General features: G+C 62.9%; 34 protein-coding genes (1 of these 34 running past the window's edge). 13 read left to right on the plus strand and 21 right to left on the minus strand.

The genetic code is table 11. From position 1 onward, the window contains the following. Together ATY78_RS07375 and ATY78_RS07380 are read left to right on the plus strand one after the other, a co-directional pair. A protein-coding gene (locus ATY78_RS07375; RefSeq protein ID WP_088681691.1) for a proton-translocating transhydrogenase family protein crosses the window boundary here: on the plus strand, positions 1–308 show its 3' portion. The gene continues 91 nt to the left of window position 1, outside the view; 308 of the gene's 399 nt are visible here — the last part of the coding sequence; the start codon falls outside the window, past its left edge; its stop codon occupies positions 306–308. A 7-nt stretch (positions 309–315) separates the two neighbouring features. After that, the gene (locus tag ATY78_RS07380) at positions 316–1,710 is read left to right on the plus strand and encodes an NAD(P)(+) transhydrogenase (Re/Si-specific) subunit beta (protein WP_088681692.1); all 1,395 of its coding nucleotides are present in this window, start codon (positions 316–318) and stop codon (positions 1,708–1,710) included. A 96-nt stretch (positions 1,711–1,806) separates the two neighbouring features. Here the strand turns inward: ATY78_RS07380 and ATY78_RS07385 are convergent, their stop codons facing one another. From ATY78_RS07385 to ATY78_RS07405, 5 genes are all read right to left on the minus strand, one after another. Continuing rightward, on the minus strand, positions 1,807–2,289 hold the full coding sequence (locus tag ATY78_RS07385) for a DUF992 domain-containing protein (protein WP_088681693.1): 483 nt from the start codon (positions 2,287–2,289) through the stop codon (positions 1,807–1,809). Positions 2,290–2,354: 65 nt separating this feature from the next. Then, entirely contained in the window at positions 2,355–4,007 is a 1,653-nt protein-coding gene (locus ATY78_RS07390) for a sensor histidine kinase (protein WP_088681694.1), read from the minus strand. A gap of 443 nt (positions 4,008–4,450) precedes the next feature. Beyond that, entirely contained in the window at positions 4,451–5,320 is an 870-nt protein-coding gene (locus tag ATY78_RS07395) for a tetratricopeptide repeat protein (RefSeq protein WP_088681695.1), read from the minus strand. A gap of 134 nt (positions 5,321–5,454) precedes the next feature. After that, a complete protein-coding gene (rpsU, locus tag ATY78_RS07400) occupies positions 5,455–5,667 on the minus strand; it encodes a 30S ribosomal protein S21 (protein WP_003585885.1) in 213 nt (70 codons plus the stop codon). A 156-nt stretch (positions 5,668–5,823) separates the two neighbouring features. Continuing rightward, positions 5,824–7,467, minus strand: coding sequence for an adenylate/guanylate cyclase domain-containing protein (locus ATY78_RS07405; RefSeq protein ID WP_088681696.1), 1,644 nt, complete (start codon positions 7,465–7,467; stop codon positions 5,824–5,826). A gap of 212 nt (positions 7,468–7,679) precedes the next feature. On the opposite strand from ATY78_RS07405, the gene ATY78_RS07410 reads away from it, so the two are divergent. After that, positions 7,680–9,851: an adenylate/guanylate cyclase domain-containing protein gene (locus ATY78_RS07410; RefSeq protein ID WP_088681697.1), complete on the plus strand. Its 2,172-nt coding sequence runs from the start codon at positions 7,680–7,682 to the stop codon at positions 9,849–9,851. Between the two features lie 6 nt (positions 9,852–9,857). On the opposite strand, the gene ATY78_RS07415 is transcribed toward ATY78_RS07410, so the two are convergent. Continuing rightward, positions 9,858–10,889: a FecR domain-containing protein gene (locus ATY78_RS07415; RefSeq protein ID WP_088681698.1), complete on the minus strand. Its 1,032-nt coding sequence runs from the start codon at positions 10,887–10,889 to the stop codon at positions 9,858–9,860. A 284-nt stretch (positions 10,890–11,173) separates the two neighbouring features. On the opposite strand from ATY78_RS07415, the gene ATY78_RS07420 reads away from it, so the two are divergent. The 5 genes from ATY78_RS07420 to ATY78_RS07440 all read left to right on the plus strand — a co-directional run bounded on the left by ATY78_RS07420 (position 11,174) and on the right by ATY78_RS07440 (position 16,849). Next, entirely contained in the window at positions 11,174–12,427 is a 1,254-nt protein-coding gene (locus ATY78_RS07420; protein ID WP_088681699.1) for a sarcosine oxidase subunit beta family protein, read from the plus strand. A 103-nt stretch (positions 12,428–12,530) separates the two neighbouring features. Next, positions 12,531–12,872 (plus strand): sarcosine oxidase subunit delta, encoded by a 342-nt coding sequence (locus tag ATY78_RS07425; protein ID WP_088681700.1) that lies wholly within the window; start codon positions 12,531–12,533, stop codon positions 12,870–12,872. After that, on the plus strand, positions 12,869–15,862 hold the full coding sequence (locus tag ATY78_RS07430) for a sarcosine oxidase subunit alpha (RefSeq protein WP_088681701.1): 2,994 nt from the start codon (positions 12,869–12,871) through the stop codon (positions 15,860–15,862). The genes ATY78_RS07425 and ATY78_RS07430 overlap by 4 nt, the downstream gene beginning before the upstream one ends. After that, positions 15,855–16,403, plus strand: coding sequence for a sarcosine oxidase subunit gamma (locus ATY78_RS07435; RefSeq protein ID WP_088681702.1), 549 nt, complete (start codon positions 15,855–15,857; stop codon positions 16,401–16,403). Before ATY78_RS07430 ends, ATY78_RS07435 begins: the two co-directional genes overlap by 8 nt. A 47-nt stretch (positions 16,404–16,450) precedes the next feature. After that, entirely contained in the window at positions 16,451–16,849 is a 399-nt protein-coding gene (locus ATY78_RS07440; protein ID WP_088681703.1) for a VOC family protein, read from the plus strand. A gap of 13 nt (positions 16,850–16,862) precedes the next feature. Here ATY78_RS07440 and ATY78_RS07445 read toward each other — a convergent pair whose 3' ends face one another. The 14 genes from ATY78_RS07445 to ATY78_RS07510 all read right to left on the minus strand — a co-directional run bounded on the left by ATY78_RS07445 (position 16,863) and on the right by ATY78_RS07510 (position 40,881). Then, complete coding sequence (locus ATY78_RS07445; protein ID WP_088681728.1) at positions 16,863–17,351, minus strand: MaoC family dehydratase; 489 nt, start codon at positions 17,349–17,351, stop codon at positions 16,863–16,865. 89 nt (positions 17,352–17,440) lie between these two features. After that, a complete protein-coding gene (glgX, locus tag ATY78_RS07450; protein ID WP_088681704.1) occupies positions 17,441–19,417 on the minus strand; it encodes a glycogen debranching protein GlgX in 1,977 nt (658 codons plus the stop codon). 12 nt (positions 19,418–19,429) lie between these two features. Continuing rightward, positions 19,430–21,061, minus strand: coding sequence for an alpha-D-glucose phosphate-specific phosphoglucomutase (locus tag ATY78_RS07455; RefSeq protein WP_088681705.1), 1,632 nt, complete (start codon positions 21,059–21,061; stop codon positions 19,430–19,432). 6 nt (positions 21,062–21,067) lie between these two features. Further along, positions 21,068–22,510, minus strand: a complete 1,443-nt coding sequence (glgA, locus tag ATY78_RS07460) for a glycogen synthase GlgA (protein WP_088681706.1) — start codon at positions 22,508–22,510, stop codon at positions 21,068–21,070. Positions 22,511–22,513: 3 nt separating this feature from the next. After that, positions 22,514–23,776, minus strand: a complete 1,263-nt coding sequence (gene glgC, locus ATY78_RS07465; protein ID WP_088681707.1) for a glucose-1-phosphate adenylyltransferase — start codon at positions 23,774–23,776, stop codon at positions 22,514–22,516. Positions 23,777–23,794: 18 nt separating this feature from the next. Further along, a complete protein-coding gene (gene glgB, locus ATY78_RS07470; RefSeq protein ID WP_088681708.1) occupies positions 23,795–26,002 on the minus strand; it encodes a 1,4-alpha-glucan branching protein GlgB in 2,208 nt (735 codons plus the stop codon). Next, on the minus strand, positions 25,999–28,461 hold the full coding sequence (locus tag ATY78_RS07475) for a glycogen/starch/alpha-glucan phosphorylase (protein ID WP_088681709.1): 2,463 nt from the start codon (positions 28,459–28,461) through the stop codon (positions 25,999–26,001). The genes glgB and ATY78_RS07475 overlap by 4 nt, the downstream gene beginning before the upstream one ends. Positions 28,462–28,738: 277 nt before the next feature. Further along, entirely contained in the window at positions 28,739–29,971 is a 1,233-nt protein-coding gene (locus ATY78_RS07480; RefSeq protein WP_088681710.1) for a TadE/TadG family type IV pilus assembly protein, read from the minus strand. A 114-nt stretch (positions 29,972–30,085) separates the two neighbouring features. Then, positions 30,086–30,973 carry a transglutaminase family protein gene (locus ATY78_RS07485; protein ID WP_088681711.1) on the minus strand — a complete coding sequence of 296 codons (888 nt, stop codon included), beginning with the start codon at positions 30,971–30,973 and terminating at the stop codon, positions 30,086–30,088. After that, the gene (locus ATY78_RS07490; protein ID WP_088681712.1) at positions 30,970–33,387 is read right to left on the minus strand and encodes a circularly permuted type 2 ATP-grasp protein; all 2,418 of its coding nucleotides are present in this window, start codon (positions 33,385–33,387) and stop codon (positions 30,970–30,972) included. The genes ATY78_RS07485 and ATY78_RS07490 overlap by 4 nt, the downstream gene beginning before the upstream one ends. A gap of 38 nt (positions 33,388–33,425) precedes the next feature. Continuing rightward, positions 33,426–36,749 (minus strand): transglutaminase family protein, encoded by a 3,324-nt coding sequence (locus tag ATY78_RS07495; protein ID WP_088681713.1) that lies wholly within the window; start codon positions 36,747–36,749, stop codon positions 33,426–33,428. Between the two features lie 110 nt (positions 36,750–36,859). Continuing rightward, positions 36,860–38,242 (minus strand): sensor histidine kinase, encoded by a 1,383-nt coding sequence (locus ATY78_RS07500; protein ID WP_088681714.1) that lies wholly within the window; start codon positions 38,240–38,242, stop codon positions 36,860–36,862. Beyond that, positions 38,239–38,916, minus strand: a complete 678-nt coding sequence (locus ATY78_RS07505) for a response regulator transcription factor (RefSeq protein ID WP_088681715.1) — start codon at positions 38,914–38,916, stop codon at positions 38,239–38,241. The genes ATY78_RS07500 and ATY78_RS07505 overlap by 4 nt, the downstream gene beginning before the upstream one ends. 96 nt (positions 38,917–39,012) lie before the next feature. Continuing rightward, entirely contained in the window at positions 39,013–40,881 is a 1,869-nt protein-coding gene (locus ATY78_RS07510) for an adenylate/guanylate cyclase domain-containing protein (protein ID WP_088681716.1), read from the minus strand. A 372-nt stretch (positions 40,882–41,253) separates the two neighbouring features. Between ATY78_RS07510 and ATY78_RS07515 the strand changes: the two genes are divergently transcribed. After that, a complete protein-coding gene (locus ATY78_RS07515; protein WP_088681717.1) occupies positions 41,254–42,300 on the plus strand; it encodes an ABC transporter substrate-binding protein in 1,047 nt (348 codons plus the stop codon). Positions 42,301–42,306: 6 nt separating this feature from the next. On the opposite strand, the gene ATY78_RS07520 is transcribed toward ATY78_RS07515, so the two are convergent. After that, a complete protein-coding gene (locus ATY78_RS07520; RefSeq protein ID WP_245313512.1) occupies positions 42,307–43,875 on the minus strand; it encodes a right-handed parallel beta-helix repeat-containing protein in 1,569 nt (522 codons plus the stop codon). Between the two features lie 504 nt (positions 43,876–44,379). Here ATY78_RS07520 and ATY78_RS07525 point away from each other — a divergent pair. The 4 genes from ATY78_RS07525 (at position 44,380) to ATY78_RS28500 (ending at position 47,745) form a co-directional block, all read left to right on the plus strand. Further along, positions 44,380–45,324, plus strand: a complete 945-nt coding sequence (locus ATY78_RS07525; RefSeq protein WP_088681719.1) for a tripartite tricarboxylate transporter substrate binding protein — start codon at positions 44,380–44,382, stop codon at positions 45,322–45,324. Further along, positions 45,321–45,812: a tripartite tricarboxylate transporter TctB family protein gene (locus tag ATY78_RS07530; protein WP_088681720.1), complete on the plus strand. Its 492-nt coding sequence runs from the start codon at positions 45,321–45,323 to the stop codon at positions 45,810–45,812. The genes ATY78_RS07525 and ATY78_RS07530 overlap by 4 nt, the downstream gene beginning before the upstream one ends. Before the next feature lie 87 nt (positions 45,813–45,899). Further along, on the plus strand, positions 45,900–47,417 hold the full coding sequence (locus ATY78_RS07535; RefSeq protein ID WP_088681721.1) for a tripartite tricarboxylate transporter permease: 1,518 nt from the start codon (positions 45,900–45,902) through the stop codon (positions 47,415–47,417). A 157-nt stretch (positions 47,418–47,574) separates the two neighbouring features. Next, positions 47,575–47,745 carry a hypothetical protein gene (locus tag ATY78_RS28500; RefSeq protein ID WP_088681722.1) on the plus strand — a complete coding sequence of 57 codons (171 nt, stop codon included), beginning with the start codon at positions 47,575–47,577 and terminating at the stop codon, positions 47,743–47,745. Positions 47,746–47,915 lie beyond the last annotated feature (170 nt).

The following is a 47,915-nucleotide window of genomic DNA, read 5'->3' on the forward strand; positions in this document are numbered from 1 at the left end:
CAAGCGCTGCGACCGGCGGGGCGATCGATCCCTTCGTCTTCCAACTGGCGATCTTCGTCTTGTCGATCTTCGTCGGCTATTACGTCGTCTGGTCGGTGACGCCGGCGCTGCACACGCCGCTGATGGCGGTCACCAATGCGATTTCCTCCGTCATCGTCGTCGGCGCCCTTCTGGCGGTCGGCATTTCCACGAGCGGGCTTGCGACCGGCTTCGGCTTCGTCGCCCTCGTGCTGGTCTCGGTGAACATCTTCGGCGGCTTCCTGGTCACGCAGCGCATGCTGGCGATGTACCGCAAGAAGGACAGGTGAGGGATCGATGACCAATATTGCAGCCTTCCTTTACCTCGTCTCCGGCGTTCTCTTCATTCTGGCGCTCCGCGGCCTCTCCCATCCGGCCACCAGCCGCAAGGGCAATCTCTACGGCATGGTCGGCATGGGGATCGCCATCCTGACGACGCTGGTGCTGGCGACGCCTAATTTCGGCGGCTTCGTGCTGATCGTCCTCGGCCTTGCCATCGGCGGCAGCGTCGGCGCCTATGTCGCCCGCACCATTCCGATGACCTCGATGCCGCAGCTCGTCGCCGGCTTCCATTCACTGGTCGGCCTTGCCGCCGTGCTGGTGGCGGCCTCAGCGCTCTATACGCCCGCCTCCTTCGGGATCGGCGAGATCGGCCAGATCCACACCGAGGCGCGCATCGAAATGGCGCTTGGCGTGGCGATCGGGGCGCTCACCTTCACCGGCTCGATCATTGCCTTCCTGAAGCTCGACGGGCGCATGTCCGGCAAGCCGATCCTGCTGCCCTACCGGCATCTGATCAACGCGGCGCTGCTGGTGCTGATCGTGCTCTTCATCATCGGCCTTGCCGCGACCGAAAGCCATTTCGACTTCTGGGCCGTCGTGGCGCTGTCGCTGGCGCTCGGTGTCCTGCTGATCGTGCCGATCGGCGGGGCCGACATGCCCGTCGTTGTCTCGATGCTGAACTCCTATTCCGGATGGGCTGCGGCCGGCATCGGCTTCACCCTTGGCAATCTGGCGCTGATCATCACCGGCGCGCTCGTCGGTTCTTCCGGCGCCATCCTTTCCTACATCATGTGCAAGGGCATGAACCGCTCCTTCGTCTCCGTCATTCTCGGCGGTTTCGGTGGCGAGACGGCGTCGGGCGGGCCTGACACGTCAGACAAGACGGTGAAGCTCGGCTCGGCCGAGGATGCGGCCTATCTGATGGCGAATGCTTCGAAGGTGATCATCGTGCCGGGATACGGCATGGCTGTCGCTCAGGCACAGCATGCGCTGCGCGAACTTGCCGACAATCTGAAGAAGAACGGCGTCGAAGTGAAATATGCGATCCATCCGGTCGCAGGCCGCATGCCCGGCCATATGAATGTGCTGCTGGCCGAAGCCAATGTTCCCTATGACGAGGTCTTCGAGCTCGAGGACATCAATTCAGAATTCGCCCAGGCCGACGTCGCCTATGTCATCGGCGCCAACGACGTCACCAATCCGGCGGCGCGCGACGACAAGACCTCGCCGATCTACGGCATGCCGATCCTCGACGTCGACCGGGCCAAGACCTGCCTGTTCGTCAAGCGCTCGCTCGGCTCGGGTTATGCCGGCATCGACAATACGCTGTTCTACAAGGACGGCACGATGATGCTGCTCGGCGATGCCAAGAAAATGACCGAGGATATCAACAAGGCGATCGCGCATTGATCGACGCAGATACAGCCGCCCTCGGGCGGCTGTTCGACTCAGGCTTGATATCATGGGCCATGCCGGCCTCGATCATCGCGGAGCCAGGGCTTTTCCTCATACCTCGCCCGGCACGAGCGTCATCTTTTCGACGCCGATCGCGAGGTTCAGCCCTTCCTGAGCCTGGACATTCAACGGCTGCAGCATGAAGGCCTTGTTGGTGCCGCCGGCGATTACCTTGGCGCCGGCGCCCGCGCCGATGCTCGCATCCGCGCCGACACCGTAATATTCGCCGGCAAGCGCGAATTGCGGAACATCCGTGCCGGTCTTCGCCAGCACCTGCCAGATCATCACGCTCTTGCCGGTCTGGCCGATATCGAGCCCGAACTTCTCGATCTTGCCGGCATAGACCGCCTTGGCGCCGCCTGATGCCGGGGTATACGTGCAAATCAGGTTCTTCTGTGAGGTGATGATCAGGCCCTGGCCGCCATCCGATCCGCAGACCAGGCGGCCAAGCGTGACATAGTTTTCCGCGCCGGCCGGGCCTGCCCAGACAGCCGCCGTCAGTGCCGCGGCTGTGATCATGGTTTGCTTGAACATGGTCTTTCTCCTTTGGAACGACCTGTCCGAAACGGGTGGAAGTGGCGATTGTTCCTGGCTAGACGTTAGTCCCGCTCCAGCGTGGCGCGCTGCGCCGTCAGCACCCACACCAGGCCTTCGGGCCGGAAATCGACCTCCACAGTACCGCGGAAGGCCGCGGCGGCATGGGCCTTGATCACCGTCGTGCCGAAGCCCGAGCGCGATGGCTCTGCGACCGGAGGGCCGCCGCGCTCCTCCCAGGTAAAGCGGAGCAGGGCCTCCGGTTTGTCTTCCTCCCTCGCCTCCCGCCATTCGAACCGGACACGGCCCTGCGGCACGGAGAGCGCACCGTATTTCACCGAATTGGTGGCGAGTTCATGCAAGGCAAGGCCGAGATTCTGCACCGCATCCGGCTTCAGGACGAAATCTTCACCGCTGACATCGATCTGTTCGCGCGCATGCGGGAAAGCCTGCAGGTGGATATCGACGACGCGCCGCAGCGACACGCCTCCCCACTGCTCGCTGGTCAGCAGCTCGATTGAGCGCACCAGTCCCTCGAGGCGATCGGCGACGGCGGCCTGGAAGCTCTCGACGCTGTCGGCCTGTTTGGCGAGCTGGCGCATCATGGCCTGGGCAAGGGTCAGAAGATTCTTGGTGCGGTGGACGAGTTCGTGCATGACGAAACGCAGCCGGTCCTCGGTCTGGCTGCGATCGAAGGAGGCATTCGAAAGGGCGATCGCCACCTGGTTCGCCTCGATGACGCTGGTCTCGACCGGTGAGACGATATGGCCTTCGCCCATGCGGTTCGCCATGTCGGCGATCTCGCGGATGGTGGTGCGGACCTGCCTTGCGACGGCATAGGCGGCCAGCACGGCGACGAGTACGAGGGCGACGCCGCCGATGATGAGGAAACGCCATGTGCTCAGGATCGAAGCCTGGGCGACCGGCCCCCAGATCACCGTCTTCCAGGACCAGCCTGGAATCTGGGCATAACCGAGGAGCATGTGCGGCAGGACCGTCTCGTCCTCGAAGACGCCTCGGAAGGTGCCGAGCGCCGGCAGGATGCGCGGATCAAAGGGCGTGCCGGGTTCGAGGTTAGCCGGGCCGGTGGCAGCGACCACGTGGCCGCTCTGGTCGATGATGGCGGCCGACCAGCCGGGGGCCAGGCCTTCGGTCGTCACGAGCCTCCCCAGATCCTTGGCATCCTGCGTGATGATGAGGGCTGCGACGGGATCGTTCGCACGGGGCAGGGTGACGTTATAGACCCAGTCGCCGCTGATCTGGCCGCGGAAGACATCGGAAGCCTCGATGCGGCCGGAGGTCATGGCCGATTCGAGCGCAGGCATGTTTGCCACCTTGCCGAGCGGCGTGCCGAAGGCTCGGCGCGTGTTCAAGAGTTGCTGGCCGCTGCGGTCGACGGCGATGACGAACAGCGTATTATCCCGCAAGGCCGTTTCCGTGCGCTCGTGAAAGGCGGCGAGATTGCCGTTTTCGAGCTCCGGCGAGCTCGACAGCAGCCGCAGCGTCGTCGCCATATCCTGAAGCTGGCGGTCGATGATGCGTGAAAGGGCGACAGCATCCTGGGCCGTCTCGCGTTTCAGCGCCGAGCGCTGGTTGTCTTCCAGCTGCAGCAGAAGCAGCGCCACGAAGGCGAAGATCGGCAGTGCGATCGCCACCGCCATGGCGACGAGATAGGTGCCGATCGAGGCCTTGGGAAAGAACAGCGCAACGAGCTTCATCTATTGCGCCATCTCGCATGCGCTATGGTGAAATTGCTCAAACCGAAATCGATCGAAGGTGTTGCCGCGGCCTTTGCGCGTCTGAAAAGATGCGCGGCGCTGCAATGCGCGCTGTCCGCAACAGTTTTTGTTCGCGGCCAGGAAAGCAAAGACCCGCATCTCTCGCAAACCGCCCTCAACACGTTTCGGGTGCCCGATAGCAGGCTATCGAAGCAGGTGCATGTTAGGGGGAGTAGAAGAAGGTTGCAACACAGTATGAACATGCCGTCGAAGAGGGCGGCCGTTTTTCGGCCTGCCTTTTTGACGCGGTGGGGCCACTGTCTCAGGCAGGATGGCAGCCTATCAACCGCATCGAATCAGAGATGATTTCAAGAATAGCGCCGCAGTGGCGGCAAAAGGCCGGCGAAGGGCGGCCGGTGCTCCGGGCCGCCCAACTGATGTCCTCAGCCGGCCGGGGCGACGCCGACGCGGGCCAGGCCGTCGCGGGCAGGCTGGTATTTCGGGTCGAGGCCGACCGCATGGCGATAGGAGCGGGCAGCCTTCGCCTTGTCGCCGCGGCGTTCGTAGACGAGCGCCTGGTTGGCCCAGGATTCGGCAATGTTGCCATTGAGCTCGATCGCATGATTGAAATCGGCGAACGCGTTGTCATCGTCATTCAGAGCGATGTAGGAGACGCCGCGGCCATTGTAAGGCTCGGGCGAATTCGGCGCGAGCGAGATGGCCTTCGAGAAATCGTCGATCGCCTTGTCCTGCTGATTGCGCTTCTGATAGATCAGGCCACGATTGTGATAGGCGCGGCCATCGGTGGTGCCGAGCTGGATCGCCTTGTTGAAATCGTTGAAAGCCGCATCGTCCTGGCCGGCCATGCGATAGACATTGCCGCGGCCGATATAGGCGACGTCGTAGCTCGGATTGATCTGCAGGGCGGCGTTATAGTCGGCGATCGCCTGCTGCTGCTGGCCCATGTTGCGATAGACGAGCGCGCGGTTGGCATAGGCCTGGAAGAAACGCGGATTGATCTGCAATGCCGTGTTGAAATCGTTCAGCGCCTGGCGGAACTGGCCGCCGCGGCCATAAGCGGAACCGCGGACGTTATATCCTTCGGGATCTCGCGGATTGGCGTTGATAACAGCCGTCAGCGACGCGATGTTCTCTTCCGAGCCCTGCGCCTTGTCGATGCGGATCACGGCATCCGTGGTGTTGGTCGTCTCGCAGCCGGCGAGGCCGAACATGGCCGCCAGCGCCAAGGCGGGCAGGAATGCGGTTTTCTGCATGCGCCAGGCGCGGGACGGATTGAAGGTGGTATCAGCCATTCGGGCTCGCTTTCCCCATGCGGCATATCCAACACTGGGATATGCGATCTTCAGCGGCAAACTAAAAAGGCGGCGGCGAACCTATCGCCCCCGCCACAATGCATCTGAAAACGTCGAAAAAACGACGGCAACGCTTAGCGTGCGACCAGACCTTCGCGCTGGGCGCGCTTGCGGGCCAGCTTGCGAACGCGGCGAACAGCCTCGGCCTTTTCGCGAGCGCGCTTCTGCGACGGCTTCTCGTAGTAGTCGCGCATCTTCATTTCGCGGAAAATGCCTTCGCGCTGCATCTTCTTCTTGAGAGCGCGGAGAGCCTGATCGACATTGTTATCGCGGACAAGTACCTGCACGAGAATCACGTTCCTTTGGTTTGGTTGATGCCTGAGGCGGCGCAGCGCCAGGGGCAAAAATATAACGTTCGCGCGGCCGCAGCCTTGCGATTGGTGATGCGGGATAGCAGATCGGGTAGGGGAAGTCCAGACGGATATGAAAAGCGGGCGGAAAAATCACGCCTCGCCCGATATCCGGCTGCGATCGGAGGTCTCGGGCAGGGTTTCATCCAGTGCGGCGATCGCCTCCTTGAGCGCCGTCCTGACCCGGAGACGATCGGCCGGCTCCAGCCGGCTCATGTCCAGATGCAGGTCGAGGCCCGCGAGGTGTTCGCTGAGAACCCGGCTCTTGTGATCGGCGCCGAGCGTCAGCCCGTCCACGGCATAGGGCACGACTTCGCGCTGTATGCCCTTCATGGTGATCGGCGGCAAGGGATGGGCGTCGACGATCTCGTTCACCAGCGCATAGGTTTCGTAGCTGATGACGATTTCCCCGCCCTGGGCGATCGATTGCAGCCTGGCGGCGAGATTGGCCTCGGCCCCGATGATCGTATAGTCCATGCGGTCGTTGCTGCCGAAATTGCCGACATTGCAATAGCCGCTGTTGATTCCCATGCGGACGACGAACGGCTCCTCGGTGCCGTTCCTGCGCCATCTGTCCTTGAGTTCGCCGAGACGGCGCTGCATGTCGACCGCCATGCGCAGGCATGCTTTCGCGTCTTCCTCCGGCCCCTTCGTTTCGGGATCGCCGAAGAAGACCAGCATCGCGTCGCCGATGAACTTGTCCACCGTGCCGCCGTGCTCCAGCGCAATGTTGGACATTTCGGTCAGATATTCATTGAGCATCTCCGTCAGGGCTTCGGGCTGCAGGCGTTCGGTGGTCGCGGTGAAATCCTTGATGTCGGAGAAGAAGATCGTCAGGCGCTTGCGCTCGGTATGGACGACGACGTCCTTCTGTCCGCTGAAGATGCTCTTGTAGATCTGCGGCGAAAGATAGCGGGAAATTTTCAGGGAAACGCTGGCGAGGAATTCGTTCGCCGCTTCGAGATCCTGATTGGCGCCGTGGATCGCCCGCGCCTGCTGCCGCTGGAGAAGGATGAAACTGATGCCGATGACGGCGACGAATAGGAAATAACAGAGCAGGTATTTAAAGGCGAAGACATTGCTGACATAGGGCTGCCGGATGATGACTTCCTGTATGCCGCGCACGTCGCCGACCTTCCAATCGGTTTTGGGGCTTTCGGGATGGGTGTTGTGGCAGGCGACGCAGGCCTGGCCCATGACGACGGGGGTGATGAAGCGCAGCGTATCGGTCAATCCGACGCGGGTAAGGTCGTTCAGGGTCTGCTGCGGATTGGCGCGCAAGGCGGCGAGCGCCTGTGTCTCGAAGTCGTCGAGGTCGTGGGATGCGCGGCTCTTGAAGGGAAGATCGGAAACGAAGCGGTAGGTGATATTGGCCTGCTGCTCCTTGATGACGTCGCCGAGTTCCAGGGAAAGCGTTGCCGGCAACGGGATGGCGCCTGGAATATTGGCGTAGTTATGGGAGACGACCGTGCCTGCGGTTGCGCCGTTCGCGTGGGCGGCCAGAACACGCCCCACGACGTTCGTGGAATAATAAGAGCGGATGCTTGAAACCAGCGAGCTCATGTCGCGCGCCTGGCGCCGCAGGGTATTTCCCGAGAGATCGCTGATATCGAGCCAGACGGCCAGCGGCAGCCCCGCAAGCATTGCCAGCACGACGACGATAAGCCAGTAGCCGCTCCGACGCGCGGCGGATTCGGAAATCACGGGCGACCCCTCATTCTTTTTGCGGAAAAGCATCCGATTTTCGCTCACTACAAGAACATTTCGCCGCCTGCCCGGCAAGATCGAAGCCATGTCATTTGGGGGTAAAACCCCGGCCAAAACAGGAGAAAAAAAGAGGGCGGCTTCTGTGCATGTGCGAATGGCGTTCGAACCGAAAGCGGCGTAGCCTGTCTGCCGGCAGTTACGGGCCTGCTTGGCCGGCCGTGGAGGGGACAGCCGGTGAGATCATGATGCGCGTGCAGCAAATCGGTGTCGTTATCGGTCTGGCGATCGTGGTTTTGCTGACGATCCTGCGGGCAGGCGATCCCGGAATTTTCAAGCTGATCCGCGGCGTGACGTTCGATGAGTATCAGCGGCTGGTTCCGCGGACCTACCAGCCGATGCCGGTCCGCGTCATCGACATCGATGAAGCCTCATTGCGCGAATTCGGCCAATGGCCTTGGCCGCGTGACCGGCTGGCCCTCCTGGTGGACCGGCTTTCGGAAATGGGCGCCGCGGCCATCGCCTTCGACGTTCTCTTCTCCGAGCCGGACCGGTTGTCGCCGCGCAACGTCGTGCGCGAGGCGGCCGGGATCGACCCTTCGCTGGCCGAAAAGCTGCCTGACAATGACGAGATATTCGCCCGCGCTATCGCCGAAAAGCCGGTCGTGCTCGGCTTCGGCCTTTCCAACGAGGGCAACTACCGGCCGCCGGTCAAGGCGGGCTTCGCATTCACGGGCGAAAGCCCCGTCTCGGCTCCGCCCTATCTCGGCGCTTCGACGCCGCTCAGGCCGCAACTGGAAGCCAATGCGGCGGGGCTCGGCCACATCAGCCTCAACCCCGGAAATCCTTCGCCGGTGGTGCGGGCGGTCCCGCTGTTCCTGACCGACGGAGAACAGCTCTACCCCAATCTCGCGGTCGAGGCGCTGCGCGTCGCGCAGGGAGCCTCGACCTATGTGCTTTCGGGCGCGCCCGACCGTGCCGGAATCATGACATCGGCAAAGATCGGGGATTTCATCGTGCCGCTGACGGCGGCGGGCGAACTCTGGCTCTATGTCACTCCCGACCGGGCCGAGCGGTATATCTCCGCCCGGCAGGTGCTTGCGCCAGGAGGCGCTTCCGCCGAGACGGCAGCCGCCATCAATGGCAGCATCGTCTTCGTCGGCACATCGGCGGCCGGCTTGCAGGACATCCGCGTCACCGCGCTCGGCGAGAACGTTCCCGGCGTGTCGCTGCATGCGCAGGCCGTCGAGCAGATCCTCTCCGGTCAGTTCCTGTCCCGGCCCGACTGGGCGGATGGGCTTGAAATCCTTGTCATCGCCGTGCTCGGATGTCTGCTCGTCCTAGTGACGACCTTCGTCAGTCCTGCCGTCGCGCTGGTCTGCGGCCTGCTGATCACCGCAATGGCGCTGGTGGCGTCGTGGCTTTCCTTTCTTTATGCGGGACTTCTCTTCGATCCGCTGGCGCCGATCGTCAGTGGATCGATCATCCATTTTGCCGCGACCTCGTTCAAGATTCTGGTGATCGACCGGGAGCGGCGCGAGGTGCGGCGCGCCTTCGGGCATTATCTTTCTCCGTCGCTGCTCCACCGCATCGAGCATAATCGCGATGCATTGCGCCTCGGCGGAGACGACCGCGAACTGACGGTCATGTTCGTCGATGTCAGGAACTTCACCGAGATGAGCGAGCGGCTGGCGCCGACGGATGTCGTGGCCTTCCTGAATACGCTGCTCGATGCGCTGAGCCGCCATGTCGTGGCCAATGAAGGCACGCTCGACAAGTTCATCGGCGATTCGATCATGGCGTTCTGGAATGCGCCCGTCGATGTGGCGGATCACCAGACCAAGGCGGTTCGCACGGCGCTTGCCATGCGCGAGACACTTGCCGAACTGAACGCCGGCGACGCCTTCGGTTTCGGGTCTGATCGGGAGGTCGGGATCGGCATCGGCATCCATACCGGCCTTGCCTGTGTCGGCAACATGGGCGCCAAGACCCGCTTCAACTATTCGGCGGTCGGAGACGCCGTCAACGTTGCGGCCCGCATCGAATCCTCCTGCAAGGAGGTCGGTTTCGATATCCTCATCTCCGACAGTACGGCACGGTCAGTTCGGGGAATGGCGCTGATCGAGGCCGGCGCCCTGCCGCTCAAGGGGAAGAGCAGCCGGACGCAGATCCTTGCCGTCGTCGGCGGTGAACGGGTCGCGGCATCCCAGGAATTCGCCGCGCTCGAGGATATTCACAGGCAGCTGATGCAGGCCCTGCAAACGCATTCCAGGAACAGCCGGAAGCTTATCGGTACGGCAAAGCTGAGGGCGGAGCAGGTGACCGGAGGTCTGGCGGAATTCTACCAGCGCCTATCCGGCAGGACCGATCATTTCCGCGACGTGCCAGAAAGGGTCGAAAAGAGCGCCGCAGACTGACGAGCTTCAACGGCCGCGATTGAAATTCCGGCCTCTGTCGTGGTTCCGATCCCTGTCATGATCATGATCACGATCACGATTGTGATCGCGATCGCGATATCCATGATGGTCGCGGTCGTGGCCGCGATGATCCTCGCCGTGATTTCCGGGCTTGCCGTCATCGTCATGCCGGCCATGGCCCTCATGCTTGTCGGGTCTCTCCGGCTTGTCGTGATGCGGCCTGTCCTGGTGCGGCCTGTCCTGGTGCGGCTTGTCGGGCTTCGGCCGCTCCTTCTGCGGCTCGGCCTGCCTCTGTGGCGGATCCTGCCTTTGCGGGGCAGGCGCAACTGCCGGGGGAGGCCGCGGCCTGTCTTTTCTCTCCGGCGCAACCGAGGCCATGTTACAGCCGCCGAGCATGCCGATGCCTCCAGCAAGCCGCTGGTTGCCGGAGAGGAAAGGGAGGGCGCGGGGATTTCCGAGCGTATCGAGAACGCTGGGATCGACCCGGCGGGCCGGCGACATATCACCGTTCGGCTTGGCGACGACGCAATCGCAGCGCTGCTGCAATTGCCGGCAGCCGCCCGGGCCGCAGAAGCTGGCCGCGCCGTTCAACAGCACGACGGCAGTCGTGCCGTCGGAACCGACATAGAAATCGAATGCGGTGCCGCGCACGCCGATGGTGCCGGCGGGCGTCAGGATCTGGTAGGCGGAGGATTTCGAATTGCCGCTGACCCAGCGAAAGGTTCCTTTCGCGGCCTTGATGGTGAGTTTCCTGACCGATTGTGAATCGTCGAAGACATATTTGTCGATGACAACCGAGGAGCCCCAGCCGACTGCAAGCTTGGTACCGTCGCGAAACAGGAATTGGCCGAGCCCGGATTGCGATGTCCGGATGCGCTCGTCGCGGTGAACGCTGGTGTTGACTTCGATCGGCCCGCCTTGTCCCGTCACCTCGGTTCTGATGACGACAGCCTGGCCGACCGGCTCTGCTGCGGGCGCCGGCAGCGCACTGGAGAGGGCGATGCAAAGCGCCGCGAGTAAAGAACGCCGACCCCACATGATACAGATACCCCGGCAATCCGGGGAGAATTAGCATTTTAGCAACTACTTGTCTTCTCGCCCACTTGGGCTACGGCGAGGCGCGGCATGCCGGTTTTGGGGTCATCTTCGGAACCGCTGCCCGAGATCTGCAGAACGCGCGAAAACCGCGCACTTTCGGCATCATGTCGCACAGTGTCAAAACCAAAGCTCTCTCCTGTCGCAAAAGAGCCGTTGTGCCGCATTTGGATTTGCGATTTGTATGGGCGCGGAGATCAGTCCTTGCCCGAAGGAGAATAAGGCGGATGCGGAAATATTCGGTTTTTGCCGTGGCGCGGGAGGCCCTGCGTGGCCACAGAGGCTGGGAGAAGCAGTGGACTTCGCCGGAGCCGCGCGCTGAATACGATGTCGTCATCATCGGCGCCGGCGGCCATGGCCTGGGCGCTGCCTATTATCTTGCCAAGGAGCACGGCATCACCAATGTCGCCGTGATCGAGAAGGGCTGGCTCGGCGGCGGCAATACCGGCCGCAACACCACCATCATCCGCTCGAACTATCTCTATGAAGAGAGCATGCAGATCTACGAGCATTCGATGAAGCTCTGGGAAGGGCTTTCTCAGGAGCTCAACTACAATGTGATGTATTCGCCGCGCGGCGTGATGATGCTCTCGCACAATATTCACGACCAGCAGTCGTTCAAGCGGCATATCCATGCCAACCGGCTCTATGGCATCGACAATGAATGGCTGACGCCGGAGCAGGCGAAGGCCTATTGTCCGCCGCTCGACATCTCGGCGAGTGCCCGCTACCCGATCAACGGTGCAGCGCTGCAACGGCGCGGCGGCACGGCGCGCCACGACGCGGTCGCCTGGGGTTATGCGCGTGCGGCATCGGACCGCGGCGTTCACATCATCCAGAATTGCGAAGTGACCGGTATCCGTCGCGGTCCTGACGGACGGGTAACCGGGGTCGAGACGTCGCGCGGCTTCATCGGCGCCAAAAAGATCGGCGTGTCGGCGGCCGGCCATACGACGACGGTCATGAAGATGGCTGACGTGCGCGTGCCGCTGCAGTCGAGCCCGCTGCAGGCGCTGGTTTCCGAGCCGCTGAAGCCGATCTTCCCGTGCGTCGTCATGTCGAACACGGTGCACGCCTACATCTCCCAGTCCGACAAGGGAGAGCTCGTCATCGGCGCCGGTACGGACCAGTACAATTCCTATTCCCAGACCGGCGGGCTGCAGATCATTACCCATACGCTGGATGCCATCTGCGAACTCTTCCCGATGTTCCGGCGCGTCAAGATGATGCGGCAATGGGGCGGCATCGTCGACAATACGCCGGACCGTTCGGCGATCCAGTCGAAGACCCCGGTTCCCGGCCTTTACGTCAATTGCGGCTGGGGCACCGGCGGCTTCAAGGCGACGCCGGGTTCGGCCAATCTCTTCGCGCACCTGATCGCGCGCGACGAACCGCACAAGTTCAATGCCGGCCTGACGCTGGAACGCTTCCGCAGCGGCCGGCTGATCGACGAAGCGGCGGCAGCGGCGGTGGCGCACTGATGATGATTGTTGTCTGGAAGCCCGCTTTCGTCGCTCACCCCCTCACCCGCCTTGCAGGCACCTTCTCTCCGCTGGGGAGAAGGGGAGGAGAAGGAAATCTCACATGCTGCTGATCCATTGCCCTTATTGTCAGGAAGAGCGTTCCGAACTCGAATTCCGCGGCGCGGGTGACGCGCATATCGTGCGGCCGGCCGACATCGCCTCGATCTCGGACGAGGAATTCGAAGAGTATTTCTTTCTGCGCGACAACCCGAAGGGGCTGATCTTCGAACGCTGGCGGCATATTCACGGTTGCGGGCGCTTCTTCAACGCTGCGCGCGATACGGTGAGCGACAAGTTCATCATGACCTACAAGGCAGGCGAGCCAAGGCCGCGGATCGGCGCCGAGGCCGAACAGCATAGCCCTGTCGAGACATATGAAGCCGTGGAAGGAGAGGCGCAATGAGCGGTGCTAATCGTATCGCCGGGAAGGGGCGTCTGACGCCGGCCAAGACCGCGCGTTTCAGCTTCGACGGCAAGAGCTATACGGCACTGGAAGGCGATACCGTCGCCTCGGCGCTGATCGCCAACGGCATTCATCTTCTGGGACGTTCGTTTAAATATCACCGGGCTCGCGGCATTCTGTCGGCAGGGGCCGAGGAGCCGAACGCACTGATCGACGTTGCCCGCGACAAGGCGCGCAAGCAGCCGAACGTGCGCGCCACGGTGCAGGAAGTCTTCGACGGCATGATCGTCCAGTCGCAGAACCGCTGGCCGTCGCTGGCCTACGACGTCGGTGCGGTCAACAATCTGATGTCGCCGTTCTTCGCCGCCGGCTTCTACTACAAGACCTTCATGTGGCCGCGCTCCGCCTGGAAACATGTCTATGAACCGTTCATCCGCCGTGCCGCCGGCCTCGGCGTCGCACCGACGGAAGAGGATCCGGACCATTATGCCAGCCGCTACGCCCATTGCGACGTGCTGGTGGTCGGCGCCGGTGTTGCCGGGCTTTCGGCGGCGCTGGCTGCGGCCGAAACCGGCGCGAAGGTGATCCTCTGCGACGAGCAGGCGGAAGCCGGCGGTGCGCTGCGCTATGATGCCGGCGTGACGATCGACGGGCAGGACGGTTACACCTGGGCGCAGAAAACCGTGGCGCGGCTGAAGGCGATGGACAATGTCGACGTGCTCATCCGCACGACCGCCTTCGGCTACTACAACCACAATTTCGTCGGCCTTGCCGAACGCGTCACCGATCATATCGCCAAGCCATCGAGCGATCTGCCGCGCGAACGGCTGTGGCAGGTCCGCGCCAAGCGGGTGATCCTCGCCAACGGCGCGATCGAGCGGCACATGGTATTTCCGAACAACGACCGGCCCGGCATCATGCTGGCTTCGGCGGGGCGGATGTATCTCAATCATTACGGCGTTGCCGTCGGAAGCAATGTCGGCGTCTACACGGCGCACGACTCCGCCTATGAGGCGGCTTTCGATCTGAAACGGGCCGGCGTTTCGATCGCCGCCATCGTCGATTGCAGGCAGGCGCCGGGAGCGGCGGTGCTGGCGGAGGCGCGTTCGCTCGGCATCGATGTTCTCACGGGCCAGTCGGTCGTCAACACGGCGGGGCGGCTGCGCATCTCATCGATGACGGTGGCGCGCAACGGCGGCGGTTCGCCGCGCAAGATCGCGGTCGATGCGCTCTTGGTTTCGGCCGGCTGGACGCCGTCGGTCCATCTGTTCTCGCAGTCGCGCGGCAAGGTGGCCTTCGAACCGGAAAGCCAGCGCTTCCTGCCCGGCACCTATGCGCAGGATTGCCTTTCCGTCGGCGCCTGCAACGGCACTGACGACCTGCAGCAGACAGTCGAGGAATCGCTTGCCGCCGGCGAACTGATGGCGCAGGCCGCCGGCAAGACCGGCGGCGGGAAAATCACGATCTCGGCCGAGCAGCCCTATGACTGGACGGGCGGAATGATCGGCGCTGCCGAAGGCGCCGGGCCGAAGACGAACGCCAAGGCCTTCATCGATTTCCAGCACGACGTCTGCGCCAAGGACATCCGCCTTGCCGTGCGCGAAGGCATGCACTCGATCGAGCATATCAAGCGGTTTACCACCAACGGCATGGCCTCGGACCAGGGCAAGCTTTCCAACATGCATGGCCTGGCGATTGCCGCGGAAATGCTTGGCAAGGAAATCCCGCGGGTCGGTCTCACCACCTTCCGCGCCCCTTATACGCCGGTGACTTACGGTACGCTGATCGGCCATTCGCGCGGAAAGCTGTTCGATCCGACGCGCAAGACGCCGCTGCACGACTGGGAAGAAGCGCATGGCGCTGTCTTCGAGGATGTCGGCAACTGGAAGCGCGCCTGGTTCTATCCGCGTTCGGGCGAGAACATGCATCAGGCCGTCGCGCGCGAATGCCGGACGGCACGCGAGTCGGCAGGCATCTTCGACGCTTCGACGCTCGGCAAGATCGAGGTGGTAGGTCCGGATGCGGCCGAATTCCTCAACCTCATCTACACCAATGCCTGGGATACGTTGAAGCCCGGCAAGGCCCGCTACGGCATCATGACGCGCGAGGACGGCTTCGTTTATGACGACGGTGTCGTCGGGCGCCTGGCGGAAGACCGTTTCCATGTGACGACGACGACCGGCGGCGCGCCGCGCGTTCTCCATCATATGGAAGATTACCTGCAGACCGAATTCCCGCACATGAAGGTGTGGCTGACCTCGGTGACAGAACAATGGGCTGTCATCGCCGTGCAGGGGCCGAAGGCGCGCGAGATCGTCGAGCCTCTCGTCGAAGGGCTCGATCTTTCGAACGAGGCCTTCCCGCATATGAGCGTTGCCGAGTGCACGGTCTGCGGCGTGCCGGCGCGGCTCTTCCGCGTCTCTTTCACCGGCGAAATCGGTTTCGAAATCAACGTGCCGGCCGATTACGGCCAGTCGGTGCTCGAAGCGATCTGGGCCAATGCCGAGCCGCTCGGCGCCTGCGTCTACGGCACGGAGACGATGCACGTGCTTCGCGCCGAGAAGGGCTACATCATCGTCGGCCAGGATACCGACGGGACCGTGACCCCCGACGACGCCGGACTTTCCTGGGCGGTTTCGAAGAAAAAGAAGGACTTCGTCGGCATTCGCGGTCTGAAGCGGACGGATCTGGTCAAGGACGGGCGCAAGCAGCTCGTCGGCCTCGTCACCAAGGATCCGAAGCTGGTGCTCGAAGAAGGCGCGCAGATCGTCGCGAGCCCGAACGAACCGAAGCCGATGACCATGCTCGGTCACGTCACCTCAGCCTATTGGTCGGAAAATTGCGGCAGGTCGGTTGCCTTCGCGCTGGTCGCCGGCGGCCGGGCACGGATGGGCGAGACGCTGTACGTGCCGATGCCGGACCGGACGATTGCCGTCGAAGTGACGGATATGGTGTTCTTTGACAAGGAAGGAGGCCGCATCCATGGCTGATGTCGCAATTCGCAAGCCGGCGCTGGCCGGCCGTCTCGGCGGCTCCGCAACCGTGCGCCTGGCCGTCGCGCCGCCCGCAAGCCGCGTGGCGCTGCGGGCGCCGGCGAAATCGCTTTCCGCGCTTTCTTCGGCGCTCGGCCTGTCCGTGCCGACCGCCCCGAAGACATCTGCTCGAGCAGGTGCGCGGTCGGTGCTCTGGATCGGACCCGACGAGTGGCTTGTCATCGACGAGGCCGGCGCCGATCTGATGGCGGCGCTTTCCGGCGCCGGTGCGCTGCATTCGGCGACCGACGTTTCCCACCGTAATCTGGCAATCATCGTTTCCGGACCGGGCGCGGAGGCCACGCTTGCTGCCGGCTGCCCGCAGGATCTGTCGCTTTCGTCCTTCCCGGTCGGCGCCGCCTCGCGCACGATCTTCGGCAAGGCGGAAATCGTGCTTCTCCGCACGGATGAAGAGACGTTTCGGGTGGAGTGCTGGCGGTCGTTTTCGGATTTCGTCTTCGGTCTCTTGGCCGAAGCGGCGGAAGATGCCGGGCATTGAAACCGGGCTGATCGCGACTGCATAGTTCTTGTTCAGGAGATAGGCGAATGCTGCACCATGTCTCCCTCGGTGTTTCTGATATCGAACGGTCGGCGGCATTTTACGATGCCGCCTTCGCCGCGCTTGGTTATGTCAGGGTCTGGGACGATCTCAGGCCTGGAGAAACAGGACAGGCAATCGGCTACGGTCTTCCGGGCGGCGGGGACAAGCTGGCGATCAAGCATCGTCCTGAGGGTCAGCGTCCGCCCGGTCCGGGTTTTCATTTGGCCTTTGCGGCTTCGAGCCGGCAGGCGGTCGATCGGTTTCATGCGGCGGCGATCGCGCATGGCGGCCGTGATAACGGCCATCCCGGCCTGCGGCCCCACTACGGCGAGCACTATTACGCGGCCTTCGTAATCGATCCTGATGGGCACGCTCTCGAAGCCGTCTTCAATTCGGCCGAGTGACAGGCAGCGTTTGTTACGCGTCTTCCGGGCGGTCCTTCGGATCGAACTGGATGATGGTGATCCATCTTGCCGTCAGCGCCGGCTTCTTCTCGTTTTCGATTTCGATCGTCACGTCATAGGTGGTCATCAGCATGCCGCCGCCGCGGAAGCGGGCGTCGGAGAGCAGGAAGCGGCCACGCACGCGGGCGCCGCTCTTGACCGGCGTCATGAAGCGGACGCGATCGAAGCCGTAATTGATGCCCATGGTCTGCTCGCGCACTCTGGGCAGGCAGTTGTAGTTCATCGCTGACAGGAGAGACAGCGTCAGGAAGCCATGAGCGATCGTGCCGCCGAAGGGGCTTTCAGCCGCTGCGCGCTCGGGATCGACATGAATGAACTGGTGGTCGTCGGTTGCCCCCGCAAAGGCGTCGATCATCGTCTGATCGACCGTGATCCAATCCGAAAGGCCGGTTTCCATGCCGATCAATCCCCGCACGTCGGAGAGTGAAATTTCCGTGACCATGAATTCCTCGTGAGAAAAGCCGCCGAGCCAAGCCTTATCGTGCATTTATGACGATTGCGACAAGGATTTGCGTGAGTGTGGGGAGGCGATCACTTTTCTACGAAAAAGGCGACGGAGCGTGGCTCGACGGTCACGCGGGCATCGGCTTTCTTTACGCCTTCCGGCGTCAACTGGCGCCAGCCCGGTTCGCCCTCAGCAGGAAGCGCAAAGAGCTGGCGGCTCTCCGAGCGATTGAAGAGCACGGCAAGCCGGGTTTGTTTGCCGCGCGAGGAGCGGTCGCCTGTCGTGAGCAGCATGCCGAGGGTGGAGAGCGACGGCGTCTCCCATTCCGCAACGGTCATCGGTTCGCCGGAGAGCGAGATCCATTCGACATCGCCGTTGCCGGAAAGGAAGCTTGTTTCGGAAAAGACGGTGAAGCGGCGGCGCAGCCCGGCGACGAAGGCGGTATGGGCGACGAGATCCTCGTTCAGCGCCTTCCAGTCCAGCCAGGTGATCTCATTGTCCTGGCAATAGGCATTGTTGTTGCCGCGCTGGCTGCGGCCACCCTCGTCGCCTGCCGTCAGCATGATGCTGCCGCGGCTGGCAAAGAGTGTTGATATCAGCGCCATCACATCGTTTATCCGGCGCTTGCGGATCGTGGGGTAGAGGGTTTCGCCTTCGACGCCGTTGTTCCAGGAATGGTTCTCGTTGTGGCCGTCCCGATTGTGCTCGCCATTGGCGTCGTTATGCTTGCCGGCATAGGAGACGAGGTCGATCAGGGTGAAGCCGTCATGGGCGGCGAGGAAATTGACGCTGCGCGTCTCCTTGCCGTCGTTGCGGGAGAAGATGTCGGAAGAGCCGGCGAGTGCGGTTGCGAGCGAACCGGTCTTCCATTGGTCGCCGCGCCAGTAGCAGCGCAGATCGTCGCGAACCCTGTCGTTCCATTCGAGGAAGGGGGACGGGAAATTGCCGAGCTGATAGCCGCCAGGTCCGATATCCCAGGGTTCTGCGATCATGATGCGGTCGGCAAGCACGTCGTCGGCGAGGATCGCCGCAAGCGTTCCCCCATCGCGCTGGAAGCCGTTGCTCGTGCGGCCAAGCACCGGGGCGAGATCGAATCGGAAGCCGTCGACACCGGCGTTGAGCACGAAATGGCGCAGGCTGTCGATGATGAGGCGCCTGACCTCGGGATGATCGCAGGCGATGGTGTTGCCGGTGCCGGTGTCGTTGATGAGTTCGCCAGGGCTGTTTTGAGCGTGGCGGTAATAATGCAGGTTGTCGAGGCCGCGCAGCGACAGCGTCGCGCCATAGCGGTCGCTCTCGCCGGTATGGTTGAAGACCAGATCGAGGATGACCGCGATGCCTTCGGCATGGAGAGCGTCGACCGTCTTGCGCAACTCCGCCATGCCGCCGGGGACGATCCTGGGATCGAGTGTCATCAGGCCGACGGGATTGTAGCCCCAGCCGTTGGTGAGGCCGAGCGGCGGAAGGTGGCGCTCGTCGATCCAGGCGGTGATCGGCATCAGTTCGACGGCATCGACGCCGATGCGTTTCAGATGTGAGACGACGGAGGGATGGGCAAGGGCGGCGACCGTGCCGCGCTCGGCCTCCGGCACGTCGGGGTGAAGAATGGTGAAGGGCCGCACCGCGACTTCATAAATGAAGCCGCCCGGTTTGAAGAGCGGCTTGCCGATTGCGGCGGGGGTATCGGTGGTGACGATCGCCTTCGGCATCAGATCCTGGCTGTCCTCGCCATAGATGCCGAGGCGGGGATCATAGCGGAACGGCCGGTCGATCTCTTTGGCGTAAGGGTCGAGCAGCAGTTTGGAGCGATCGAACCAGAGGCCGTTGTCGGGCGCGTAGATGCCGTCGGCGCGATAGCCGTAGCGCGCGCCTTGCCTGAGGCCGTCGACAAAGAGGCGGTGGATGTGGTTACCGTCACGGGCCATCGGCAGGCGCGCAAATTCCCTGTTGCCGTCGTCCTCGTAGAGGCAGATCTCGATTTGCGCGGCGTGATGCGACCACACGGAAAATTCGACGCCGGTTTCGAAGACGATTGCGCCCTGCGCCGAACTATTCCCCTGCATGCTCCCCCCGGATCAGGTGATCACGGTTGGCTCGTCGCGTCCCGTGCGCTCACGAATGCTGGCAATGCTTTCGGCGGCCGCGATCAGATCGGCAAGCGCTTCCTGCGTTTCGATGTTGTGGCGAGTCGAATCCGGCTCGTAGCGCTCGATATAGACACGCAAGGTTGCGCCAGACGTGCCGGTGCCGGACAGGCGGAAGACGACGCGGGAGCCGCCCTCGAAGAGCACGCGGATGCCTTGATGCTCGCTGACCGATTTGTCGATCGGATCGTGATAGGCGAAGTCGTCGGCCTTCTCGACCTTCACGCTGCCGAAGCTCTTGCCGGGCAGGGTGGAGAGCTGGCTGCGCAGATTGTCCATCAGGCCGTTCGCGGCATCGGTGTCGAGGCCTTCGTAATCGTGGCGCGAATAGTAGTTGCGGCCGTAGGTTTGCCAGTGCTGGGTGACGATGTCGGCAACGCTCTCGCCGCGCACGGCAAGGATGTTCAGCCACAGCAGCACGGCCCAGAGGCCGTCCTTTTCGCGGACGTGATTGGAGCCTGTGCCGGAGCTTTCCTCGCCGCAGATCGTCGCCATGCCGGCGTCGAGCAGGTTGCCGAAGAATTTCCAGCCGGTCGGCGTCTCATACATGCCGATGCCGCGTTTTTCGGCGACGCGGTCGGCCGCACCCGATGTCGGCATCGAGCGGGCGATGCCGGCGAGGCCGCCGGAATAGCCGGGAACGAGGTTGGCGTTGGCGGCAAGGATCGCCAGGCTGTCGGAGGGGGTCACGAAGATGCCGCGGCCGACGATGAGGTTGCGGTCGCCGTCGCCATCGGAGGCCGCGCCGAAATCAGGCGCGTCGTCGCCCATCATCTCATCGAAGAGTTCCTTGCAGTGAACCGGGTTCGGATCGGGATGATGACCGCCGAAATCCGGCAGCGGCATGAAGTTGCGCACCGACCCCAAGGGAGCGCCGAGACGGTTTTCGAAGATTTCCTTGGCGTAAGGGCCGGTAACGGCGCTCATCCCGTCGAAGGCGATGCGGAAGCCGAGGCTGATCAGATTGCGGATGGCGCCGAAATCGAACAGCTCTTCCATCAGCGCGGCATAGTCTTCGACCGGGTCGATGACCGAGAGGATCATGCCGCCCGGAAGCTCGTCCTTGCCGATGCGGTCGAGATTGACGTCGGCGAAATCGGCGATCTTGTAGCTGTCGATCGTCTTGGAGCGCGCATAGATCGCGTCGGTGATCTTCTCCGGCGCCGGGCCGCCATTGTTGATATTGTACTTGATGCCGAAATCTTCGGTGGGGCCGCCGGGATTGTGGCTGGCCGACAGAATGATGCCGCCGAAGGCCTTGTATTTGCGGATGATGTGAGAGGCGGCCGGCGTCGACAGAATGCCGCCCTTGCCGACCATGACCTTGCCGAAGCCGTTGGCGGCGGCCATCTTGATCGCCTTCTGGATGACCTCACGGTTGTAGTAGCGTCCGTCGCCGCCAATGACCAGGCACTTGCCCTGATAGCCTTCCAGCGAATCGAAGATCGACTGGATGAAGTTCTCCGCATAGTTCTGCTGCTGGAAGACCGGGACCTTCTTGCGCAGGCCCGACGTGCCGGGTTTCTGGTCCAGATAGGGCGTGGTGGGTACGGACTTGATCATTTTAGGTCACATGCCTTTCGAGACGAGGCTTGAATAGAGGGCAGCGTAGCGTTCGGCGCTCTTCTCCCAGGAGACATCCGATTTCATGCCTTGCTTTTGCAATTGGGTCCAGAGTTTTCGGTCCGCATAAAGATGCATCGCACGGCGGATTGCCTGTAGCATGCCTGTTTCGGTTATGGGCGCAAATTGTATGCCGGTTGCCACTTTCGCTGCAAGTGCGGCGTGATTGGCGTCGATCACGGTGTCGTTCAGTCCGCCGGTGCGGGCGACGATCGGCACGCAGCCGTAACGCAGGCCGTAAAGCTGGGTCAGGCCGCAAGGCTCGAAGCGCGAGGGGATGATGATCGCGTCGCAGCCGGCCTGCATCAGGTGCGACATCGGCTCGTTATAGCCGATCGAGACGCCGATGCGGCCGGGATGGCGGCTGGCGGAGGCGAGCAGCGCGCCTTCGAGCGCCGCTTCGCCGGAACCCAGCACCACGAGCTTGCCGCCCATGGCGACGATTTCGTCGGCGACGTTGGCGACGAGATCCATGCCTTTCTGCCAGGTGAGACGGCTGATGACGCAGAAGATCGGGGCCTCGTCATCGTCGAGGTGGAAGAATTCGGCGATCGAGCGACGGTTCTCCTCGCGGTTCTTCAGCGTCGTCGGGCCGTAATGGGTGTGGACGACGGGGTCGGTCGCGGGGTTCCAGATATCGGTGTCGATGCCGTTGACGATGCCGGAGAGATTGTCGATGTGGCTGGCGATGACGCCTTCGAGCCCCATGCCGAATTCGGGCGTCAGGATTTCATCGGCATAGGAGGGGCTGACGGTCGTGATCGCGTGGGCGGTCTGCAAGCCGCCTTTGAGGAAGCCGATAGTGCCGTAATATTCGATGCCGTCGACGGCGAAGGCATGGGCCGGCAAGCGCAGGCCGGGGAAGATCTCGGGGCCGAACTGGCCCTGGAAGGCGATGTTGTGGATGGTCAGCACGCTCGGCAGTTCCGGCGTCGGGTAATAGCGCATATAGACCGAGGTCAGCGCCGCCTGCCAGTCATGGGTGTGGACGAGATCCGGCCGCCAGCCGGGCAGCAGACCGGCGGCGATTTCGGAAGCGGCGAGCGACAGGGCGGCAAAACGGCGCCAGTTGTCGGGATAATCCTTGCCGAGCGGATCGAGATAGGGGCCGCCCGGCCTGTCGTAATAGGCCGGCGCATCGAGGACCAGCAGATCCAGGCCCTCGTGCTGAACTTCCAGCACGGTCGCCTGCTCGCCGAGGAGGTCCGGGAATTCGAGCCTGGCGACGGGATCACGAATGACCTTCATGACGGCGGGATAGCCGGGCAGAAGGGTCTTGGTCTCGACCCCGAAGGCTTTCAGGGCAATGGGCAGGGCGCCCGACACATCGGCCAGGCCCCCTGTCTTGATCAGAGGGAAGACTTCGGACGAAACCGAAAGAACTTTCATAAGTCAGATATCCAGCTTGTCGATCATCGGTTGCGTGATCAGGCAGATGCCGCTTTCCGTCCGCCGGAAGCGCTTGGCGTCGAGTTCCGGATCCTCGCCGACGACCAAGCCTTCGGGAATGACGACACCATGGTCGATCACCACGTTCTTGAGCTGTGCGCGCCGTCCGATCTTCACGTTCGGCAGGATGACCGCCCCTTCCAGCTTGGAAAAGGAGTTGGCCCTGACACCGGTGAAGAGCAGGCTCTTGTTGAGCATGGCGCCTGAAATGATGCAGTCGCCTGACACGACGGAGGAGGTGGCCGAGCCGCGGCGGTCCTCGTCGTCGTGGACGAATTTTGCCGGCGGCGTGATCTCCGCATAGGTCCAGATCGGCCAGGACTTGTCGTAGATGTCGAGCTCCGGCACGATCGCCGTCAGGTCGATATTGGCCTGCCAGTAGGCATCGATCGTTCCGACGTCGCGCCAGTAGGGCTCGTGCTCGAAATCGGAGCGGACGCAGGACTTGGCGAAGCGGTGGGCGACCGCCTTACCGTGCTGGACGATATAGGGGATGATGTCCTTGCCGAAGTCGCGGCTCGAATTCGGGTCGGCTGCATCGCGGCGCAGCGCGTCGAGCAGGAATTTCGTGCGGAAGACGTAGATGCCCATCGAAGCGAGCGCGAAATCCGGCTTGTCGGGAATACCGGGCGGATTGGCCGGCTTTTCGACGAAGGCCTTGATCTCGTCCTTCTCGTTGACATGCATGACGCCGAAGCCCACCGCTTCCATGCGCGGCACTTCCAGGCAGCCGATCGTCACGTCCGCGCCGGAATCGACATGCTGCTGGAGCATGTATTCATAGTCCATCTTGTAGACATGGTCGCCGGCGAGGATGACCATGTATTCGACGCCGTAATCCTCGATGATATCGATGTTCTGATAAACGGCGTCGGCGGTGCCTTCATACCATTGCGTTTCGGAAACGCGCTGCGAGGCGGGCAGGATGTCGAAGCTTTCGTTTCGTTCCGGGCGGAAGAAGTTCCAGCCGCGCTGCATGTGGCGGATCAGTGAATGCGCCTTGTACTGCGTCGCGACGCCGATGCGGCGAATGCCCGAATTCAGCGCATTCGACAGCGCGAAATCGATGATGCGGGCCTTACCGCCGAAATAGACGGCGGGCTTGGCGCGCCGGTCGGTGAGTTCCTTGAGGCGGCTCCCCCTGCCGCCTGCCAGAACATAGGCCATTGCATCGCGGGCAAGTGGCTGAATACGCTTTTCTACCATTTTCTCCTCCCACCAGTCTTAATTTTCAGGTTCAAGCATGATCGTTGCCAAAGGCGGCAGCGTAATCGAGCAGGTGATGTCGCCGCCGGCATTGACGGCCTGCACGCGCCCGCCATTGCCCTTGCCGCTGCCGCCGTAGATATCGGCATCGGTGTTCAGAATTTCCCGCCAGCGACCCTCGGAGGGCAGGCGTATCGAATAGTTCTCGCGGTAGACGGGAGTGAAATTGGTAATGACGGCGACCGGCTTCTCGCCAGGCGCCTTGCGCAGCCAGGCGAAGACGGAATTCTCGCCGTCATCGGCCACCAGCCATTCGAAACCGTCGCCCTCGCAGTCGCGCGTATGCAGGGCCGGTTTGCTGCGATAGGTGAAATTGAGGTCGCGCACCAGGCGGCGCATGCCCTCGTGCATGCGGTACTGAAGCAGGTTCCAGTCGAGCGACTTGTTCTCGCTCCACTCGGCCCACTGGGCGAATTCCTGGCCCATGAACAACAGCTTCTTGCCGGGATAGCCCCACATATAGGCGTAGTAGGCGCGCAGATTGGCGAATTTCTGCCAGTCGTCGCCCGGCATCTTGGCGATCAGCGAACCCTTTCCGTGAACCACTTCGTCATGCGAGAGCGGCAGGACGAAATTTTCCGAATAGGCATAGAGCAGGCCGAAGGTAAGCTCGTTGTGATGGTGCTTGCGATGCACGGGATCACGGCTCATGTAGCTCAGCGTGTCGTGCATGAAGCCCATGTTCCACTTGAAGCCGAAGCCGAGGCCGCCTTCATGCACGGGCTGCGAGACCTTCGGCCAGGAGGTCGATTCCTCGGCGATGGTCATGACGTTGGGATGCTGGCCATAGATGCGGATATTGAGATCCTGCAGGAAGCGGACGGCTTCGAGGTTCTCGTTGCCGCCGTATTCGTTCGGGATCCATTCGCCGTGCTTGCGGGAATAATCGAGATAGAGCATCGAGGCGACGGCATCGACGCGCAGGCCGTCGAGATGGAACTTCTCGGCCCAGTAGAGAGCGTTGTTGACGAGATAGGAGACGACCTCGGTGCGGCCGAAATTGTAGATCGCCGTGTTCCAGTCGGGATGGAAGCCCTTGCGCGGGTCTTCGTGCTCGTAGAGCGCCGTGCCGTCGAACCAGCCGAGGCCGTGCTCGTCGGTCGGGAAATGCGCCGGCACCCAGTCGAGGATGACGCCGATGCCGACCTTGTGGCAGCCGTTGACGAAACGGGCAAAACCCTCCGGCTCGCCGAAGCGGGCCGTCGGCGCGTAGAGGCCGGTCGTCTGGTAACCCCAGGAGGGGTCGTAGGGATGCTCGGTGATCGGCAGGAATTCGATATGGGTGAAGCCCATGTCGACGCAATAGGGAATGAGGCTGGAGGCGAGCTCGTCCCAGGAGAGCATGGTGCCGTCCTGGCGGCGCTGCCAGGAACCGGCATGCACTTCGTAGATCGAAATCGGCTGGCGGCGCTTGTCGGTCTCGCGCCAGTGCTTCAGATGGGCTTCGTCCTCCCAGACCTGCTCCAGTTCGGCGGCGGCGACGGAGGCGGTCTTCGGCCGGAGTTCGCTGCGGCGGGCGAAGGGATCGGCCTTCAGCGGCAGCAATACGCCGTCCTGGCCGCGAATCTCGAATTTATAGGCAACGCCGATCGGTACGTCGGGAGCGAAGATCTCCCAGATGCCGCTGTCGGCGCGGAAGCGCATGACGTGGCGGCGGCCGTCCCAATTGTTGAAATCGCCGACGACGGAGACGCGCTGCGCATTCGGCGCCCAGACGGCGAAGTGCATGCCCTGCGCGCCGTCATGCTTGATGCGGTGAGCGCCCATCTTGTCGAACAGGCGCAGATGCGAGCCTTCGCGGGCGTAATAGTCGTCCATCGGTCCGAGCACGGGACCGAAGCTGTAGGGGTCCGTCACCGCCCATTCGGCATCGCCGCGCCGGGCGCGGTAGCGCACCGGCTGGAGCTTGGTCAGCGAAACCGGGCCGGCGAAGAAGCCGTCGCCATGAAGCTGTTTCAGTTCGCCGATGACGCTGCCGTCGAGCGTCATGGCGGTGACTTCCTCCGCGCCCGGAATGAAGCACCGGGCGACGAAAGCGTCGCCGGCCTGGTGCACACCTAGGACGGCAAAGGGATTGGAATGCGAGCCCGCGAGGATCGCCGTGATTTCATCTGCCGAAATTTCCCAGGTAAGCTGTACTTCAGGGACTTTTTTCGGCGTTTTCATCCGGCTCTCCAGATCTCGTCTGCATATTGTCTGATCGTGCGGTCGGAGGAGAACCAGCCCATCCGCGCCGTATTGTTGATCGTCTTGGTGTACCAGGCGGACTGGTTGGTCCATATCTGGTCGACGTCGCGCTGGGCCTGGGCATAGGCGTCGAAATCGGCGGCGACCATGAACCAGTCGTGCGAATAGATGCCGTCGATCAGCGAGGAGTAGCGGTTGCGGTCATCCGGCGAGAAGACGCCCGAGCCGATGGCCGAAAGCGCCTGCGACAGCTCGCGTGATCCTTCGATGATGGCGCGGGGATTGTGGCCGTCGCTGCGGACCTTTGCGACCTCGTCGGCCCTGAGGCCGAAGATGACGATATTGTCCTCGCCGACATTGTCACGCATCTCGACATTGGCGCCGTCGAGCGTGCCGATCGTCAGCGCTCCATTGAGGCCGAACTTCATGTTGCCGGTGCCGGATGCTTCCATGCCGGCCGTCGAGATCTGCTCGGAGAGGTCGGCGGCGGGAACCATGACCTCGGCGAGCGAGACGTTGTAGTTCGGCACGAAGACGACCTTGAGCAGGCCGCGCACCGATGGGTCGTTGTTGATGGTGCGGGCGACGTCGTTGATGAGCTTGATGATGAGCTTGGCGTTGTAGTAGCTCGGCGCCGCCTTGCCGGCGAAGAGTTTGACGCGCGGCACCCAGTCCAGTTCCGGATGCGAGCGGATCTGGTCGTAGAGGGCGACGGCTTCGATGATGTTGAGAAGCTGGCGCTTGTATTCGTGGATGCGCTTGATCTGGATGTCGAACATCGCCGACGGGTCGAGCTTCACGCCCATGCGGCTGGCGACGAGATTGGAAAGCGCCACCTTGTTGGCCCGTTTCACCGCGGCGAACTTCTGCTGGAAGGTCGGATCGGAAGCATGTGCCTCGAGCGGGCGCAGCTTTTCGGCATCGTCCAGGAATTCGTCGCCGATCGCTTCGCGGATCAGGCCGGTGAGGCCGGGATTGCACTGCTGCAGCCAGCGGCGCGGCGTAATGCCGTTGGTCTTGTTGTTGATGCGGTCGGGATAGAGCTTGTGCAGGTCGGCAAAGACCGTGACCTTCATCAGGTCGGTGTGCAGTGCCGAGACGCCGTTGATCGAGTGCGAGCCGATGAAGGCGAGGTTGCCCATGCGCACGCGGCGGTCGCCGCTTTCCTCGATCAGCGAGATCGAGCGGATTTCGCTGTCGGAGAAGTTCTTGCCCTTGCGGGCTTCGAGCAGGATCTTGGCGTTGATCGCGTAGACGATCTGCATGTGGCGCGGCAGCAGGCGCTCGAAGAGCGGAACCGGCCAGCTTTCCAGCGCTTCGGGCAGAAGCGTGTGGTTGGTGTAGGAGAAGGTGCGGCGGGTGATGTCCCAGGCCTGCTCGAAATCCAGGCCGTGCACGTCGCAGAGCAGGCGCACCAGTTCGGCGACCGAGACGGCCGGGTGGGTATCGTTCAGCTGGATGGCCACCTTGTCGGGCAGCGAGGTGAAGTCGTCATATTGCTGCAGGTGGCGGCGCAGGATGTCCTGCAGCGAGGCCGACGAGAAGAAGAATTCCTGGCGCAGGCGCAGTTCCTGCCCGGCAGGCGTGGCGTCGGCGGGATAGAGGACGCGGGTCAGGCTTTCGGCCTTGTTGCTTTCGCGCAGCGCGCCGATGTGGTCGCCGGCGTTGAAGGCATCGAGCAGGATCGGGTCGATCGGCTGCGCCGACCAGAGGCGCAGCGTGTTGACGCGTTTTCCCCGCCAGCCGACGACCGGCGTGTCGAAGGCGGCGGCGATGACGCGTTCGGCCGGCTTCCAGACGTAGCGCGGCTGGTCGTCATGGGTGGTGATGAATTCGACGGCGCCGCCGAAGCCGATTTCATAGGCGCTCTCGCGGCGCTCGAATTCCCAGGGGTTGCCGTGGGCGAGCCAGTTTTCGGGCAGTTCCACCTGCCAGCCGTCGGCCATCTGCTGGCGGAAGAGGCCGTGGACATAGCGGATGCCGTAGCCATAGGCCGGAACGTCGACCGTCGCCATGCTCTCCATGAAACAGGCGGCCAGACGGCCGAGGCCGCCGTTGCCGAGTGCCGCATCCGGCTCCAGGCCGGCGATGACGTTGACGTCGACACCGAGCGAGGCGAGCGCATCGTGCACCTCTTCCATCAGGCCGAGGTTCGAGACGGCGTCGCGCATCAGGCGGCCGATGAGGAATTCGAGGGAAAGATAATAGACGCGCTTGGCGCCGGTCGCATAAACCTCACGCGTGGAAGCCATCCACTTGTCGATGATGCGGTCGCGCACCACGAGGATCGTCGCGGTCAGCCAGTCATGCGGCTTTGCCACCTTGGCGTCCTTGCCGATGCGGTAGGTGAGACGTTCGATGATTTCTTCGGCGAGAATTTCCGGCTTGGAACTGCGGGGAGCGGGAGAGGGGATAACCGGCTTGGAAACGGTATTCATGGTCAGATCTCGCCAATTTTAATTTGGTTTCAGGCTGTTAAGCCTGATCTAATCGATTTGTCGTCTGCGTCAGCGACAATTTATGCATCGTTAGGAAGCACTTGCAACAAAGGATTTGGACAAACGAAAAATTTGCGAAACCTTCATAATCACGCGGATCAAGGGGATTGATTTCAATCGCTTTTCTCGATCTGATGCGTGGGACAGCGATAACGAAAAGCCGCGCCGGTTTGTTCCGGCGCGGCTTTTCCTTCGGCTTTTTCTCCTGGCGGTATCGTTAGTTCGTCAGGCGTGTCACCTGTGCGGAGGCCTTCGCTCCGATGGCCTCGAACGCGGCAAGGAGGTCCTCCATTTTTTCCGCCTGGAAATAATGCGCATCATCGGAGGCGCAATAATGCAGCAGCGCCTGGCCGCCCGCCGGTGCCATGAAGGCGATCGTATAGATTTCTATGCCCTTGGACTTGGCGGTATCACACGTTGCCTTGGTCAAGGTGTCGTATGAACGGCCGCCGCTGCTGTCGTTGTTATTGTCGCCGTCCGTCATGAAGACGATGTATTTCTTGGGCACCTGCCCGGTCTTCAGCTTGTGCGCGGAGTCCTCGGCGTCGTTCCCGGCGGCATTCTTCGCTGTCAGAGACGAGTAGGCTGTGCTCATCGCGCCGCTCGAATTCGTGCCGCCATTCGCCTGAAGCGCATTGACATAGCTCGCGACACCGGCGGTCCCCCAGGCGAGATTGCTGGGTGAGTATTGGACGATATCGTAGGATACCGCGCCGGTACGGACATATTCGGCATTGGGATCGGCACTATCGAGCTGGCCGAAGAGGTTGCCAGCGGCGATCTTCAACGCCTCTATCTTCGTATAGTAATTCGAGCGGCTGCCGGTGCAGGTGTCGTACACCCACTTGCCCTTCTTGTTGTAGTGGCCGTTGCAGTCATAGGTGTAGGATTCCGTCGGGTCTTCCTCATTGACAGTGGCAGTATCCTCTCCCATCGACCCCGATTTATCGAGTGCAAGGAACATGGATATCGAGCCTTGCGTTTGCGAATGGCCGCTGGTCGTCGTGGCCGAGGTCGAAAGATGCTGTGTGCTGAAGCCGACCACCTGCATGAGCGGATTGACCGTGAGATCATAGCCCGGTGAAACCGTGACCTGGTAGGATGTCGATTTGCCCGACGTGCTTGTCTGGACATTGACGCCCGTCGCACTCTTGATATCGACGCTGCTCTGCAGGTAATTCGCCATTTGCCCGGCCACGAAATTCCGCGCGTAGGCTTGGGCCTCGGAGGTTTGGATCGTACCGTTTGCCAGCGCCGTGGCTGTTGCGAGCGCGGCGGAATCGGCCGCCTCCTGCAACTGCTGCTTGGAGAGCAGCATATCACCGACCTGGATCGCCATGCCGGCAGCGCCGAGAAGAACCGGCGCCAAGATCGCCGTCATGATACCGAAATTACCGCCTCGATCGCTGAACATGCGTCGCAGGCAGGGATGCGAAAAGAAGGTGCTCATCATGTTCACCTAACTGGAAACCCTGTGAGGTGATTTACGCACGCTGCTTCTTTACGCTGTCCTTACGGCGTCAATACAATTTTAACGAATCGGCGGATTTTTCCAGTTTTGGGATTATTTCAGCGGGATGACGTCGACCGCCTGGACGGCACGCTGGCCGCCATAGCTTTTCAACACGCCGATGACGGGAACGACGTCCGAATAATCCCGGCCGTAGGCGACGACGATGTGATCGGTGCCGGCAGGGATGTCGTTGGTCGGGTCGAGTTCGATCCAGCCGATCGTCTCGCCGCACCAGATCCGCACCCAGGCATGCATGGCATCAGCCCCTTCCAGCCGTTCCTTGCCGGGCGGCGGGATGGTGCGCAGGAAACCGGAGACGTAGCCGGCCGGGATGCCGAGGCTTCGAAGCGCCAGGATCATGATATGGGTGAAATCCTGGCAGACGCCGCGTTTCAGCTTGAACGCCTCGAGCGGTGTCGTGTCCACCGACGTCGCATCGGGAGCGTAGGTGAAATCCTTGTTGATGCGGGCGCAGAGCGCATGGGCGATCTGCATCGCCGTCAGAGCGGGGGTGATGCAGCTTCGCGCATAGTCGGCGATCTCGCGCGCTTGCGTCAGGCGCGGGCTGTCGCCGAGGAAGTGGTGCGGCGAATCCGGCGCCAGCGACCAGACACCGGATATTTCCTCCGGCAAGTCGGCGAGCAGCGGCGAGAAATCGGCGGCAATCGGCAGGCTTTCCACCTGCACGCGGGCCTGCATGCGGATATCGAGCGTCTCGTGCGGCGCGCGCAGCATGAAGGATGTGGCGGGATGACTGAAGAAATCGACGAAATGCGACTGCTCGTCCGGCGTCGGCGAGATGGTGATCGAGCCGGCGACCAGTCGTTGCCGGTTGGTCAGCGACAGCGGCATCAGGCGCATGATGTGGCGGGCGCCGGAGGCCGGCACGTCGTAGCTGTAACCCATGCGGAGCGAGAGATCGTAGAGCACAGCCGTCACCCGAGATAGGTCTGGGCGAGCAGATCGGAAAGCTGCTCCAATTCGCGTTCGAGCCGCTGATAGACATCGACGCCCATGCCCTCCGGCGTCATCACCGCCAGGCCGGAATGGAGGCGCATCGCCTCGCGGTAAAAGGGCGACATCTGGCCGTTGATCAGGGCATTCGGCAGTTGCTCGACCTCGTGGTGGATCTCGTTCACCTGGAAGAGGACCGAACGCGGGTTGAGGGGATCGAGCGCCAGCAGGTCGGTGACGGTCAGCCGCGCCGTGTTGACATTGTAGCGGCGGCGATGAGTCATGACGCTGTCGCCGATCTCGAGCAGCATGTCGAGGGCGCCATCGGGCGCTTCCGGGCCGGACATGTGACCGAGCAGGCGGGTCATGTGCAGGCCGCGCTCGATATAGCGGCCGAGCGAAAGGAAGCGCCAGCCGGTGAAGCGGTACATGTTCTCGTGCACGAGGCCGGCAAAGCCCGCGAGCTTGCGCAGCAGGATCGTCATTGCATGGCTGGCGTCGTCGCCGGCAGTGACGGTGGCGTGAAAGCGCCGCGCGGTCTTGGCGAGATCGTTAAGGGCAAGCCAACCATCGGGCGAGAAGCGGTCGCGGATGTTGCTGGCGGAATAGACGGCGCTGTCGATGTTGCGCAGCAACCTTTCGGGCACGGGCTCGGCGGTATCGATATCGACGGCCGCGAGATAGGCGGAGACGTCGGCGAGCAGCGGCTGGCTCGGATCGGCGGCTTCGGCAAAACGCGCGTGCCAAGCGCGCAGGATGCGCAGCGCCCCTTCGGCGCGTTCGATGTAGCGGCCGAGCCAGAACAGGTTGTCGGCCGCCCGGCTCGGCAGGCTGCCCGGCATGTTGCGGGTGAAGCTGCCTTCGGCCGGCAGCAGCGTGTGACGCTCGACCGGCTTGTCGCTGACGATCCAGACGTCGGCGGCCGCTCCGCCTGACTGCATGGCGATCGCCGAGACGTCGGCGCCGGAGCCGATGCGGGCAAAACCGCCGGGCATGATCTGCCAGCCGTTTGCCGTGCGGGCGGCGAAGACGCGCAGGGACATCGGCCGCGGCACGAGTTTGCCATCCACCCAGGCCGGCGTCGTCGACAGCGTCACGACCTCCTGGCCGACGAGCTTTGGCCCGTCCGAATTCAGCCAGTCGGTAATGGAATCCTTGGCGGTCGCGCGCAGCGACGAGCCAAGCACGGACTCGCCGTTGTCGTCGAAGAAGGGCGCGCGGGAGTAGGCCGGGCCTATCACCATCTTCTCGATATTCTTGGCGACGTGCTCGCGCTCCTCCTGCTGGCCGCACCACCAGGTAGCGATCGAAGGCAGTTGCAGATCCTGCCCCATGAGATGCCGACAGATGGTCGGCATGAAGGCGAGAAGCGCCCGGGTTTCGAGAATGCCGGTGCCGAGCGCGTTGACGATGGTGACGCTTTCGGCGCGCAACGCTTCGACGAGGCCGGGCGTGCCGATATGCGAATTCTGGTTCAGTTCCAGCGGATCGGCAAAGGCGGAATCGAGGCGGCGCCAGAGCACGCCGATCGGCTTGAGGCCGGCGACCGTGCGCACCATGACACGGCCTTTGACGACGGTGAGGTCCTCGCCCTCGAGAAGCATGAAGCCGAGATAGCGGGCGATGTAGGCGTGCTCGTAATAGGTCTCGTTGGCGGGGCCTGGCGTCAGCACCGCGATGCGGTCATCGCCCGAATGCTTCATGTCCTGCAAGGCGTCACGGAAGGCGCCGAAGAAGGAAGCGAGGCGATGGACCGGGGTTTCGGCGTAGATATCCGAGAAGGCCCGGGTTGTCGCGACGCGGTTTTCCAGGGCGAAGCCGGCGCCTGATGGCGCCTGCGTCCGGTCGGCCAGCACCCACCAGTTGCCGTCGGGGCCGCGGCCGATCTCGAAAGCGCAGAAATGCAGGTAGTGGCCGGATGCCGGCCGGATGCCGGCGAGCGGGCGCTGGAATTCGGGATTGGCGGCGATCAGCGCCGGCGGCAGGAGGCCTTCCTCGACCAGCCGGTTCTCGCCGTAGATATCGGCGATGATCGCCTCCAAGAGGTCGGCGCGCTGGACGAGGCCTGCCGACAGCGCCTGCCATTCGCGCTCGTCGATCAGCACCGGGATATGCGAGATCGGCCAGGCGCGTTCGCCGGTGCCTTTGCTGCCATAGGCACGGTAGAAGACGCCGGCGTCTCTGAGGTAGCGGTCGGCGCGGGCGAAACGCTCGGCGAGATCCTTTTCCGGCATCACGCCGAGATGCGAGAGGAAACGCTGCCAGACGGGCCGGACGGCACCCTTGTTGTCCACCATTTCGTCGGCGGTGCCGGGAAGCGGCGCATAATCGAAGGCCGCATCCTTGCCGATGCTGCCCTCAGCCTCTTGCCTGCGCTCCACTGCCGGTCTCTTACCCATCAAACCCCAACTTCAACCCTCGGCCTTTGCCCCCGGCCTCAAATTCCGGCGGGCCGCCTCAGATCCAGCGTCAGCGGGAATTCCGGCGAGCCCGTCTCGGCGCGCGGAATATATCCGCCTGCCGTATGTCCCCACGGCTCGAAGCGGGCGAGCCGCCTTGCTTCCGCCTCGTTGCCGTTGACCGGGAAGGTGTCATAGGTCCGGCCGCCCGGATGGGCAACATGATAGATGCAGCCGCCAATCGAACGCTTCGACCATGTATCATAAATGTCAAAAGTCAAAGGTGTGTTGATCGGCAGAACGGGATGCAGGCCGGAGGCCGGCTGCCAGGCCTTGAAGCGCACGCCGGCGACGGCGACGCCCGAAGCGCCGGTCGGCGTCAGCGGCAGGGTGCGGCCGTTGCAGGTCACGGTGTAGCGCGAGGCGTTGCTGGTTTCGAGGCGGACCTGCAGGCGCTCGACGGATGAATCGACATAGCGCACCGTACCGCCGATCGCGCCCTGCTCGCCCATGACATGCCAGGGTTCCAGCGCCTGGCGAAGCTCCAGCTTCGAGCCCTCGTATTCGACCTCGCCGCAGAAGGGGAAGCGGAATTCGAGTTGCGCCTTGAACCATTCGGGGCTGAGATCGAAGCCGTTTTGACGCAGGTCCGCCAGCACGTCGAGGAAATCGGCCCAGACATAATGCGGCAGCATGAAGCGATCATGCAGCGAGGTTCCCCAGCGCACGAACTTGCCCTCGGCCGGGTTTGCCCAGAAGCGGGCGATCAGTGCACGCACCAGCAATTGCTGGGCGAGCGACATACGGGCATTCGGCGGCATTTCGAAACCGCGGAATTCGACGAGCCCGAGGCGGCCGGTCGGGCCGTCGGGGGAGAAAAGCTTGTCGATGCAGATTTCGGCGCGGTGGGTATTGCCGGTCACGTCGATCAAGAGGTTGCGGAACAGGCGATCGACGAGCCAGGGCAGAGGCTGCTGGCCGCGGCCGGGCGGCGCGATCTGCGCCATGGCGATTTCCAGCTCGTAGAGGCTGTCGTGGCGGGCCTCGTCGATGCGCGGCGCCTGGCTGGTCGGGCCGATGAACAGGCCGGAAAAGAGATAGGAGAGCGAGGGGTGGCGCTGCCAGTGCAGCACGAGGCTCTTCAGAAGGTCGGGGCGGCGCAGGAAGGGGCTGTTGTTCGGATTGCTGCCGCCGACGACGACATGGTTGCCGCCGCCGGTGCCGGTATGGCGGCCGTCGATCATGAACTTGTCGGCGCCAAGGCGGCTCTCGCGCGCCTCTTCATAAATGGCGGTGGTGATGTCCACCGTTTCCTTCCACGTCGAGGACGGATGGATGTTGACCTCGATGACACCGGGGTCGGGCGCGACGCGGATGACGTTGATGCGTTCGTCCTGCGGCGGCGGATAACCTTCGATATGAACGGCAAGGCCGAGGGCCGCGGCCGCGCGCTCGGTCGAGGCGATGAGATCGAGATAATCCTCCAGCGTTTCCGTCGGCGGCATGAAGACGCAGAGGCGGCCGTCGCGCGGTTCGACGGAGAGCGCGGTGCGGACGTGGCCGCCGATCTCGTTCAATGATTGCGGCGTAGCCGGCCGCTGGCCGGTGAAGGGCTGGAAGTGTGCGGCCTGCTGCGGACGCCCGTTATCCCCCGCGAAATCCGGCAGTTCGGGGCGCTGCACGAAGGGGTCGAGCGGGTTGATATAGGGATATTGCGAGGGCGGGATATAGGCGAGCGAATTGAGCGGCAGGCGGTAGCCGACCGGGCTGTCGCCCGGCGTGAGGAAGATGCGGCCGCGCCGCGTCGACCATTTCTCGCTCGTCCAGGTGCGACCGCTGGCGCGCGCATTCCAGGCCTGAACGGGCAGGACGTAGCCGGTCGGGCGGGTCAGCCCGCGATCGAAGACACGGGCGATGCGGCTGCGCTCCTCGGCATCCTTGAGCTTGGAATTGGCAGGATCGACATTTTCCGGCAGGCTTGCTTCCTTGACCAGCCATTCGGCGGGATCCTCGAAAGCGGGCGCGACATATTCGGAAGAAATATCCAGCTCGCCGGCAATCGCCGTCAGCAGCCGGCCGGCATCGTCCTCCGTTGCCTCGTAGTTACGGCCCTCGACGGCGACGAGATCGTCGTCGGACCAGATCGGCAGGCCATCCTTGCGCCAGTAGAGCGAGAAGGTCCAGCGCGGCAGACTTTCGCCCGGATACCATTTGCCCTGGCCGTAATGCAGGAAACCGTTCGGCGCGAAGCGGGTGCGAAGCCGGCGGATGAGCGCATCCGCCTTTTCGCGTTTGGTCGGGCCGACGGCGTCGGTGTTCCATTCGGCGGATTGAAAATCGTCGATCGAGACGAAGGTCGGCTCGCCGCCCATGGTGAGGCGCACATCCTCGGCTTCGAGGATGCGGTCGACCTTTTCGCCGAGTTCGTTGAGATCGTTCCAGCTGTCATCGGAGAAGGGCTTGGTGATGCGCGGATGTTCGGCGACGCGCGAAACCTTCATGTCGAAGGCGAATTCGGTTTCGGCCTCGCCGAAATAGCCGCCGGAAATCGGGGCGGCGTTGCGATAATGCGGCGTTGCCGCAAGCGGGATATGGCTTTCGCCGGTCAGGAGGCCGGAGGTCGGATCGAGGCCGACCCAGCCCGCGCCCGGCAGATAGACCTCCGCCCAGGCATGCAGGTCGGTGAAATCGACTTCAGTGCCGGAGGGGCCGTCGAGCGCCTTCAGGTCGGGCGTCAGCTGGATGAGGTAGCCGGAGACGAAGCGGGCGGCAAGGCCGAGATGGCGCAGGATCTGGACGAGCAGCCAGCTGGTGTCGCGGCAGGAGCCCTTGGCGCTTTCCAGCGTCTCTTCCGGCGTCTGAACGCCGGCCTCCATGCGGATGACATAGCCGATCTGCCGCTGCAGGCGGGCGTTCAGGCCGACGACCATATCGATCGTCGCCTGGCCGGGCGACCAGTCGAGCGTCGGCAGCAGCGCCTTGAGGCGCGGGCCGGCTGGCTCCGGCGTCATGTAGATCGACAGATCCTCGCGGATGGTTTCAGGATAATCGAACGGCCATTTGGTCGCCTCCTCCTCGACGAAGAAGTCGAAGGGATTATAGACCGTCATGTCGGCGACGAGGTCGACCTCGATCTTGAACTCCGTCACGGGGTCGGGAAAGACGTAGCGGGCGAGGTAATTGCCGTAGGGGTCCTGCTGCAGGTTGACGAAGTGGTTTGAGGGCGTGATCTTCAGCGAGTGGCTGAGCACCCGCGTCTTCGAATGCGAGGCCGGTTTCAACCGGATGATTTGTGGGCCGAGGCGGACCGGCTTGTCATAGGTATAGTGCGTCAGATGATAGATGCTGGCTTTGATCGACATATTGCTCTTTTTGTCCGGCGCGCATCGTTGTGCGGCTTGCTGTTCCCGAAGTCAGTGTGTGCAATGCAGCGAAAGAAAGCAAGGGCGGAAGGCTGAGGACAGGGCGGCTTTTACGCCGCCTTGGCGAAGGTGACCGCCGCCTTCAGGCCCTTGCCGCCCGCGCCCGGCTCCAGCGTCAGGGCGGCGTTGAAAAGATTGGCGATTTCTTCGACGATGGGAAGGCCGAGCCCCGCGCCCGGCGCGCCGGAATCATTGCCGCGCGAAAAACGCCGGCGCACCGCCTCCAGCTTCTCGCCGGGAATGCCGGGGCCGTTGTCCTCGACTTCGAGGCGGATCGTCTCGGCGGCGGCGATGATGCGGACCGTGACTTCGGCTCCCTTGCCGGCATAGGCGATGGCGTTGCCGGCGAGGTTGCGCAGCATTTCGCCGATCAGCAGCGGCTCGGCGCGGATCATGGCCGGGCTCTCGCCCTCGAAGCCGAGATCGATGCCGGCGACGGCGGCCGTCGGGATCTGTTCGCCGGTGATTTCCTGGGCGATGGCCGCAAGATCGATGGCGGAGGCGGTCAGCGCCTCCTTGGCGGTGGCGGCGTCGATCTTCGCCATCAGGAGAAGCTGAGCAAGGATGCGTTCGGCATGCGCCACGGCCTGATCGCCCTTCAGCGCCGCCGCCTGGGCTTCGTCAAGCGAGCCGGCGCGGGCGGAAAGGGCAAGCTGGGTGCGGATGATGGCGAGCGGCGTGCGCAATTGGTGGCTGGCATTGCCGGTGAAATTGCGCAGGGCATCGAGGGCCGACTGCAGGCGGACCATGAAGGAATTCACCGTATCGACCAGCGGCTCGACCTCGCTCGGCACGGTCTCTTCGATCGGATGAAGATCATCGGGGCTGCGTTCGCCGATGGCGTCGCCGAGCTTGTAGAGCGGGCGCAGGGCGACGGTGACCGAGATCCAGACGATGACGGCCGCGCCTGCGATCATGAAGGCGAGGCGCAGCGCCGAGCGGACGAGGATCGCTCGCGTCAATTGCCGCCGGGCGATGGTGGTTTCGGCAACCGTCACGACGAAGGGTACGGAGCGGATGCCCGTCGAGGCGGAACGCTCGAGCGTCGCGACCCGGATCGGCTCGCCGCGGAAGATGTCGTCGGCAAAGGCAGCCGCATCGCCCGGCGCCTTCTTCAGGACCGGCAGGGATTGGTAGCCGGTGATGAATTCACCCGGCGGGCCGTCGACGCGGTAGAAGACGCGGTCCTGAGCGGCGGATGTCAGCATCTCCAGCGCGACATAGGGGATATCGACCTGCAGCGTGCCGTCTTCTGCGACGACGACGCGCTCGGCGATCGCAAGCGCCGAGCCGGCGAGCACGCGGTCGGAGACGATATTGGAGGTCTGCACCGCCTCGCTATAGGTATCGGCGAGCGCCAGCGTGCCGATGACGGCGGTGGAAACAAGCAGCCAGAAGAGCAGCCGGCGCCTGAGGGAATAGGCTGATGTCATGAGGCCTCTGGCAGCTTGTCGAGATAATAGCCGATGCCGCGTGCGGTCTTGACCGTCAGCCCGTAAGGCGAGAGGCGTTTCCTCAGGCGGCTGACATATTGCTCGATGGCATTGGAGGAAATGTCGTCGTCGAAGGCTGTCAGCGACTGGATGATCGCCTCCTTGGCGACGACCTTGCCGGCCCGCATGAAGAGGATTTCGAGCAGGCCGAGCTCGCGGGCGGGAATATCGAGCGGCGTGGCGCCCGATGAAAAGGTGCGGGAGTTGAGATCGAAGGAAATGCCGCCGAAGCTGACGGTCGCCGAGCGCAAGCCGGCCTGGCGGCGCAGAAGCACGCGAACGCGGGCCTCGAACTCGGCGATGTCGAAGGGTTTGATCAGATAATCGTCGGCGCCGAGATCGAGACCCTTCACGCGTTCTTCCGGCGTGCCGCGTGCCGTCAGAATGAGGACGGCCGCCTGGTTCTGCCGGGCGCGCATGGCGCGCAGCACGTCGAGCCCGTCCATCTCCGGCAGGTTGAGGTCGAGAATGACAAGATCGAAATTTTCCGCCGCGATGACGGCATTGGCCGACGCCCCGTCATGCACGACATCGACGGCATGGCCCGTGCCGCGCAAGATCGCCGACAGGCCGTCGGCCAGCGCGATGTTGTCTTCGGTGAGCAGGATGCGCACGGATGTCCCCTTGTTTTTCAAAGGAGATTACAGGGGCGGCGCGAGCTTGTCACAGCGATTTTATCGGTTCGGTGAACAGCGGGGGAAAGGCCGGCTTCAACTCCCGGTCTTCTCCATCCGTTCGTGCTGCATCATTGCGGCGGCCAGCAGATTCCGGAACCGGGATGTGTGGCGGATGTTGTCGAGATCGGAATCATTGTTGAACCATTTGATATGATAGGCGGAGCTATGCGGAAGCAGCCTCTCCAGGAGGTCGATCGCCTGGTCGGCGTCGCCGAGGATGGAATGGACGCAGGCGAGATTGTACTGGGCGACGATGTCATCGGGGTCGATGGCGATCGCGCGCGCGGCCCAGTCGCGTGCTCTCGCCTGATCGCCGAGATGGGCGAGCGCTAGCGCGCCGCGATGGGCCGGGCCGGAATTTTCCGGATTGCAGTTCAGCGCGCGTTCGGCGCGTTCAAGGCCGAGCCGGGCCCAATGCTCCGTATCGACCACGCGGCCAAGCGAACGGTAGGCGGCCATCAGATGGATCGGCGAGACGTAATCGTCGGGGCGGATCTCGGCGGCGCGGGCAAAATACTGAACGGATTCGGCAAAGTTGCCGCGCATGAAGAAAAACCGGGCGTAATGAAAATTCGCCTCGAACAGGTTCGGATCGAGCGCCAAGGCTCGTTCGAAAGCGGCGGCTGCTTTCTCGTCCTGGCCGCTCTGATGCAGAGCAAGACCGCGGGAGGCATGGGCCTCGGGCAGGTCGGGGTCGAGTTCGAGGGCACGGGCGCTCATGTCGAGGATACGCCGCAGCGGCACGTCTTCCGGCCCCCAATCACGGATCGTCGCGTCGCAATCGGCAATGCCCGCATAGGCGCGGGCATAGTCCGGATCGAGCTCGACCGCCTTGCAGAACATGCGCCTTGCGAGCTTCAGATATGACTTCGTCCAGGTGTGGGAGAGCTGGCGGCCCCTGAGGTAGTAGGTGTAGGCTTCGACATTGGCGGTCGGCTCATTCGCGATCGCCTTCTTCTCTTCGGGCAACAGGCGCACCTTCAACTGGCCGACGATCGCATGGGTGATCTCGTCCTGGATCGCGAAGATGTCGGTCAGGTCGCGGTCGTAGCGCTCGGCCCAGAGATGATCGCCATTGGCGGTGTCGATCAATTGGCCGGAGATGCGCACGCGCTTGCCGACGATGCGGACACTTCCCTCGAGCACGTAGCGCACGCCGAGTTCTTGGGCGAGCGGCTTCACCTTCACCGAGGTGCCCTTGTAGGTGAAAATGGTGTTGCGCGGCACGACATGCAGGCTGGAGATCTTCGACAGATCGGTGATGATGTCTTCGGTGATGCCGTCGGAGAAATAATCCTGGTCGGCATCGCCGCTCATATTGGTGAAGGGCAGCACGGCGATGAAGCAGGTGTTGCGGTTCTGCGCGACAAGCTTGGTGGAGGAGGGCGGCGCCAGGGTGACGGTGTAGACCTGGACGGGCTGCCGGATGTTCTTCAGCGTATGCTCGCCGATGGATTCGAAGCCGAGATTGAGGCGCGAGCCGACCTGATCGCGCACCGAGGCCGACACGGCGATGCCGCCCGGCGCGGCGATCCGCTCGAGCCTCGCGGCGAGATTGACCCCGTCGCCGAATATGTCGCCGTTCTCGACCACGACATCGCCGAGACTGATCCCGATGCGGAATTCGACGCGCTCGTCCTTCGGGACGTTTTCGTTGCGGGCCGACATGCTGCGCTGGATTTCGGCGGCGCAGGCGACCGCATTCACCACGCTCTGGAATTCGGCCAGGATGCCGTCGCCGGTGAGTTTGACGATCCGGCCCCTGTAGTCCGAGATACGAATGTCGACCAGTTCGCAGCGATGGCGGTTCAGCGCCTGCAGCGTGCCTGATTCATCGATGCCCATCAGCCGGCTGTAGCCGACGACATCCGCAGCGAGAATAGCGCTCAGTCGTCGTTCCATGACCCCTCCCATGGATCTTCCCAGGTTAATCCAGTTTTTTCAGAGTTTTTTCCGCGTAGATCCTTCCCCCGAATAGAAATCCGGGCGGTCGTCTGACGCAGCAGCGCACCCTATAACGTCGCCAATCTTCATCAATACTCTAAAGGGGCGAAGGATGGCGCCAAACCATAATCCTTTATGGTGAAAAACGGTCTCCGGCGGGGCAAGCGGAATATTTTTGCTCTGTTCAGTTAGTTTTTCACGTCCGGTATCAGGCCGATCGTTTTGGCCGCAGCGAGGCACTGCCGTGCGGTCTGGTCGCCTCATGAATTCGGCACCCTTGCTCCTCTCCGTCCGCTCGGGCATTGTTGCGGCATGAGGAGAATTTTCATCTTGCTGCTGGCGTTCTGGCCGGGCTTTACGCTTGCCGATCAGGCCTTTTATCCGGCGAAGTCGGGAAATGCCGATGCGCCGGTGCTGACGGTTTATTCCTCGCTCGACGAGCCGTTGGCGCAGCCGATGATCCGGGGTTTCCAGGAGGCCAATCCCGATGTCGCAGTCAGATATGAGGACATGCTGACCGGCGATATCTACGACCGGATCGTCAGGGAGACGGATGCCGGCAAGAGGACGGCGGATTTTGCCTTCTCTTCGGCCATGGACCTGCAGGTGAAGCTTTCCAACGACGGATATGCGCAGGTCAGCAACCTGCCGATGAGCGCGGCATGGCCGAAATGGGCGAATTGGCGCAATACCGCCTATGCGCTGACCTTCGAGCCGGCGGTCTTCGTCTATCACAAGCCGAGCTTCGCGCACGAGCCGGTGCCGAGTTCGCGGGCGGAACTCGTCGACTACCTCAAGCGCAAGGGCAACGCGGTCTATGGCCGGATCAGCACCTACGATATCGAGCGCTCCGGCGTCGGCTTTCTCTTCATGGCGCGCGATCAAGAGCAGTTCGGCGACATCTGGTCGGTGATCGGAGCGATGGGGGCGGCCGGCGTCAAGCTTTATTCGACGAGTTCGGCGATCCTCGAACGCGTCGCCGACGGGCGCTTCGTGCTCGGCTACAATATTCTCGGCTCCTATGCGGCCGACTGGGCTTCTCGGCATCCCGATGTCGGCATCGTGCTGCCGAAGGATTATACGGTGGTGATGTCGCGGATCGGGCTGGTGCCGCAGGCGGCGGCCGAGCCGGAGCTCGGGCGGCGCTACCTCGCCTTCTTCATGTCGAAGGAGGGCCAGACGATCATGGCGCGCGAACTGCAGATCCCGGCCGTCAGCCCCGAGGTGGCGGGGGAAAATACCGCCAATACGCTGCAGGAACTGCTCGGCGCCCAACTTCGGCCGGTGCCGGTCAGTCCCGGCTTGATGGTCTATCTCGATCAGGTGAAGCGGGCGCGGCTGATCGCGCACTGGAACGAGGTTCTCCGGGCGCAGTGAAGTGCGTCAGCTTTTGGCCGGTTCGTCTTTTCCGCAAGCTTCGGCGTAAAGCCAGTATTCGTAGAACATCGGCTTTTTCACAGTGAAGGGATGTTCGCCCTGCCAGGCGCCGACGGTATAGTTCGGGCCAGCGGCGCTCTGTTTTCGACCGTCGGGAAGTTTCATCTCGAAAGGGACTGCTGGAACCTCCGCCGTCAGCTTCAGCCCTTCAGGCAGGCCGAAGTCGGGCGAGCGGAAAGGGACCGGCCCGGGATGCGCATGCGCGCCGATAGGATACCCCGCCTGGCGCAGCAGGTCAGGGAAATACAGGTGATCGATCAGGTCGCCATCGAAGCGGATATCGAGGTCCCGCCAAAGCCTGGTGAAATGTTCGCCTTCAAGTGAGCTTTCATCCTGTCCTTCCTTTGGTACGCTCTGCCATCCTGCGCCAAAGGGAGCGGATGCCTGCAGTGTCGACAGGCCTGCCGCGCCGTAATAGCCGATCGCATTGTTCAGATGGTGAAACTGGCTGAAGCGGTAGCGCTTGCTGATCGGGCCTCTCAGCATCCATGAATTGTTGAAGACGTAATGCGGACCGACCGCTTCGTGTTTCTTGGGAAACTTGAAAAGCTGGCCGAAATTACGGTCGTCGTCATCGGGGCCGGGCCGATGCAGGTTCCAGCCGAGATTGCCATAAATGTAAAAATGGCCGGAGCGCCGCATCTCCAGTGAAAAGGGCATGTAGCAATCGACGAATCTGTTGCCGCGCACGGTCCAGTTCCAGGCGTAGTCCTCCGCCTCGATGGCGTTGTCGCGGAGGCGGACGAACCAGTTGTTTTCGATGACGATGTTGCGGCAGAAGTCCTCCACGGTGGAGTCGGATGCGTCGTTGAAAAAATGGATGCCGTTGAAGGCATCGAGAATGACGTTGTCGCGCAGGACGACATAGCCGGCGATGGTCCAAGCCCGGAAGAAATCGCCGTCGAAACCACGCTCGTCCTTCTCGACATCCACGCGGCTGTCTGTGTCGTCGATATTGCCGTGGACCTGGCCCCATGAGGTTTTTCGCCAGAGCTTGCAATCGTCGGGATCGAGCGTTGCATTGACGGCTTTGGTCTTTCGGATCGCGGCAAGGTCCGCCTCGCCGTGAGACTGGACATCCTGTATCCAGTCGCATCCTTCGATCAGCAGATGGCGCGTGTAAGGTCCGGCCGCCCCTATGGCAATCGTGCTGCCGCGGATGTGCAGGCCGCGGAGCGTGATGTGCTGGCAGTTGTCGAGGTAGATCGCCGTGGGCCAGCAGCCTTCGAAGGTGAGGTCCTCGATGACGACCCACTGGCAATTCCGCAGCACGAGCGCTGCGTTGTCGGCAAGGTAATAAATGCCGGGGAAGCGGCCATTGGCTTCCTGCACGGCGGAGAGGCGGTTGGCAGTTTCGCGATAGCCTTCGTATGTTCTGCCGCCATCGATGAGAGCGCCGCTGCCGCGAATGACGACCGGCTGCTGCTGAGATCCGCTGACCGAGGAGAGCACGAGCGGCACTGCATATCGCCCGTCTTCGAGCGTCAGTATCGTATCTGGACGCAGCGATCGCATGTCGTCGTATATCCGGCGGGGATTCGTGGTCAGGCAGTGTGACATGTCGTTCCCTTAGGTATCAGCGAAATAAAGGACTGCGGAAATCGAGATAATGGAAAACAAAACCGTGGATTGATCAAGATGTAATGGATCGAGGCTCGCGTGCGCAAGGGACTATATCCTCAGTATTTCCGGGTGACGTCGGCGTTGAGAGCCCGATTGAAGGATTTCGCCTCCCGCCAGCAACAATGCGCACTTCAAACGGCAGCGAAGGACCGGATTTAGACCGGCGTGTGCCAATTACGGCAAAAAAGTGGCTTCTCCTTCTGGATATCTTGCCGATGTCAGCTAGATGACAGGTTGTTGTGGTGGCTTTGGCTACTTCTTCTCCGTGGAGGCGGAGAGCTGAAGCCTTGGGAGGAATTTCGCTCGTCACTCAGGACAATCACGTCCGCTGGCCGGCCATCCTTCCCGATTCCCAGAGAACAACAGGCGGTCGCTCAGCCGCCCACGGAGGACATCGTGAAGCATACGTTCATTGCAACCCTTTTCGCAGCCGCCATCGCGCTGCCGGCCTATGCGGCCGACTACACCATCATCGCGCCGGCGGCTCCCGGCGGCGGCTGGGACCAGACGGCCCGTTCGCTGCAGGCCGCGCTGCAGCAGGAGAAGATCTCCGGCAACGTGCAGGTCCAGAACGTTCCCGGCGCCGGCGGCACCATCGGCCTGGCGCAGTTCAGCAGCCAGGCTGCGGGCAATCCGAATTCGCTGATCGTCGGCGGCTATGTCATGGTCGGCGCCATCCTCACCAACAAGTCGCCGGTGACGCTCAAGGACGTGACGCCGATCGCCCGTCTGACCGGCGAATATGAGGCCATCGTCGTTCCCGCCTCGTCCGAGATCAAGACCATGGCCGATCTGGTCGCGGCGCTGAAGAAGGATCCGGGTTCGGTTTCCTGGGGCGGCGGCTCGGCCGGCGGCACCGACCACATCACCGCAGGCCTGATCGCCAAGGCTTCCGGCGTCGACCCGACGAAGATCAACTACGTCGCCTTCTCCGGCGGCGGTGAAGCGCTCGCAGCCATTCTCGGCAACCAGGTCACAGCTGGCGTTTCGAGCTACAGCGAGTTCGAATCGCAGGTGAAAGCAGGCATGCTCCGTCTCCTCGCCGTCTCCAGCGACAAGCGTATCGACGGCGTCGACGCCCCGACGCTGAAGGAAGCCGGCACCGACGTCAGCATCCAGAACTGGCGCATGGTCGCCGCAGCCCCCGGCCTGTCGGCCGACGAAGTCGCTGCGATCACCGCCGATTTCGAAAAGCTGCACGGCTCTGCCACCTGGCAGGAAACCCTGAAGACCAAGGGCTGGGCCGACACCTATCTTTCCGGCGACGCCTTCAAGGCCCAGCTCGAAAAGGACGTCTCCGCCACCGAGGGCATTCTTAAAGAGATCGGACTTGTTCAATGAGCGAGGATAAGACCTCCTCGGCAACCGAGCGCCGCCCTGATCGGGCGGCGTTCATCATTGCCGTTTTCCTCTTCGCCATCGCGGGTGTGATGGCCTGGGATGCAACGCATCTGAAAACGATCGCACAATACGCCCGCATCGGTCCGGCAACGGTGCCTGAGGTGGTGGCGTTCGGGCTCTTCTGTCTTGGCATCTGGACCGCGGCCGAAGCCTGGCGCGGCGAGTTTCCGGAACGAGACAAGCAAGAAGTGGCGCCCGTCATCTGGATCGTCGCCGGTCTTGTCTGCCAGATGCTGCTTCTGCGCGTTGCCGGCTTCTCGATTGCGACCGGTATATTGTTTGCGCTGACGGCACGCGGCTTCGGCAAACGCAAGCTCTGGATCTCGCTGCCGATCGGCGTCGTTTTCAGCTTCGTCGTCTGGGCGATCTTCTCGCAGCTCCTGCAGCTGACGCTGCCGGCCGGCCCGCTCGAACATCTGTTCTTCTGACCGCGCGGGACGCGCTGTCAGCTCTTTTGATTTTTCGCGGCGACCGATTGCAAACGCACGGACGGGAACGCCGCCTGGGACACCAAGATGAGCACATTCGAATTCCTATGGCAGGGTATCCTGGTTGCGATGCAGCCGATGAACCTGGTTTATGCGCTGGTCGGCGTGACGCTCGGCACAGCCGTCGGCGTATTGCCCGGCATCGGCCCGGCGCTCACCGTGGCGCTGCTTTTGCCGGCCACCTACAAGCTCGATCCGGGCGGCTCGCTGATCATGTTCGCCGGCATCTACTACGGCGGCATGTACGGCGGTTCGACGACGTCGATCCTGCTCAATACGCCAGGTGAAAGCGCCTCGATCGTCACCGCGCTCGAGGGCAACAAGATGGCGCGGGCCGGGCGCGGCGGACCGGCGCTGGCGACGGCGGCGATCGGCTCCTTTGTTGCCGGCCTCATCGCCACGCTCGGGCTCGCCTTCATCGCGCCCTATATCGTCAAGCTGGCGCTGGTTTTCGGGCCGCGCGAATATTTCGCGCTGATGGTGCTCGCCTTCGTCACCGTTTCCTCCGCCTTCGGAGATTCGGCGCTGCGAGGCCTGACCGCGCTGTTCATCGGTTTCGCGCTTGCCATGATCGGCATCGACCAGCAGACGGGGCAGGCCAGGCTTTCCTTCGGCATCCCCGACCTGCTCGACGGCGTCGAGGTGACGACGCTTGCCGTGGCGATGTTCGCGATCGGCGAGACGCTCTATATCGCAGCGCAAGGCAACCGGGTCGCGGAACAGGTGGAAGCGGTCAAGGGTTCGCTCTGGATGAACGCACAGGACTGGTCGCGCTCCTGGAAGCCCTGGCTTCGCGGCACGCTGATCGGTTTCCCGATCGGCGCCATGCCGGCGGGCGGCGCTGAAATCGGCACCTTCCTCTCCTACTCGACCGAAAAGCGGCTGGCGAAGAACCCGGAAGAGTTCGGCCATGGCGCGATCGAAGGCGTGGCCGGCCCCGAGGCGGCGAACAACGCGTCCGCCGCCGGCACGCTGGTGCCGCTCCTGACTCTCGGCCTGCCGACGACGGCGACGGCGGCGATCATGCTCGCCGGCTTCCAGCAATACGGGCTGCAGCCAGGGCCGCTCCTGTTTGCCACCAATCCGCAGCTCGTCTGGGGTCTGATCGCCAGTCTGCTCATCGCCAATGCGATGCTGCTCGTCCTGAACCTGCCGATGATCGGGCTCTGGGTGCGGCTGCTGACCATTCCGAAGCCGTGGCTCTATGCCGGCATCCTGCTGTTTGCGACGCTCGGAACGATCGGCGCCAACCCTTCGGTGTTCGAACTCGGCATGCTGCTCGCCTTCGGCCTGCTCGGCTATGTGATGCGGCTCTTCGGCTATCCGATCGCACCTGCCGTCGTCGGCCTCATCCTCGGGCCGCTTGCCGAGCAGCAGCTGCGCCGCGCGCTGGCGATCAGCCAGGGGGACGTCACGACGCTGGTGATGTCGCCGATTGCGGCAGGCCTTCTCATCGTTGCCGCAGCTGCTTTCCTCATTCCGCTGATCCTGCGCATTCGCGGCAGGGGCCAGGTGCTGTCTCAGCTGGCGGCAAACGAAGATTAAAAGAAAAAGACAACCTTACCCCTCCCTGGAGGCCGGCCATGGAAACATGCGCCGGCCTCTTCTTTTTGCATGGCTGAGGTGAATTTACGTGCATTGTGGATGCGCACGCGCACTGCCATCTATGAGTGGTCAATCATAGAGCAAGAGGAACAGGACAATGTCCGCCATCCGCAATTCAGTCCACTCCGGCTTCCTGGGCCGCGCATTCGCTGTGCTGAGCGCCGCAAATGCCGTCAGCGCCGCTGTCGAAGCCGGTCGTCGCCCGCGCGCCCGCGACCTCAATGAACTTGGCATCGACCCGGCATCCTTCGGCCGCGTCATCCGCTAAGTTCTTTCAAGGCATGCATGAATGAAACAGCCCGCAACCGGATGTGAACTGACCCCCGAAAGTTGGACACCCAACTTCGGGGGTTTTGCATGTCCAAATACAGCACGTCGTTCAAGCAGAGTGTTGTGGAGTTTTACAGCGGCGGCAAGCGTAGCGTGCGTGAGGTGAGT

Origin of the sequence: Rhizobium sp. R635 (assembly GCF_002211285.1) — a bacterium.
Classification (GTDB): domain Bacteria; phylum Pseudomonadota; class Alphaproteobacteria; order Rhizobiales; family Rhizobiaceae; genus Rhizobium.

What these genes read in the sequence shown, in the direction of transcription:
- ATY78_RS07420 (WP_088681699.1), top strand. Translation starts at nt 11,174, where the DNA reads ATGCGGAAATATTCGGTTTTTGCCGTGGCGCGGGAGGCCCTGCGTGGC.
- ATY78_RS07520 (WP_245313512.1), bottom strand. Translation starts at nt 43,875, where the DNA reads ATGCGATCGCTGCGTCCAGATACGATACTGACGCTCGAAGACGGGCGA.
- ATY78_RS07395 (WP_088681695.1), bottom strand. Translation starts at nt 5,320, where the DNA reads ATGGCTGATACCACCTTCAATCCGTCCCGCGCCTGGCGCATGCAGAAA.
- ATY78_RS07440 (WP_088681703.1), top strand. Translation starts at nt 16,451, where the DNA reads ATGCTGCACCATGTCTCCCTCGGTGTTTCTGATATCGAACGGTCGGCG.
- ATY78_RS07445 (WP_088681728.1), bottom strand. Translation starts at nt 17,351, where the DNA reads ATGGTCACGGAAATTTCACTCTCCGACGTGCGGGGATTGATCGGCATG.
- ATY78_RS07410 (WP_088681697.1), top strand. Translation starts at nt 7,680, where the DNA reads ATGATGCGCGTGCAGCAAATCGGTGTCGTTATCGGTCTGGCGATCGTG.
- ATY78_RS07455 (WP_088681705.1), bottom strand. Translation starts at nt 21,061, where the DNA reads ATGATCAAGTCCGTACCCACCACGCCCTATCTGGACCAGAAACCCGGC.
- ATY78_RS07415 (WP_088681698.1), bottom strand. Translation starts at nt 10,889, where the DNA reads ATGTGGGGTCGGCGTTCTTTACTCGCGGCGCTTTGCATCGCCCTCTCC.
- ATY78_RS28500 (WP_088681722.1), top strand. Translation starts at nt 47,575, where the DNA reads ATGTCCGCCATCCGCAATTCAGTCCACTCCGGCTTCCTGGGCCGCGCA.
- ATY78_RS07435 (WP_088681702.1), top strand. Translation starts at nt 15,855, where the DNA reads ATGGCTGATGTCGCAATTCGCAAGCCGGCGCTGGCCGGCCGTCTCGGC.
- ATY78_RS07405 (WP_088681696.1), bottom strand. Translation starts at nt 7,467, where the DNA reads ATGCTTTTCCGCAAAAAGAATGAGGGGTCGCCCGTGATTTCCGAATCC.
- glgB (WP_088681708.1), bottom strand. Translation starts at nt 26,002, where the DNA reads ATGAAAACGCCGAAAAAAGTCCCTGAAGTACAGCTTACCTGGGAAATT.
- ATY78_RS07425 (WP_088681700.1), top strand. Translation starts at nt 12,531, where the DNA reads ATGCTGCTGATCCATTGCCCTTATTGTCAGGAAGAGCGTTCCGAACTC.
- ATY78_RS07495 (WP_088681713.1), bottom strand. Translation starts at nt 36,749, where the DNA reads ATGTCGATCAAAGCCAGCATCTATCATCTGACGCACTATACCTATGAC.
- ATY78_RS07430 (WP_088681701.1), top strand. Translation starts at nt 12,869, where the DNA reads ATGAGCGGTGCTAATCGTATCGCCGGGAAGGGGCGTCTGACGCCGGCC.
- ATY78_RS07475 (WP_088681709.1), bottom strand. Translation starts at nt 28,461, where the DNA reads ATGAATACCGTTTCCAAGCCGGTTATCCCCTCTCCCGCTCCCCGCAGT.
- ATY78_RS07500 (WP_088681714.1), bottom strand. Translation starts at nt 38,242, where the DNA reads ATGACATCAGCCTATTCCCTCAGGCGCCGGCTGCTCTTCTGGCTGCTT.
- ATY78_RS07480 (WP_088681710.1), bottom strand. Translation starts at nt 29,971, where the DNA reads ATGAGCACCTTCTTTTCGCATCCCTGCCTGCGACGCATGTTCAGCGAT.
- ATY78_RS07380 (WP_088681692.1), top strand. Translation starts at nt 316, where the DNA reads ATGACCAATATTGCAGCCTTCCTTTACCTCGTCTCCGGCGTTCTCTTC.
- ATY78_RS07530 (WP_088681720.1), top strand. Translation starts at nt 45,321, where the DNA reads ATGAGCGAGGATAAGACCTCCTCGGCAACCGAGCGCCGCCCTGATCGG.
- ATY78_RS07535 (WP_088681721.1), top strand. Translation starts at nt 45,900, where the DNA reads ATGAGCACATTCGAATTCCTATGGCAGGGTATCCTGGTTGCGATGCAG.
- glgA (WP_088681706.1), bottom strand. Translation starts at nt 22,510, where the DNA reads ATGAAAGTTCTTTCGGTTTCGTCCGAAGTCTTCCCTCTGATCAAGACA.
- ATY78_RS07490 (WP_088681712.1), bottom strand. Translation starts at nt 33,387, where the DNA reads ATGGGTAAGAGACCGGCAGTGGAGCGCAGGCAAGAGGCTGAGGGCAGC.
- glgC (WP_088681707.1), bottom strand. Translation starts at nt 23,776, where the DNA reads ATGGTAGAAAAGCGTATTCAGCCACTTGCCCGCGATGCAATGGCCTAT.
- glgX (WP_088681704.1), bottom strand. Translation starts at nt 19,417, where the DNA reads ATGCAGGGGAATAGTTCGGCGCAGGGCGCAATCGTCTTCGAAACCGGC.
- ATY78_RS07390 (WP_088681694.1), bottom strand. Translation starts at nt 4,007, where the DNA reads ATGAAGCTCGTTGCGCTGTTCTTTCCCAAGGCCTCGATCGGCACCTAT.
- ATY78_RS07510 (WP_088681716.1), bottom strand. Translation starts at nt 40,881, where the DNA reads ATGGAACGACGACTGAGCGCTATTCTCGCTGCGGATGTCGTCGGCTAC.
- ATY78_RS07385 (WP_088681693.1), bottom strand. Translation starts at nt 2,289, where the DNA reads ATGTTCAAGCAAACCATGATCACAGCCGCGGCACTGACGGCGGCTGTC.